General features: G+C 44.9%; 40 protein-coding genes. 24 read left to right on the top strand and 16 right to left on the bottom strand.

What is annotated here, in order from left to right; genetic code table 11:
• From GC130_RS24680 to GC130_RS24665, 4 genes are all read left to right on the top strand, one after another.
• A partial coding sequence (locus GC130_RS24680; protein WP_152001047.1) for a PKD domain-containing protein occupies nucleotides 1-2,441 on the top strand: 2,441 nt, incomplete at its 5' end.
• A gap of 233 nt (nucleotides 2,442-2,674) precedes the next feature.
• Complete coding sequence (locus GC130_RS24675; protein ID WP_152001046.1) at nucleotides 2,675-3,157, top strand: Lrp/AsnC family transcriptional regulator; 483 nt, start codon at nucleotides 2,675-2,677, stop codon at nucleotides 3,155-3,157.
• 2 nt (nucleotides 3,158-3,159) lie between these two features.
• Entirely contained in the window at nucleotides 3,160-3,681 is a 522-nt protein-coding gene (locus tag GC130_RS24670) for a phosphoribosyltransferase family protein (protein ID WP_152001045.1), read from the top strand.
• A 122-nt stretch (nucleotides 3,682-3,803) separates the two neighbouring features.
• The gene (locus GC130_RS24665; RefSeq protein ID WP_370455848.1) at nucleotides 3,804-4,271 is read left to right on the top strand and encodes a hypothetical protein; all 468 of its coding nucleotides are present in this window, start codon (nucleotides 3,804-3,806) and stop codon (nucleotides 4,269-4,271) included.
• A gap of 7 nt (nucleotides 4,272-4,278) precedes the next feature.
• Here GC130_RS24665 and GC130_RS24660 read toward each other — a convergent pair whose 3' ends face one another.
• From GC130_RS24660 to GC130_RS24640, 5 genes are all read right to left on the bottom strand, one after another.
• Nucleotides 4,279-5,370: a glycosyltransferase family protein gene (locus tag GC130_RS24660; RefSeq protein WP_152001043.1), complete on the bottom strand. Its 1,092-nt coding sequence runs from the start codon at nucleotides 5,368-5,370 to the stop codon at nucleotides 4,279-4,281.
• 18 nt (nucleotides 5,371-5,388) lie between these two features.
• On the bottom strand, nucleotides 5,389-6,219 hold the full coding sequence (locus GC130_RS24655; protein ID WP_201568569.1) for a UDP-2,3-diacylglucosamine diphosphatase: 831 nt from the start codon (nucleotides 6,217-6,219) through the stop codon (nucleotides 5,389-5,391).
• A 64-nt stretch (nucleotides 6,220-6,283) separates the two neighbouring features.
• A complete protein-coding gene (gene acpP, locus GC130_RS24650; RefSeq protein ID WP_152001041.1) occupies nucleotides 6,284-6,544 on the bottom strand; it encodes an acyl carrier protein in 261 nt (86 codons plus the stop codon).
• A gap of 69 nt (nucleotides 6,545-6,613) precedes the next feature.
• The gene (locus tag GC130_RS24645; RefSeq protein WP_152001040.1) at nucleotides 6,614-7,984 is read right to left on the bottom strand and encodes a PAS domain-containing sensor histidine kinase; all 1,371 of its coding nucleotides are present in this window, start codon (nucleotides 7,982-7,984) and stop codon (nucleotides 6,614-6,616) included.
• Complete coding sequence (locus GC130_RS24640) at nucleotides 7,974-9,359, bottom strand: sigma-54 dependent transcriptional regulator (protein WP_152001039.1); 1,386 nt, start codon at nucleotides 9,357-9,359, stop codon at nucleotides 7,974-7,976. The genes GC130_RS24645 and GC130_RS24640 overlap by 11 nt, the downstream gene beginning before the upstream one ends.
• Before the next feature lie 223 nt (nucleotides 9,360-9,582).
• On the opposite strand from GC130_RS24640, the gene GC130_RS24635 reads away from it, so the two are divergent.
• Nucleotides 9,583-10,008, top strand: coding sequence for a peptidylprolyl isomerase (locus tag GC130_RS24635; RefSeq protein WP_152001038.1), 426 nt, complete (start codon nucleotides 9,583-9,585; stop codon nucleotides 10,006-10,008).
• Between the two features lie 63 nt (nucleotides 10,009-10,071).
• Here the strand turns inward: GC130_RS24635 and GC130_RS24630 are convergent, their stop codons facing one another.
• Complete coding sequence (locus GC130_RS24630) at nucleotides 10,072-10,524, bottom strand: hypothetical protein (RefSeq protein ID WP_152001037.1); 453 nt, start codon at nucleotides 10,522-10,524, stop codon at nucleotides 10,072-10,074.
• Between the two features lie 557 nt (nucleotides 10,525-11,081).
• Here GC130_RS24630 and GC130_RS24625 point away from each other — a divergent pair.
• From GC130_RS24625 to GC130_RS24615, 3 genes are all read left to right on the top strand, one after another.
• Nucleotides 11,082-12,332: an efflux RND transporter periplasmic adaptor subunit gene (locus GC130_RS24625; RefSeq protein WP_152001036.1), complete on the top strand. Its 1,251-nt coding sequence runs from the start codon at nucleotides 11,082-11,084 to the stop codon at nucleotides 12,330-12,332.
• A gap of 26 nt (nucleotides 12,333-12,358) precedes the next feature.
• The gene (locus GC130_RS24620) at nucleotides 12,359-13,072 is read left to right on the top strand and encodes an ABC transporter ATP-binding protein (protein ID WP_152001035.1); all 714 of its coding nucleotides are present in this window, start codon (nucleotides 12,359-12,361) and stop codon (nucleotides 13,070-13,072) included.
• A gap of 123 nt (nucleotides 13,073-13,195) precedes the next feature.
• Nucleotides 13,196-13,615: a DUF3299 domain-containing protein gene (locus GC130_RS24615; RefSeq protein WP_152001034.1), complete on the top strand. Its 420-nt coding sequence runs from the start codon at nucleotides 13,196-13,198 to the stop codon at nucleotides 13,613-13,615.
• Between the two features lie 79 nt (nucleotides 13,616-13,694).
• On the opposite strand, the gene GC130_RS24610 is transcribed toward GC130_RS24615, so the two are convergent.
• Nucleotides 13,695-14,174 carry a hypothetical protein gene (locus GC130_RS24610; protein WP_152001033.1) on the bottom strand — a complete coding sequence of 160 codons (480 nt, stop codon included), beginning with the start codon at nucleotides 14,172-14,174 and terminating at the stop codon, nucleotides 13,695-13,697.
• An 832-nt stretch (nucleotides 14,175-15,006) separates the two neighbouring features.
• On the opposite strand from GC130_RS24610, the gene GC130_RS24605 reads away from it, so the two are divergent.
• Nucleotides 15,007-18,003, top strand: coding sequence for a sialidase family protein (locus GC130_RS24605; RefSeq protein ID WP_226940601.1), 2,997 nt, complete (start codon nucleotides 15,007-15,009; stop codon nucleotides 18,001-18,003).
• 199 nt (nucleotides 18,004-18,202) lie between these two features.
• On the opposite strand, the gene GC130_RS24600 is transcribed toward GC130_RS24605, so the two are convergent.
• The 6 genes from GC130_RS24600 to GC130_RS24575 form a co-directional block, all read right to left on the bottom strand.
• Nucleotides 18,203-18,766 carry a TIGR00645 family protein gene (locus GC130_RS24600; RefSeq protein WP_152001031.1) on the bottom strand — a complete coding sequence of 188 codons (564 nt, stop codon included), beginning with the start codon at nucleotides 18,764-18,766 and terminating at the stop codon, nucleotides 18,203-18,205.
• Between the two features lie 116 nt (nucleotides 18,767-18,882).
• The gene (locus GC130_RS24595; protein WP_152001030.1) at nucleotides 18,883-19,275 is read right to left on the bottom strand and encodes an RDD family protein; all 393 of its coding nucleotides are present in this window, start codon (nucleotides 19,273-19,275) and stop codon (nucleotides 18,883-18,885) included.
• A gap of 18 nt (nucleotides 19,276-19,293) precedes the next feature.
• The gene (locus GC130_RS24590; protein WP_152001029.1) at nucleotides 19,294-20,067 is read right to left on the bottom strand and encodes a TMEM175 family protein; all 774 of its coding nucleotides are present in this window, start codon (nucleotides 20,065-20,067) and stop codon (nucleotides 19,294-19,296) included.
• Between the two features lie 86 nt (nucleotides 20,068-20,153).
• The gene (locus GC130_RS24585; protein ID WP_152001028.1) at nucleotides 20,154-20,450 is read right to left on the bottom strand and encodes an SCP2 sterol-binding domain-containing protein; all 297 of its coding nucleotides are present in this window, start codon (nucleotides 20,448-20,450) and stop codon (nucleotides 20,154-20,156) included.
• A 12-nt stretch (nucleotides 20,451-20,462) separates the two neighbouring features.
• Nucleotides 20,463-21,554, bottom strand: coding sequence for a glutaminyl-peptide cyclotransferase (locus GC130_RS24580; RefSeq protein WP_152001027.1), 1,092 nt, complete (start codon nucleotides 21,552-21,554; stop codon nucleotides 20,463-20,465).
• A gap of 3 nt (nucleotides 21,555-21,557) precedes the next feature.
• Nucleotides 21,558-22,118 (bottom strand): DsrE family protein, encoded by a 561-nt coding sequence (locus GC130_RS24575; RefSeq protein WP_152001026.1) that lies wholly within the window; start codon nucleotides 22,116-22,118, stop codon nucleotides 21,558-21,560.
• A gap of 134 nt (nucleotides 22,119-22,252) precedes the next feature.
• On the opposite strand from GC130_RS24575, the gene GC130_RS24570 reads away from it, so the two are divergent.
• Nucleotides 22,253-23,098 (top strand): universal stress protein, encoded by an 846-nt coding sequence (locus tag GC130_RS24570; RefSeq protein ID WP_152001025.1) that lies wholly within the window; start codon nucleotides 22,253-22,255, stop codon nucleotides 23,096-23,098.
• A 78-nt stretch (nucleotides 23,099-23,176) separates the two neighbouring features.
• Here GC130_RS24570 and kbl read toward each other — a convergent pair whose 3' ends face one another.
• Together kbl and GC130_RS24560 are read right to left on the bottom strand one after the other, a co-directional pair.
• Nucleotides 23,177-24,367 (bottom strand): glycine C-acetyltransferase, encoded by a 1,191-nt coding sequence (kbl, locus tag GC130_RS24565; protein ID WP_152001024.1) that lies wholly within the window; start codon nucleotides 24,365-24,367, stop codon nucleotides 23,177-23,179.
• Between the two features lie 6 nt (nucleotides 24,368-24,373).
• The gene (locus tag GC130_RS24560) at nucleotides 24,374-24,634 is read right to left on the bottom strand and encodes a hypothetical protein (RefSeq protein WP_152001023.1); all 261 of its coding nucleotides are present in this window, start codon (nucleotides 24,632-24,634) and stop codon (nucleotides 24,374-24,376) included.
• Nucleotides 24,635-24,799: 165 nt separating this feature from the next.
• Here GC130_RS24560 and GC130_RS24555 point away from each other — a divergent pair, with 165 nt between their 5' ends.
• Complete coding sequence (locus tag GC130_RS24555) at nucleotides 24,800-25,738, top strand: NAD-dependent epimerase/dehydratase family protein (RefSeq protein ID WP_152001022.1); 939 nt, start codon at nucleotides 24,800-24,802, stop codon at nucleotides 25,736-25,738.
• On the opposite strand, the gene GC130_RS24550 is transcribed toward GC130_RS24555, so the two are convergent.
• Nucleotides 25,725-26,900, bottom strand: a complete 1,176-nt coding sequence (locus tag GC130_RS24550; RefSeq protein ID WP_193217992.1) for a T9SS type A sorting domain-containing protein — start codon at nucleotides 26,898-26,900, stop codon at nucleotides 25,725-25,727. The genes GC130_RS24555 and GC130_RS24550 overlap by 14 nt on opposite strands.
• Nucleotides 26,901-27,296: 396 nt before the next feature.
• Here GC130_RS24550 and GC130_RS24545 point away from each other — a divergent pair, with 396 nt between their 5' ends.
• From GC130_RS24545 to sprA, 13 genes are all read left to right on the top strand, one after another.
• Nucleotides 27,297-28,079 (top strand): enoyl-CoA hydratase/isomerase family protein, encoded by a 783-nt coding sequence (locus GC130_RS24545; RefSeq protein ID WP_152001020.1) that lies wholly within the window; start codon nucleotides 27,297-27,299, stop codon nucleotides 28,077-28,079.
• 18 nt (nucleotides 28,080-28,097) lie between these two features.
• On the top strand, nucleotides 28,098-29,606 hold the full coding sequence (locus tag GC130_RS24540) for a lipopolysaccharide biosynthesis protein (protein WP_152001019.1): 1,509 nt from the start codon (nucleotides 28,098-28,100) through the stop codon (nucleotides 29,604-29,606).
• A gap of 21 nt (nucleotides 29,607-29,627) precedes the next feature.
• Entirely contained in the window at nucleotides 29,628-30,062 is a 435-nt protein-coding gene (dut, locus tag GC130_RS24535) for a dUTP diphosphatase (RefSeq protein ID WP_152001018.1), read from the top strand.
• A gap of 92 nt (nucleotides 30,063-30,154) precedes the next feature.
• A complete protein-coding gene (locus GC130_RS24530; RefSeq protein WP_152001017.1) occupies nucleotides 30,155-31,918 on the top strand; it encodes a tetratricopeptide repeat protein in 1,764 nt (587 codons plus the stop codon).
• On the top strand, nucleotides 31,908-32,675 hold the full coding sequence (locus GC130_RS24525; protein ID WP_152001016.1) for a DUF4292 domain-containing protein: 768 nt from the start codon (nucleotides 31,908-31,910) through the stop codon (nucleotides 32,673-32,675). Before GC130_RS24530 ends, GC130_RS24525 begins: the two co-directional genes overlap by 11 nt.
• Nucleotides 32,662-33,855, top strand: a complete 1,194-nt coding sequence (locus GC130_RS24520; RefSeq protein ID WP_152001015.1) for a murein hydrolase activator EnvC — start codon at nucleotides 32,662-32,664, stop codon at nucleotides 33,853-33,855. Before GC130_RS24525 ends, GC130_RS24520 begins: the two co-directional genes overlap by 14 nt.
• Before the next feature lie 95 nt (nucleotides 33,856-33,950).
• Complete coding sequence (locus GC130_RS24515) at nucleotides 33,951-34,163, top strand: twin-arginine translocase TatA/TatE family subunit (RefSeq protein WP_152001014.1); 213 nt, start codon at nucleotides 33,951-33,953, stop codon at nucleotides 34,161-34,163.
• The gene (gene gatA, locus GC130_RS24510) at nucleotides 34,160-35,593 is read left to right on the top strand and encodes an Asp-tRNA(Asn)/Glu-tRNA(Gln) amidotransferase subunit GatA (RefSeq protein ID WP_152001013.1); all 1,434 of its coding nucleotides are present in this window, start codon (nucleotides 34,160-34,162) and stop codon (nucleotides 35,591-35,593) included. Before GC130_RS24515 ends, gatA begins: the two co-directional genes overlap by 4 nt.
• 10 nt (nucleotides 35,594-35,603) lie before the next feature.
• Complete coding sequence (locus tag GC130_RS24505) at nucleotides 35,604-37,040, top strand: lytic transglycosylase domain-containing protein (protein ID WP_193217991.1); 1,437 nt, start codon at nucleotides 35,604-35,606, stop codon at nucleotides 37,038-37,040.
• 78 nt (nucleotides 37,041-37,118) lie between these two features.
• On the top strand, nucleotides 37,119-38,216 hold the full coding sequence (locus GC130_RS24500; protein WP_152001011.1) for a DUF4837 family protein: 1,098 nt from the start codon (nucleotides 37,119-37,121) through the stop codon (nucleotides 38,214-38,216).
• A 63-nt stretch (nucleotides 38,217-38,279) separates the two neighbouring features.
• A complete protein-coding gene (locus tag GC130_RS24495; protein WP_152001010.1) occupies nucleotides 38,280-40,559 on the top strand; it encodes an NADP-dependent malic enzyme in 2,280 nt (759 codons plus the stop codon).
• 1 nt (nucleotide 40,560) lies between these two features.
• Nucleotides 40,561-41,157, top strand: coding sequence for a Holliday junction branch migration protein RuvA (gene ruvA, locus GC130_RS24490; protein WP_152001009.1), 597 nt, complete (start codon nucleotides 40,561-40,563; stop codon nucleotides 41,155-41,157).
• 54 nt (nucleotides 41,158-41,211) lie between these two features.
• On the top strand, nucleotides 41,212-45,288 hold the full coding sequence (gene sprA / locus GC130_RS24485; protein WP_226940600.1) for a cell surface protein SprA: 4,077 nt from the start codon (nucleotides 41,212-41,214) through the stop codon (nucleotides 45,286-45,288).
• Nucleotides 45,289-45,401 lie beyond the last annotated feature (113 nt).

Raw genomic sequence — 45,401 nt, 5'->3', positions numbered from 1 at the left:
ATAGTTCCACGGCCTTTGAACCTGAAGGTGTGACTTACACTGAATCTGGGAGCTATGTAGTAGAGCTATTGGCAAGCTCCTCTAATGGGAATACGGACTATGCCTCGCAGGAAGTAACAGTTCAGAGTTCACAGGCTCCTGATATTGATTTTAGTACAATCAATCAATGTGTGGGTGCGCTCACCACCTTCACCTCCACCAACCTATCCGGCGACATCGCCACTTATTCCTGGGACTTCGACGGCGACGGGCTTGAAGACTCGGCCGATCCTAACCCAACCTTTCAATATTCTTCAGCGGGGGACTACGAAGTTACTCTGACAGTGCAAAACGATGGAGGCTGCTCCAACACATCACGGCAAACCATCGGCATTTACGACATCAGCGAGCCTGATTTTAGCTTTACCTACAAAGGGGGTCTGTGTAGCAATAACACACTTTCTTTCAAAGACCTGACTCCCAATCTCCCACCCGACAGCCTCGTCACCTGGACGTGGGACTTCAATGGTGAGGCCACCATTCTGGGAAAAGACACCACCTATGCATTTGTTAACGCTGGAGAAAAAATCATTACACTAACCGTTGGCATACCGGGTTGCGAAGCTTCTGTGAGCAAAACAATAAACCTATTGGAGGGGCCGGTAGTGGGATTTACCGTGGGCAGCAATTGCATCAGCCCTACCACGCAATTCAATAACACAACTACTGGAGAAGGAATCACTGGATATTCGTGGGATTTTGGCAACGGATATACCAGCATAGTAAAAGACCCCGAAACTTTTTTTGAAACCATCGGCGAGTATCAGGTGAGCCTCACAGTAAACAATGATTTAGGCTGCGAAACCACACTTACAGAGAAAGTAGCGATTAGTGCGATACCTACGCCTGACTTCAAACATGACTTGGCTTGTAGCGGAGCAGCGGTGCAGTTCACTGATCAAAGCACTGCCGAAAATGCCAATATCACGGAATGGAGCTGGGATTTTGCGGGTCTTGGTACGTCCAATGAACGGAATCCGATCTTTGAATTCCCAGCTGCGGGAAAATATACTGTTACGCTGTCTGTTAGCTCGAACTACGGGTGTTCCAAAATACTTACCAGAGAAATTGATGTGCTGCCATCACCAACGGTCGCATTTTTAGTCAACACTGGTTGCGAGGGACAGGCCACAACATTTGTTGACCAGTCTTCCAGCGACGCCGACAATCCAATTGTTGACCGCTTGTGGAGTATCAATAATCAGTTCTATAGCGCCCCAACCGTCAATGAGGTTTTCGAAAATCCCGGAAGCTACGACGTTACGCTACAGATAACCACGAAAAACCTGTGCACCATTTCATTAACAAAGACCGTGCAGGTCAATGAATTGCCATCAATTGATTTCGGATTCACTTCTGCTTGTGTCAACGAACTAACGGAGTTCAACGACTTAAGCACCAGTCCTGATGACCCCATTATCAGCAGGAAATGGGATTTCGCTGGCCAGGCATCTGCAAACGGCCCCAAGGCCTACTATCAGTTCAAACAAGCAGGGAACTATAACGTGAGCTTGTTCCTAAAGACTGAGAAAGGGTGTGAAATATCCATCAGCAAGAATGTGACAATTAATAACTCACCTGTGGCAGCCTTCAGTCATTCATTGTCTGTAGGTCAGCTACCGGTGACAGTTAATTTTACAAATGAATCAAATGGAGCGACGGCTTATTCCTGGTTCGTCGGTGACGGTGTCGCCTCTGTTAGCAACGAGCAGGACATCAGTCGGGTGTTTGATAAAGAGGGAGACTATTTGGTAAGCCTCGTCGCCTATAATGAGTTTGGTTGCTCCGACACAACCAGCACTGTTGTCACTGTTGCTCTTCCAAAAGTAGACCTGCAACTTCGGTCGGTTAACTACACCGACACAGAAGGGAAGCTTAGATTTATTCTGAATATTGCCAATCGAGGCAGTATAGCGCAGACGAACTTTCCCATCGAAATAGTAGTTGATGACCGGGTCACCATTTCAGAAAAGTACAACGGAACTGTAGCGCCGGGCAAGTCAGTTTCTCATTCTTTACAATTTGAGTTGGTGATTGCCAACAACCCTGTGGAAAAGGTATGTATTAAGCTTGTGCCCATTCTAAAGGACGGAGAGTTTGAATTTTCACCTCAGGACAATTCAAATTGCCTTTCATTTACTGAAGGGTTTCTTGTGAACAACCCATACCCTAACCCCGTGGATGACCGTCTTACATTTGAGCTGATTCTCCCAGAAGCAGGTGATGCCGAAGTTACCGTGTTAAGCATGACGGGTCAGCCGATGTTTTCCGAAAAGTATTATGCTCTTAAGGCCGGCCTAACGTTGTTGTCACTTCAAATGGCTCACTTTAACAAGGGAATCTACTTACTTAGAGTGCAAAGCAAGGGAAACGAAGCAGTCAGGAGAATTGTGAAAAGGTAAAGCACAGATTCTCTTTCCTTCCATAGTGGTATTCACCCTTTCAGCAGTTTAAGGAATATTATTTGGAATAGGTCAAATTGACAGAAGTTCCTTTTGGTGACAATTTATTGCAAAATTTTATACGCAATGCCAAATTCCTTTAATAAATTACTGGAAAATGACAGATATCAAGAAAATTTTAGAATAAAGTATATTATACTTAGCTTTGTAGCAAATTTTATTTGGCGACCCATATGATGAATAACCTGAACGTTAAACTGGATAAGACTGATCGAAAGATTTTGGAAATTCTTCAGTCTAATGCCAAAATTACCAACGCCCAACTCTCCAAAGAAATTGGACTTTCTCCGGCCCCCACACTCGAAAGAGTAAAAAAGCTGGAGACTTCCGGGCTTATCAAAAGCTATCACGCAAAGCTTGACACAGAAAAAATTGGGTTAGGGGTTAGCACGTTTGTGCAAGTAACTTTAAAGGGCCACAACAAGAGAAACATAGATAAGTTTCTCGATGAAATTAATCGAATCGAAGATGTGATTGAGTGCCATCACATTACTGGTAGTGGTGACTTTATTTTGAAAGTAATTGCCAAAGACATCGCCTCCTATCAAAAGCTTATGCTTGAGAAGGTAAGCGAAATTGAAGTAGTCGACAGCCTCCAGTCTATGGTAATTCTTGCTACCTTTAAGGACAGTAAAGTTCTACCAATTCCTCAGTAAAAATGCCTAAGGTTCAGCAGACGGCCACCCGCCGTAACATGATATTGGACAAGCCTCAAGTGCTCCAAAAGCTTCGAAGAATGGCTTTTGAGATTGTTGAGTTTAATCTCGGCGAAAAAGAAATAGTGCTGGTCGGCATCTATGACAAAGGCTTTGAGATCGCCAAAGAATTGCTTGTGGAAATGGAGGGCATCGCAAAAATGAAGCTAAGCCTGGTCAGGCTTGATATTAATAAGGACGATCCTTCCGCAGACGAGATAAAACTCACCTGCCCGCCTGAGAGCCTCAGAAATAAATGCGTTGTCCTGGTGGACGATGTGCTCAACAGTGGACGTACCATGGCTTACGGTATGAGCGTTTTACTTAGTGCGGATATCAAAAGGCTTGAGACTGCCACTTTGGTTGATCGTAGCCACAAGCGATTTCCCATTAGTGCCAATTACAAAGGCTTCGAGCTCTCCACCACCATCGACGAGCATGTAGAGGTGGTGTTAGGCAAGGGGATGGGTGTCTACCTTTATTGAACCCTGTTTTGCTTGTCGGAATCGATTATGGAAGTAAGCTTGCTGGTACTACCAGCATTTGTTTCCAATTAGGTGGGGAGATTCACTTTTTATCCAGCCGAAAAGGACAGGACGCCGATCAAATGATTCTGAAGTTCGGCCAGCACCACAATCCACAGCTTATTTTCCTTGATGCTCCATTGTCACTTCCTGGCGTCTATCGTGATCATAGTGCTGAACATAAGGACTACTTTTACCGGGCTTGTGACAGGCAATTGAGTGCTATGTCTCCTATGTTTCTGGGTGGGCTTACCGCCAGAGCAATGAGACTGACACGGATGCTTCTTACAAACCAAACTCAGGTGTTGGAAACTTATCCAAAATGGCATGCACATCGTCTAGGGCTACCTGATTTCGGCTACAAAAGTGGAGTTGAGCACATTCAAAAATGTACTGAAGTAATTTTGTCTGAAACAGCAATAACCCTGCATCGGGAACCTGAGTCATGGCACGAGCTAGATGCCCTTCTTGCACTGGTCACAGCACAACGGTTCAATAAGGGAGAGCATTCGGTGGTTGGTGAGCACGAAGAGGGGTTAATTTACCTGTAGAGAAATTTTAATTCAGTAGCTCTTTCAAAATCAGTTCTTCGCAACGGTCTGTCCATTCTCTGAACTCGGTTACTATCGGCCTATGACTTGGTAGATAGTCAATGACCTTTGTCAGGTTAAACGACTCGGAGCTGACGCCAGCTCCCGCCTGAACCGCATCCAGGGCATTGCAGGCCTGTTCATAATGGCCCTGCACAGGCACCATCATCACGGGCTTACCAAGGTACATGGCTTCACAAATAGACTCGAAACCCGCTGTGCTCACGTATGCTTTGCACTGGCTCATAAGCTGGAGAAACATGGTGTCGCTGAGCTGATGAAAAGTGAGTGTGTCGTCGACACGATGAGGATTTGGCATTCCTTTTTTGTCCCAAAACGACTGAACCTTTACCGATGGGTTGTCACTGTGCCATGACTCTATTTCTTTGCTATAGCCGTCATTTACCATATAGGTCAGAATGAAATCGCCTTCCGTTGGTTCAAGCTTCATCACTTCTTTCCTGAGCAAAGGCGGAACTACCACAACACCACTTTTTTTGTCTTCAGGGTAGGCGGCAAATGACAAAGCCAGCAGCTTTTTAGCTCCCCAGGCGGTCAGCTTGTTGTTGTTAAGCAACAAGTTTTTGTTAAAGCCCTGTTTATTTGGAAACGGAAAGTGATTATGGTAGGCCAGATACTGATGGCCAATGCATATGTATTCGGCCTTTGGCTTGTAGAGTCCATTATACAGGCCACCAAGGAAATCGTAAAAGTTTATAATTACGTCTGGCTTTGTCTCTTTAACTATGTTGTTGAGCATTTTTAGGCTCTGCACATAGTTGGAAAAATGAACCAGGTTATGAGTAATGGTTGGGCCTATTTTTACCGATTTGTTGTTTTTGTCGGCCACAAAATTTGGGCTGGAGATACCGGTGAGCGGGCAGGTAATTCTGTTTTGAAAAAAAGAGGGCATTTCTCGCCGGGAGCTTCTCCCAACTACTACATGCACCACTTCCTGCCCTGCTGATGTTAGCATTTCAAACAGTGAAATAGCCTGCGTCATATGACCACGCCCTTCACCCTGGACAATAAAAAGAAACCTTTTTGGACTGGTTGGCATTCAGGAAGTGACCTAAAATTACAGATTCAGAAATCCACTCCTCAAAGAAGGATAAATGTTTAAGTAATTCAAGCCTTTTTGTTCATTTTCCAGTTCTTCATACAAAGCTCTTTGAGATTCGGTGTAGAACACATGTTTCCATTCACCGTTGGGATATTCAACCAGGGCAGATCCAGATGAAAGCCAGTCGCCTGAATTCATGTAAACCATCCCATCTATCGTCTTAATAGCGGGTATATGCAAATGCCCACAAATAATACCGTCGTAGCCGCCGTTTTTTGCGAGCTGACAAAGCGATTGCTCGTAAATTTCAATAAACCGACTCGCTATTGGCAATCTGCTATTCACCTTTTCAGAGAAGGGCATGTTCCTTACACCAACCGCAACTCTTAGCTTGTGCACCTGATGGTGAAACCAAAAGAGCAGGCCATGGACTTTTTTGCCAAGGCTGGCAAGCCACCTGAATTGTCCCTTATAGGTGTCGAAAATGTCACCGTGAACGACAAGAAATTTCCTGCCATTTGACTCGTACTCCACTCTATCGACCAGTTTCAAAGCTCCCATTTCGAGTGGGAGCAGGTCGTTCGGCAACTCGTCGCTATTGCCTTTAATAAATGTGATGGCGGTGTTATGCTCGGCTACCTTTTGAGAAAGTGCTTTTATAAGCCTCCAGTGCCTTTTTTTCCAAAGCTCTGGTTTATTATAGCTGAAGCGGTCTACAATGTCGCCGTTTAAAATCAGGTTCTCACAAATGCTCTGTTTCAAAAAACTGATCACATCTTTGTGTCTGGAGCCTCTGCGCCCCAGGTGAATATCAGACAGAACAATGGTTTTATAATAATCCTTCACACTCCCACCTTTCCTCAAAGGTAGGATTGGGCAATTACTGCACCTTTATGTGCACTTTATCAAATCAATAATTTGAGAGCCCTTTGCAGGCCTTGATCCGGCGATTGATGTAGTCAATTACCTGGCTAACGGTGGTGATTCTTGAGGCTTCTGAACTGGGAATGGTAATATCAAACTCTCTTTCCAGTTCCATTACCAGCTCCGCATAGTCCAGCGAGTCAATCCCAAGGTCTTTATAGAAAGATGCATCAGGCGTTACTTTCGACAACGGGCAGGCCAGCTTGTCAGCTAAAATAGAACGTACGGTCTCCAGTGTGCTTCCCATTTCAATTAGGGTGAATAGTAAATCTATCCATTATGAAGCAAAAACGAAACTGAAAATGAGATTTTTGGATTAGCTAAACCTCAGCACAAACTCAGTGCCCTGGTTGATGACGGACTTCACTGAGATCGACCCCTTGTGCTGCCTCATGATCTGTTTTGACAAGCTTAAACCAATGCCGGAACCACTTTTCTTGGTAGTAAAGAAGGGGATAAAAATCTTTTTGAGCGCATCTTCTTCGATGCCGGGGCCATTATCGGTAATGGAAATTGACACGCTGTTGTTTTCAAGTCCGTTGGCCGAAATGATCAAAAGTTTTTCCTTGTCCATTTCATCGTTTTCCTCCAGCGCTTGAATAGCATTTTTCACCAGGTTGATCAATACCTGCTCAATTTGTTCTTTGTCCACCAGCACTTCAAGGTTCTTGGGTTCTACCTTGTAAGTGAGCTTAATTTCTCCCCGCTCTATTTCATATTTTAAAAGCATGAGAACATGGTCGAGTAGGTCACGCACCTTGGTTTGGGCCAGCTTGGGCATGGTGAGCCTCGTCAGGTTTCTGAAATCAGAGACAAACTTGATCAGGCTGTCACTTCTCCGGTGAATGGTTTGCACAGCCAGGTACAAGTCCTGAATTTCTTCATTGGTAATTTTATTGACCTCGGCACCATTTTTTAACTGTAGGCCAAGCTCCGACTCTACGGTGCCTGCCAGTGAGGAAATAGGTGTCACGCTGTTCATTATTTCGTGCGTCAGCACCCTAATCAGGTTCTGCCACGCCTCCATTTCCTTTTCTTCCAACTCACTTTTGATGTTCTGAAGAGAAATAAGCTTGAACTCCTCTCCCCGCATGGTTAGCTCTATGGCATAAATTGCCAACTGTACTTCCTCCCCATTGCGCTCGATTTTTATCAGGTCTCTGCCACCTGTTTTTAACATAAAAAACCCGTCAACAAGTACCTGGCTGATGCTTTTCAGGTTCGAAATGTTTTTAATTTGCCCGATCTGTAGCAGGTTTTTGGCGGCGGTATTGAGCATTTGAATTTCGCCATGTTTGTCAAACGTGATGATGCCAATGCCCACGTGCTGGACAATGGTTTTGTAATAAGTATACTGCGCTTCCTTTTCGGCTCTGATGTCCCTGAACTTCTTCATAACATTATTGAATTGCTCATAAAGCAAGTCAATGGATCCACCAGTGTTTCTGTATGTATAGGTGTTGGAGAAGTCGTCGTATTGGATGGAACTGAGAAAGTTGGCAATCTCCCTGTTTGACTTATCCAGATAGTGGAAAAGGGCATATACCTGATAGCCAATCATTCCGATCACCAACGCTTTCGTTAGGTCATAGGAATCGTTGTAATACAAGTGTGTAAGCAGGAAGATTGAGCCAATCAGCAGCACAACCCTAATAATCAAAGCAGCTTTGAAGCTTTTAAAGGCCATGCTTCTCCATTCTTCTGTAAAGGGAAGCCCTCGTTAATCCAAGTTCTTTGGCCGCCTTGGAAATATTACCCCCGTGCCGGTTAATGGCCTTTTGAATCACCGACTTTTCTACATCATCCAAATTGAAGGTTTCAGGCTCAGCTTCTGCTTTGCTCTCAGCTTTCTGATTCAAAAAGAAAAAGTCGTCTGGCGACAGCATATTGGAATCGCTCATGATAATGGCCCTTTCCAGTGCATGTTGCAGCTCCCTGATATTACCGGGCCACTGATATTTCTGTAGCTTCTTGAGTGCGATGGGCGACATTTTTTTGATGGGCTTCCTATACTTGCCGCAATACATCTTGATAAAGTGGTCGCAAAGCAGCGGAATATCGTCCATTCTTTCTCTCAGCGACGGGAGGTGTATTTCAACAGTATTGATCCGATAAAGCAAGTCTTGGCGAAAGGTACTTTCTTCCACCATTTCGTAGATTGGCATATTTGTGGCACTGATCAGGCGGATGTCCACAGGGACAGATTTGTTGGTTCCCAGCCTTACCACTTCTCTTTTTTGCAACACAGTGAGCAACTTGCTCTGAAGTTGCATGCTGAGGTTTCCAATTTCATCCAGGAACAGAGAGCCCCCATTGGCAGCCTCAAACCTCCCGGCTCTGTCGTCTTTGGCATCGGTGAAAGCACCTTTTTTGTGACCAAAAAGCTCACTCTCAAACAGCGTTTCCGTAATGGCGCCCATGTCAACCCCGATAAACACCTTGTCTTTTCTCAGCGACTTTTGGTGGAGTGCCCGGGCGATAAGTTCTTTGCCTGTGCCGTTTTCTCCTAAAATCAACACATTGGCATCAGTTTGGGCTACTTTGTCGATGATATTGAATACCTGCTTGATGGCATCGCTTTCGCCGATAATGTCCTTGAAAGGCTGATTTATTCCTTCTTCGAGCGCCTGCTTGGCCTGCTTTAGCTGTGTAACTTCATTTCTAGATTTTTTCAGTTTGGCTGCTGAAGAAAGTGTAGCAATTAATTTCTCATTTTGCCATGGCTTCAATACAAAATCAGTTGCCCCTTCTTTGAGCGCCTTCACAGCCATTTCTACGTCTCCAAAAGCAGTGATAAGAATGACCACCGCCGTTGGTTCCCGTTCAAGTATTTGTTCCAGCCAATAAAAGCCTTCTTTTCCACTGGTTATGTCCTTGCTGAAATTCATATCCAGAAGGATCACGTCGTAGGTGTCGTTGTTGAGCAGAAACGGTATTTTCTTTGGGTTTTTTTCTATGATCACATTCTCCGCATGCTTCCTGAGCAGCATTTTGGCTGCAAGCAGCACATCTTCGTCGTCATCAATGATTAATATCTTTCCAAGTTCTTTATCTGATTCCATAAGTTGTAGTTATCCGCTCTGTTAAATACATCACCAGTACTGTGCCAAAGGTAAAGGCGCTGATTATTAAAATGTTATGAAGGTTTATTGAGATTTTTATGTACGAATATGAACATTTTCTGTCCATAATCATAACATTACCCGGCATAGATTTTCATCAAAACCATATTTCCATACCTTTGAATTAAATCATAAAGAATTAGCAAACAGAAAAAAGGAAGACATGTCAGTAGCAAAAAATGGACATCCGGTAAAAGTACATTATACAGGAAAGTTGGATGACGGGTCTGTGTTCGACTCTTCGGAAGGTCGTGATCCTCTTGCCTTCACTTTAGGACAGGGGCAAATGATACCAGGTTTTGAACAAGCCGTGCTCGGAATGGCTCTTGGTGAAGTAAGGGAAGCAAACATCCCCAGCAAAGAAGCCTATGGTGAAAGGAGCGACGAGCTTTTGGTGGAAGTTCCAATAGCCCAGGTGCCCGCCGACATAAACCCGGAAATTGGAATGCAACTCGCCATCAACGATGGAGACAAATCACGGCCTGTGGTTGTTACTGCTGTTGAGCCAGACAAGATAGTGTTGGATGCTAACCACCCTTTGGCTGGAAAAGACCTTACTTTTCAAATAGAATTGGTCGAGATAGGCTGAGTGGCCGTTTAACTTGAATTGTTAATATCTATGAAAGCCCTGTAGAAATGCGGGGCTTGTTTTTTATATAGTAGTCACCTTCTTGGTAAGGTTGTGCTTCTGGTTGCCCACCTCAACAACAAATAGCCTCATTTTCTCGTCAGAAAAGTTGTACTTCTTGGTAAACGAAGCGCCTGGTTTTGCTTCTTCTTCAGCTATTAGATTGCCTATGATATTATAAATCTTGATCTTAACCGGGTATTTATAGGGGTTTTCGAAGGCCAATTCGAATTCACTTCTGCCGGTAGGGGTTAGCGAAAAGTCAAGCCTTGAATCTGTAATCAGCCCCTTATGGTTGATGGCCTGCTCCACAATTTGCGAACGAACTTTATTAGAAACCCGACCAGAGTCTAAACTAGCGGCACCATTTTGATCCTGCATTGGTTGGGCCGTCACCAGGCCACCTGAATAAATAGCCAGTAGTGCCAGGACAAATCCCAGTAGTAAAATGAATCGTTTTGATATCCGTAGTTTCATATAAAGTAGTGTGCTTTCGCAATACAGTGGCAAAAATACTGCCAGTATCCTCAACAACCCTCAGTTTTCGCACCTTTTTTTAACGTAAGGACCTCTGAGCGATTATTTGGAAGCTTTTTTGAAGAAATGTTTGCACTTGCACACCTTGTCTAGAGGCCTCTTGCCAATGCCTGGCCAGCCCTACCGTTATTTGTGGCGCAAAGGCTATATGGGAAATGACCAAAAGCCACACGACTAAAAATTCAAAATTTAGAGGGAAGGAATTTTATTTTAGAGCCGATTGTTTTATATTCGTGTGTTGTTGTGGATTAAGATTTGATTAGTCCTTTTTATTTTGAGTTTTTGACCTTGAGATTCAGGCGAATGCCTGAATCTTTTTTTTTGCCTGTTCTTCAGGTCTTTCCTTTTGCTCAATAGCGAACACCAACCGCTCCTAAGTGTACATAATCGAACTATTTCGCAAAACCAATCAAACCGTAATTGATTAATAATCAGCGATTTGTAATTTGTGGCATTTTTGTTGGAGATACTGGCACGGACTTGAAATATCTTAGCAAATGGATCGTGTAATTAAAAAGAAAACATTTACTCTCAAGAAAGTCGCCATTTATGGGCTTAGTGGCGCATTTGTACTTTTTGTTATATACAGTTTTGTTTTTGCAGACCGAAGCTCCAAGCTCAATGTGTCTGTTGATAAAATCAATGTAGCTGAAGTACAAAATGGTGAATTCAGGGAGTTTATCCCTGTCGATGGACAGGTCATGCCTATCAAGACTATCCGATTGGATGCGATAGAAGGCGGTATTATTGAGAAGAAATTCTACGAGGGTGGTATTCAGGTAGAAAAAGGGGACACTATTTTAAAGCTCACTAACAATAATTTGTTGCAAAGCTTCATAAGGGAGGAAACCCAGGCGTTCATCTTGATGAACCAGCTTCAAAACACGAGGTTGCAGATGCAGCAGAGTTTGTTCCAGCTACAGCGCACGCTGATTACGCTCGACTACCAGATTGCTCAGGCGAAGGATCTTTACGAGAGAAGCGAGCAGCTTTTCAAGGAGAAGGTAATTTCTGAACAAGAGTTTTTGAGAGCTAAGCTTGACTATGAAAGGCTGATTAAAACAAGGGTTGTTGAAGTAAAGTCTCAAAAGGTAGACTCTTTGAATGCTGAAAACACTATCAACAACTCTCAGGCATTGCTACAGAGAACAAACAACAACCTTAACATGATTCGCCAGAACCTGGAGAATTTGTACATAAGGGCTCCTATTTCGGGGCGTTTGTCGACTGTGAACGGCGAAGTGGGTGAGTCGATTTCTCCCGGTCAAAACATTGGCCAGATTGATGATACGAATGGGTTTAAGGTGAGAGCGCAAATTGATGAGCACTACCTGGCCAGAATATACGAAGGGTTGAAGGGTACATTCGACTTTGCGGGAGGGACTTATGAGCTCACAATCATGAAGAACTACGGAGAAGTACGAAATGGCCTGTTTGAGGTGGACATGTATTTTGAGGGAGACGTTCCGGATGGAATCAGAAGAGGTCAAACGCTTCAGATACGTCTCCAGTTGAGCGAGAATATTCAGGCGATACAGATTCCAAGGGGAAGCTTTTATCAGACTACAGGTGGCAATTGGATATTTGTAGTGGATGCGAGCGGCGATTTTGCGACACGCAGGAACATTAGATTGGGACGTCAGAACCCACGGTTTTATGAAGTGTTAGAAGGGCTGCAACCAGGAGAGAAAGTTGTTGTCTCTTCCTACGAGGGTTATCAGGATAAGGATCGATTAGTTTTTAAATAAATAAACCAATATCTAACCATATACATATGGAAAATGCTAAAACTGTCATTAAAACAGTAGGACTGAAGAAGTTCTACTACACAGATGAGATTGAAACAACTGCCTTAGCTGGAGTTAATCTTGAAGTGCGTGAGAGCGAATTTGTAGCTATCATGGGGCCGTCTGGTTGCGGCAAGTCAACTTTGCTTAATATCATCGGCCTGCTTGACAACCCGTCTGAAGGCGATTTCCACTTCATGGGCCAGGAAATTTCGAAACACTCGGAACGCCAGAGAGCGGATTTGAGAAAAGCTAATATTGGATTTGTATTCCAGAGCTTTAACCTGATTGACGAACTCACAGTGTATGAAAACATTGAACTTCCACTTATCTACTTGAAGTATTCTGCGGCTGAGCGCAAGAAGAGGGTAGAGGAGGTAATGGAGTCGATGAAGATCATGCACAGAAAGAACCACTTCCCACAGCAACTTTCGGGTGGTCAGCAGCAGCGTGTGGCGATTTCGAGAGCGGTGGTGGCCAAGCCTAAGCTGATTCTTGCGGATGAGCCTACTGGTAACCTTGACTCTGCCAATGGCCAGGAAGTTATGAACTTGCTGAGCGACTTGAACGAGGGAGGAACTACAGTGATTATGGTGACTCACTCTCCTATCGACGCAGAATATGCACACAGAATCATCCACTTGTTCGACGGCCAGATCGTTTCTGAAAACATCAATGCCAAGGACAAAGCAATGGTATAAATCAAAATTAAAGGGCTAATACGTACTAGGCAGGATGGTTTTTACCTTCCTGCCTTTTTATTTTAGTGGGGCGAGCACCACGGAGTTAGTGCCTATCTTTGTCGGAGGAACTATATTACTCATATGTTGCAGCTAGTTTTGGGCTTTGCCCTTTTTGTGTCGCCGCTTCAGAGTCCAAGCCTCTGGAAAGTCTTCGAAGGGGTGAGATTTGAAAGTAAGTATATAGATGAAGAGAAAGCGTCGTTCTATATCCCCCAATTTGATGATGGGCTGCTTCAAATGGACGGGAAGAAATATATTATCAAAGGCTATTACCTTCCCATTGATCTTTCACCTAAGGGAATTGTACTGTCAAGATACCCTATGGCAACCTGTTTTTTTTGTGGCGAAGCAGGGCCTGAGTCGGTGATGATGATATTTCCAACCGAGAAGTTGGAAGGGCTAAAAATGGATGATGAACTAACTTTTGAAGGCACGCTCAAGCTAAACGATGATGATGTGTATCAGCTTAGCTTCATCCTAACAGACGCTAAACGGCTGTAAATGAACAAAGGGGCATTCACCCCTTTGTCTACGATTGATCGACAGTAGTAAAACCCTCTTACAGGTTATCTTAAATGCTTTAGAACTCTAATTTAACCTTCTTGGTGTAAAGTAGAGCAATATCTGATTCTTCTTTTAGTTCTCTAAGCTTGTCTTCGAAAGCGGCAGTTTCCTGATATCTGATGAACAAGGCAATATCAAGAGCTTTAACGAATTCGTCTCTCGCTGCTTCTTCAGTTACATCACCCTTCTTAATCGCTTTTTTGTAGTACTTATCAAGTTTCTTAAGGGAGTAGTATATCGCTGGCTTTTCAACAACAGTTTTGGTAGTTGGGCTATTTGGTGTGCCTTCTTCTTTCCATGTGTAAGAATCTTTAAGAAGTTCCAGCTTCACTGCGATGTCCGACCCAAGATAGTGTCCACCAACAGCTGCCATATTTACATTGCTGTCATCCAGCTTGTCTTCTACAAAATTGAAAGAGAATACATCCGACTCCTGCGAGTATCCCACAAGAGACAGTCCAACGAACATGGCGGCAAGAAGTAATCCTTTTTTCATAAAGCTTATAGTTTACAGTTGAACATCAAAAACTAGTAGACAAAATCAAATTTTGTCGTTAAGTCAGCTACAAATATCGTTAACCAAATCTTAAATAAAAAATATTGACGGCAAATTGCATATAAGAAAAGTATTATTTCAGTCATTTTTGAAGACTTCAAAACGAAAACGTTTGTTGTGAAGCGTGTTTTATGTATTGTCTAATAATCGTAACGTTCTATTGATTTTTTGATACTAATCCAGATAATTAATTAAAACTGGCAACAATGAATGCTCTGGTTTGTTGGCTATGAGAGCAAATTTCTATCTTCTGTTTGTTGAACGATATAATATGAAAAATACAATTTTTTAGATAGTAACCATTCCTGGTTATTGTAGAGGGCTTCTTCCTCGCTGTGACCTGATTCAGAATATGTTTCTGCGTTTTGTTGGCATTTCCTTGCCTGGATAGTAGAATTCAGGCATTCTTAACAACGCTGCAAAATTATATTCTTCGTGATTAGGCAACTCCCTGAACGCTGGCTATGAGGTTCTTTCTTCGAATGTTTAAATTTTCAATAAGCGCTCCTCGCTGTAAGTGACTGGCGAACAGAAAAATACAGTGTGCGGCGATAGGACGCCCGACTCACCACTCGTATAAATACTTTTTTTATAGGCAGGGGATTGGTATTTACTTGGCCGCATATCAACTAACTCAATTAATATTATGCGGTATGGAATTTTATATAAGTTAAGTCTGATTTTACTCTTTTTGCCAGGGTTAATCAGTGCTCAGGTCATTAACAGTGAAATGTTCCAGGGTTTATCGGCACGAAGCATCGGCCCTTCTGGAATGAGTGGGAGGGTAACGTCTTTCGATGTGGACTTATCCAACCCAGACATTATATATGTTGGGTCAGCTTCTGGCGGCCTGTGGAAATCAGAGAACGGAGGCTATAAATGGATGCCAATCTTCGATGATCAGCCGGTAACCAGCATCGGTGCAATTAGTATCTATCAGCGAAATCCAAATATTATTTGGGTTGGCACAGGCGAGGGCAATCCCAGAAATAGCCACAATTCTGGAAATGGAGTTTACATGTCAAACGATGGGGGTACCACCTGGAAGCACATGGGGTTGGAAAATACCCGCAATATTCACCGGATTTTTGTTGATCCTTTCAATCCTGATGTGGTGGTTGTCGGCGTGCAGGGGTCTGCCTGGCAAGACACACCCGACAGAGGTGTGTACAAGACGACGGATGGGGGCAAGACTTGGAGTAAGATTTTGTACGTAAACGAAAGAGTAGGAATAGGTGAGATGGTACGTGATCCAACCAACCCCAATAAATTCATTGCCAATATGTGGGAGTTTCGCAGGTGGCCCTGGTTCTTTAAGTCTGGTGGTGCGGGCTCAGGAATGTATGTGACCATGGATGCAGGAACAACCTGGAAAAAGATTACGAGTGAGGATGGACTACCTGAAGGCGAACTGGGTAAAATGGGACTGGCAATAGCACCGGGAAAGCCGCAGGTTGTTTACGCTATTGTTGAGGCAAAAAAGAATGGGTTCTACAAGTCGGAAGACGGCGGTTTTACCTGGACGTTGGTGACTACTAAAAATATCGGGGACAGGCCGTTTTATTATGCGGAGATTTATGTAGACCCATCGAATGAGAACAGAATCTACAATATTTTTAGTGGCACCACTGTAAGCGAAGACGGCGGAAAGACTTTCAAAACATTCACAAATGTGGGCCGGCTCCATGGCGATAATCACGCCTTTTGGATTCATCCCGACGACCCAAGCTTCATGCTTATCGGAAATGACGGTGGAATGGGTGTGACCAGAGACAAAGGTGTAACCTGGTATTATCCTGAGAATCTGCCTTTAGGGCAGTTTTATCACATCAGCGTGGATAACGACATTCCGTTCAATATATATGGTGGTTTGCAGGACAATGGATCGTGGACGGGGCCAAGCAGTGTGTATGTCAGAGGGAGGGGCGACAATAATAACCTCATATATAACTCTGAGTGGACCCGCATAGGCGGAGGCGACGGTTTTGATGTTATTCCGGACCTGGAAAACTCACGGTACGGATTTGCTCAATCGCAAAAAGGAAATATTCAGCTCTATGATAAGGTAACAGGCGACTCTGAGTATAGGCAGCCTGTGCATCCTGAAGGCACCTTTCTCAGGTTTAACTGGAATGCCGGTGTAGCAAGGGATCCGCACAACGCCAATGGCATTTATATGGGAAGTCAGTTTCTGCATTATTCGCCAGATAAGGGGAAGACCTGGGAGATTATCTCGCCAGACCTCACCACCAATGATCCTGCAAAGCAAAAGCAACTCGAAAGTGGTGGCATCACCTATGACGTGACAGGCGCAGAAAATCACACAACGATTTTGGCGGTGTCGCCAAGTAGCCTCAGCAAGGACATAATATGGGTGGGAACCGACGACGGCAATGTTCAGCTAACGAGAGACAAGGGAAAAACCTGGACTAACGTTGCGACGAACATTAAAGGAGTTCCTGCTGGTTCCTGGGTCAATCAGGTGCACGCATCCAGCTACAATGAAGGAGAAGCTTTCGTGGTGATTAACAACTACCGGAGAAACGATTGGACGCCATGGGTGTTTCAAACGAAAGACTTTGGAAAGACCTGGAAGCGCCTGGTAAATGAAAACTCCGTAACAGGGTTTGTTCATTCTTTTGTGCAGGACCCTATTGAGCCCAGGCTTATGTTCGTCGGAACTGAATTTGGGCTGTATATGACGGTTGATGGGGCTGCCAGTTGGGTAAAGTGGGAAAATGGCTACCCAACAGTATCGACAATGGATTTGGTCATTCATCCGAGGGATCATGACCTGGTTATTGGCACGTACGGGCGTTCAGTGTACGTGCTCGACGATATTCGTCCGATGAGAGCGCTAGCCAGCCAGGGAAAGCAATTGTTGGACAAGTCAATAGCGTTGTTTGATGTCCCCGATGCCTATGCGGCGAGCACAACCAGAGGAGCCAAAGGATACAGCGCCACTGGTGACGGGCTCTTTGCTGGTGAGAACAGACCTTACGGAGCGCTGATTTCCTTTTATTTGAAAGAGGTGGCCGGAAAAAGAGATAGTGTCAAGATAGAAATCCTCCAGGAGGGGCAGGTTGTTCGTACGCTGTATGCCGATGCCAAAAAAGGATTCAACCGAACCTCGTGGGATCTTCGGTACAAAGAGGTGAGAGAACCGGACACATCAAAGCCAAAGCCGGGAACTGCCGATGGTGGTGGCTTTACAGCCGTGCCCGGCACTTATACTGTGAAAGTTGTTCATGGTGAAGACATAGCGACAACAGAGGTAAAAGTTCTTAGCGACCCAAGAGTAACACCAATAACTCCTCAGGAACGAGAGAGAAAGCTGGCTATGATCAAGCGGTGGGAGGCTTCCGTGACCCAGCTAACAATTGCCGTGGATAACCTCAGGGAGGCGTTGGCTGCCGTTGAAAGAGTTGATAAGCTGCTGGCGGATAGAGAAGACGAAGCTTCTAAGGTGCTTAAAAGTGCCGGGAAAGACATCAAAGCAAAGGTGAAAGCACTAAGGGAGCCTATTTTTGGCAAGGAGGACATGCAGGGAATCTATAGAGATCCTACAACTGTGGAGGCGATCATCAACCTGGCAGCCAATCACCTTGGAGATACCTATATGATTGCCACCCCGACGCAGGAGACGATTTTGAGCCAGGCCGAAGAGGCCGTGAAATCGCCGATAGCCAACATTAGTAAGTTTGTGCAGACCGACTGGGAAGCCTATAAAGAAAAGGTAAAGGAGGAGCAGATTCAGCTAATCGAATGAAGATACCGCCTCAGGGTTGAGTAATGACTCAAGAGGAAAACGAGTTAGGTTGTTTCGGATATTCAATAATTTATCTAAATTGAATAGGTATTTAACCAACCTAATCTAAATGGGAGCCACCGAAAGGTGGCTTTTTTTGTGAAAAAGAAAGGGCGCTGAAGAATTCAGCGCCCTGATAAATATTTTAAATGGTTTCTTATTAGTGGCTGTCATCGCCCTCAGCAGCGCCATGACCGTGGTATGAGTGCTGGATTTTCTCAGTGTAGGCTAAAAGCAAAGCGGAAATGATGAAAGTTAGGTGGATGGCAATTTCGACTATGATACCTTCATTGCCTTCCATGTCTCTCGCACCTCTAACATCAATAAATGTTTTGAGCAGGTGAACACCTGAAATCGATGCCAACGAAGAAGCCAGCTTAATTTTCAACTTGCCAGCATCAAGGTCTTCAAGCCATTGAGGCTTATCTTCGTGGTGATCAACATCAATTTTACTCGTAAAAATGGAGTAGCCACCGACAATGACCATCACAATTAGGTTCATTACCATGCTTATGTCTACTAAACCTAAAATGCCAAGCATCACCTGAGCCTCTGTATAGCTAACCACCCCGTCGTAGAGGTGATAGAGTTCTTCGAAGAACTTATATAGGTACATGAAAGAACCGAAGATAAGCCCCAGATACATAGGAGCTTGCACCCAGCGCCCCCAGAAAATGATCTTTTCAAAAAACTCTTCAAATTGCTTAACGCCTGATCTCGCCATGGTGAATAGATTTATTCCTTATATTAGGTGGGTCGTTTAAACCACAACGAAACTACGTTGTTTTATTAAATTTATCCAACTAATTATTTTACTTTTTGATTTAGCTGTTTGGGCGGTTATTCGGAACTCGACACCACTTTGCTTTTGGAGACGATGTCGTGAAATGACCTGGCATCACGCCGTAGGTAGATCATAAAAAAGCCAGCTGAAATGGGCAATAGCGAAACCCATTTGCACAAATTTCTCACAACAGCATTTTTAAAACTAACAGGTCTTCCGTTGTCCATTCGGATGCTTAATCCCGCCATTTTTTTGCCTACAGTGGCTTTGAGTGCCGATGCCTCCATTCCCACAGCATAGCCATGGTACAATAAAATACAAACTGCCCAAAACCAGTTAGAGTCCGTTTCCCATAGCCCGTCGAGTATGAATAGAAACGGCAACAGGAAGGTGATATCGATGGACTGAGCAAGTAGCCTTTGGTCAAATGTGGCGGGGACAATAGACATAGTGAGAGGTAACCACGCCTAGTTACTGGTGGCGCCTGAAGGGGGCTTATCAAATTTACGTCCTATGAAATAGGAGACAGGCCCAATCAAAGCGTAGATAACCCCGGCAAAAAGTCCGGAGAACTCCCAGTCGATCAGGAAGCCAAGTAAGGCAATGAACAATGAAATGAGGCCGATAGCAACTATGCCGGTGTAGTGAGCCACAATGGATTTGGTAGCGTGGAGCTCCGGTTCACTCATGTTTAGTGATTCACTGTTTTTGATAGCGTGCCGATACATTAGAACGAACGTTATATATATCGACAGAAAGCCGCAGTCATAGATGATCATCAGCTCTGGCATATCGTTCCAGGGGATCATCTGCGTGCCCATTTGGTTCAACTCCCTGAAGTATTCATTGCTTATCAGCAACGCCTTGGCGAGAAGGGTGAAATAGGAGACCAGCCAGGTGCTGAGGAATTTGAGTGGGTATATAAAGAATAGTACGATGAGCATCATAAAGGTATTGAGCACAATGATTCTCATGTCTCTCAGTCCATAACGCATAAAGAACTGGTAATGGCCATGCCAAATCCACATAACCGCCCCCATACTTAAGGCAAAAGGAATTACATCTGAAATAAACAAGGTCAACTCATCGAAATTTCGGGGAGCCTGGGTAGACAAAAGAGACATAGTAATAGCCAGGGCAAACACGCAGTCGCTTAGCTGCTCCAGTCGGGAGGCATCACGACCTCTTGCCGTGAAAACACCATACATCGGTTCTCCTTTCTTCTTGACTAATTGTCTCATCTAACTATTGGGTTGGTTATTCCTCAAAATACAATGTCTCGCTTACTTTGTGCCGAAAACTTTCGGGGAAACGTTTCGGCCAACTATTAAAAAAGGGAGGTCAGTTTCATGGCAATGGTCATATCGCCTTCAATTTTCATCATACCTCCCATAAATGCGCTCATGGGATCCAGGTCTCCGTCAAGTAGCTTCACAAAGTCCTTAAGTTCCATTTTAATGGTACACTGTGCAGTCGTGTCGTCATTTGAAACCTTTGTTGGGGTTACGGTATCGTCCAAAAGAATAACCCCCTCCTGAAAAACAAATTTCACTGAGCTACCAATGGTTCCCCCGTTTTCTTTTGCCATTTCTACCACTCTGCCGGTTGCTATGTCCAGACTCATAATTTAATTGATTTAGGATTGAATTTTAAATAGTTCTATTTGATACAATTTGGGCCACCATTTGCCGGTAACAAAGAGTCTTTTCTCTTTTTCATCCCAGGCAATTCCGTTCAGCACGTCGAGTCTTCTGCTGTACCCTTGCTTATTGAAGATTCCTTCGAGCGAAACATCGCCTACCACCGCACCGCTGAGCGGGTCAATCATCACGATCACATCTGTCTGGTACACATTGGCGTAAATCAGGCCACCTACTACTTCAAGCTCATTCAGGTACAATATCTTTTCCTGGTGATTGTACACCTGAATCCGCCTTGTTTCTGCCAGCGTTACCGGATCAAGAAAGTAGAGGTACTCCGTGCCATCGCTCATCACGAGCTCCGTGTCAGTTGATGCGAGCCCCCAGCCTTCTGTAGAATAATTGAAGGTTCTCTTTTGTTCAAACGATTCCAAATCGTACACAAAACCAATTTTTGATGTCCAGGTAAGCTGGATCAGGCTGTTGTCCCAAAAAGCAAGGCCTTCGCCAAAGTACCTGCTGTCCAGCGGTGTTTGCTGTAGCACTTTGCCCGTTGAAATGTCGACTTTTCGAAGCGTGCTTTCGCCCCTTGTTCCTGTGCTTTCATACAGGAAGCCGCCATGATAAAGGAGACCTTGAGTATAAGCATCGGGGTCGTGTGTGTAAGTTTCAATCTTTCTGAAATCAAATTTTTGGGGAGGCGTTTCTGCAAGCAAGATCAGGGGCAGGGCGTGCTGTTCTGTTCCGCCATTGTTCAGAAACAGCTTCGCTGTTAGCGTTTGTTTACCCAAAGGAAGCGGTGCCAACGACGCAGACAGGCTCGTAGCTTGCGAAGAGGCAAGACGGACGGATTCAAAGAAAATGACCATAGAGTCAACTCGAACGGAGTCACCCTCAATTGACACGGAAATTTCAAGGGTGCTTTGGGGTGTTAATGCCCCCGGCGAAGTAGAGATAGAAGTGAGAGGGGTTGGCTTAGGGGCGGCTGGTTGACTCGCTGATTCCTTGCTGGAATTCTCAGAGCCACATGATCCCAAAATTGTTACCAGTGCGAGAATCAGCGTAGTGGTTAAAAAGAGCTTCCGCATAGGCTAATAACTAAGCACGGCGTAGCCTTTCAGCTGATAAGTTGTCACCAAAGTAACCGCCGACAGGCTGATGGCAATGCCGGGGGTTAGCTCTCTGGCATCAATTTTTCTTGCCTTCAGCGACTGCCCGCATACGTATAGCTTTATTCCTCCTTCTAAAAGAGATCGGATAAGGTCGGTGTTTGGATTGGGCGTTCCGTATCTGTTTTCGTGTGAAATATCGGACAGAATGGAGATGGTTGCTTCCCCGTGGATCACAGCTACTATATCAATGTTCTCTTTCGGCACTCCCCCCATGCCATGCAGGTTGGCAATTCTGGCCAGGTTGTTCAGCGATGCGTTGATCGATTTATGGCCTCCGGCTCCCTCTTTGATATCCACAACAATTTTGTATTGCAGAGTAGGGTCGGGAAACTCTGTTGCTTCCTGAATGTCAAAGATTCCGCCGTGACCTGTTACAATGGGGTAGTGCGCTTCTTGAGCATAGGCGGCAATAGACAGTAGATTGGCAATTAAAAAGCAAACAAAAGATTCCAGGTAATAGCTTTTTACAAAATTCTTCATTTGCCAAAAATAACTATCTTATGATATTTTCAACCCCGATTAAATGATAAAGTTCAGAAGGTCAGCCGGGTGAATGTCATAAATGCAAAATATTACGTTATTTAGCTTTATGCTTTGCAATAATTGACACTATCATGAAAAAGATACTCGTCCCAACTGATTTTTCTAAAGAAGCAACCTTTGCCTTAGAGTCGGCCTATCCCTTGGCACAAAAAAAAGGTGCTGAGATAGTCTTGGTCAATGTGATAGAAGATCCGCATGACTATAGTTTTAACACAATGGGTATTGCGGGGTACTCCCCTGAGGAAAACATCTATATTGTTCAGTTAATAAGGAAAACCGAAGAACGTTTGAAGGCACTGGTGGCCGACCCTGCCTATGCCGGGGTTTCTATGAGCTTCGAGGTTAAAATTGGGAAGACTTTTGACAAGATATTTGAGGTGATCGAGCGCCTGAATCCTGATTTGGTAGTGATGGGTTCCTCAGGTTCTTCCGGTCTCGACGAGGTCTTTGTCGGTTCAAATGCGGAGAAATTGAGCAGGTTTTCGAGCGTGCCCGTGATAACCGTGAAGGCCAGACGGGACTTGGTAAATATCAAGAACATTGTTTATGCGTCAGATTTGCGGGAAGAGCAGGGCATCATCATGAATGACCTGAAAGCGTTGCAGAAGCTGTACGGAGCAAAACTTCATATATTAAAGGTGTTTGAGCCTGTTTGGGTCAACGACCAGGAAGTAAAGGAGCGAATTCAGAAGTTTGCGGATTATTATAAACTTGAGAATTACACAGTTAACACGTTTCATGATCCGGATGAAGCGGAAGGTATTCTGCTATTTGCCGGTCAAAACAATGCTGATTTGATTGCCATGGCTACCCACCCCAGAAAAGGACTTGGGGTGCTACTTGGAGGAATGATCTCCAAAAATGTGATTAACCACACACAGATTCCGGTCTGGACCAAGGCCATAAAGAAAAAATAGGTGACGCAGGGTAAAATTAAGAAAGCCGATCATTGAAATGATCGGCTTTCTTAATTATGAGGTGAACAAAAAAGGGCTCTACTTCAAAACGCCCAGTTCTTTTCCAACTTCAGTGAAGGCAGCAATAGCTTTATCGAGGTGATGTTTATCGTGTACCGCCGAAATTTGCACCCGAATTCTTGCCTTCCCTTTGGGCACCACGGGAAAATAGAAACCAATAACATAAATGCCCTTTTCGAGCAGCTTTTGCGCAAATTGTTGTGAAAGCACAGCGTCATAAAGCATAATGGGCACAATGGGGTGCTCGCCAGGCTTGATGTCAAAACCGACAGTGGTCATTTTCTCACGGAAGTATTTGGTGTTGGCCTCCAGCTTGTCTCTTAGCTGGGTGGTTTCAGAAAGCAAGTCGATAACAGCAATGGAGGCACCAGTGATGCTTGGTGCCAATGTGTTGGAGAAAAGGTAGGGCCTGGAGCGTTGTCTCAGTAGCTCAATAATCTCTTTTTTCCCACTTGTGAAGCCGCCCGATGCTCCGCCAAGAGCTTTGCCTAAAGTGCCGGTGATAATTTCGATTCGGCCCATTACGCCTCTGAACTCGTGCGTACCACGGCCGGTTCTTCCCATGAAGCCGGTTGAGTGGCATTCGTCGATCATAGTGGTGGCCCCGTACCTATCGGCCAGGTCGCATATTTCATCCAATTTGGCAATAGTGCCGTCCATTGAGAAAACACCATCGGTAACGATGATCTTGTTTTTACAGCCAGCAGCGGCTTTCAATTGCTCTTCAAGATCGGCCATGTCACTGTTCTTATAGCGAAACCTTTGTGCTTTGCACAGCCTTACGCCGTCAATAATAGAGGCATGGTTCAACTCGTCAGATATAATGGCATCTTCCGGCCCAAACAGGGGCTCGAAAACGCCACCATTGGCATCGAAAGCTGCGGCATATAGGATCGTGTCTTCAGTGCCCAGGAATTCCGATATCTTTTTCTCCAGCGTTTTGTGGATGTCTTGTGTGCCGCAGATAAATCTGACTGAAGACATGCCAAAGCCATGCGAGTCGATGCTTTTTTTGGCAGCTTCCAGTACTTTTGGGTGAGCCGACAGCCCCAGGTAGTTGTTGGCGCAAAAGTTGATCACCTCCCGGCCGTCTTGTGTTTTGATATCGGCTCCCTGAGGAGTGGTGATGATTCTTTCTGTTTTGTAAAGACCTGCCTTTTTGATCTCTTCAAGTTCGGCGGTCAGTTTTTCCTTTAATGAATCGTACATAGTTTCTTATTCCTTATTTTTTGGGGTAATGCTAAGTTTAGGCCTCATCATTTTTGCTTTGGGCACTTCTTTCTTTGCTTCCTCAGCCGTTTCCACAATGGGGTATTTTCTTCTTATTCCATTGATCAGAAATATTTTTTGTGCAGTAAAGCTATCCGGGTGAACCTGATCAAAAATATTCTTGAGTTCCATGAAACGCTCCTGTTCGCCCAGAGCGAATCCCTTGGCATCTATTTTTTTTGAAGTCAGGTACTCTTTGAAAGTCATGGTTTTTCCTTTGGGCAAATATAAGTGCTTTCGGCGGCTACGGAAACTTTTCAGCAAAGGCAGCTGGTAATTGACAGTGGTTAAATGTGTTTGCTGAAAGCGCTTTTGCTTGTACTCAATATTACTAATTTTGCCGACACAACATTAACCCTTCAAAATTTACGAATGAGTACGATCCTTATTATAGGTGCCTGCGGCCAGCTGGGCACGGAGCTGACCGAATCGCTGAGAGCCCGGCATGGAAACGACAAGGTCATTGCAACCGATGTTTCGGCACCAAAGGAAAGCCTGCTATCGGGGCCGTTTGAATACCTGGACGCCATGGACGGCAAAAGGCTTGCGGAGCTGATAGCGAAATACAGGGTTGACCAGATTTATCACCTGGCGGCGGTGTTGTCGGCAAAAGGTGAAGCCGATCCCATGTTTGCCTGGAACCTCAATATGACCAGCCTGCTCACGGTGTTGGAAATAGCGAAAGAACGAAAGCTGGAGCGTGTATATTGGCCAAGCTCGATAGCCGTTTTTGGCCCCAATTCTCCCATTAATCATACACCCCAGAACACCATCATGAACCCGAATACGGTTTATGGTATCAGCAAGTTGGCGGGCGAAAGGTGGTGCGAGTACTACTTTTTAAAATATGGGGTCGACGTTAGAAGTATTCGTTATCCTGGTCTTATTGGCTACAAGGCCAAGCCGGGCGGTGGCACTACCGACTATGCGGTTGACATTTACTACAAGGCCAAGGAAGGCAAAGACTTCAATTGCTTTTTGCGGGAGGACACGTTGCTGCCGATGATGTACATGACGGACGCTGTGGATGGCACCATTCAGCTAATGGAGGAGGAGTCCTCAAAGATCAAAATCAGATCCAGCTACAACCTGCACGCCATGAGCTTCGCACCAAAAGACATCTACGAAGCTATAAAATCAGAAGTGCCTGGATTCAACATTTCGTACGAACCGGATTTCAGGCAGAAAATTGCCGACTCCTGGCCCAACAGCATTGATGATAGTCATGCAAGGGCCGACTGGGGATGGGAGCCGAAATATGATCTGAAAAGAATGACAACTGAAATTCTGGCTAATCTTATCCTTGATTAACCATTAGCCTATAGGTAGAAGAATACTTCCCGGCCTGGATGGTTACCAAATAAATCCCGGTGGACAAGGTTTGGTCGAAGGTGGTAGAAACATGAGCCGAAGTGATTTCACTTGTTGTCACTACTCTGCCCTGAAGATCTGATACAGTCATAGTCACACTATAAGCTGTGTAAAGAAGCTCTTCAGGGATGTTGAGCTGCAATGCTGTTCCGTTGTTTGGGTTCGGGTACATAGCCACACTGCTGAAGTCAGGGACAACTTCTACAGCGATTGTTTCGAATATTTCTGAAGAACCGTCAAAGTCAATGGCATTCAAGCGGTAATAATTGATGCCCCTTTCAGGATTCGTGTCAGTAAATGAATACTGGTGTTTCTCAGATGTAAAGCCGTTTCCTTTTTCAGTGGCGATCACGTCAAAGTCTTTTCCGTCAAATGATCTTTGGATTTCGAAATGATCAAAATTTTCTTCTGAAACTGTTTCCCATGAAAGCTTAACTGCATTTTTCAGGCTTACGCCTTTGAAATAGCTAAGTACGATAGGGAGTGGGGTAGAGCCACCGCCATTAACGAAATCTTGAATTGACTGAGACTTAGAGCTTAGCGACGAATTGTCGGCTGAAGCCGCCGCAGTATCTCCGTTTCCGCTGATTGTCCCGGTTACTACCAGATTGCCAACACCTCCATTATTGTCAGTATATTCTTGGTTACCGCCTGTTAAAGACATGTTGCCGTCGATTATCAAAAGTCCTCCATTGTCAAGAGTAACTTTGTTAGCAGCGGAGAAGTCTCCAAAAACAATTAATACCGCTCCAGATAGAAGTTTCAAGCTATAGCTGTTTGCAGCAAAAGTCAAATTGCCATAAACCACCAGAGTATCCTTAATAACTATTTCTTTGGTGTTAGCTCCAATGTTGCGGAAGGAGAGAGAACCGTTTCTTGTGATATATTTTTCAATTCTGATTTGCTCATTTCCACCTGAGTTGTATGTGTCGCCAATATTAGAAACCGGAACAGCCACATTATCTGTCCAGTTAGCATTGGTGGACCAAAGGTAGAAACCATTGGTTTTAGTCTGAGCTCTAGTGACTTTCTGTCCTACAGCAAACTGGTTGTTCAAGGCTGCAATTACTAAAACTAAAACGATTTTTAATGTGTTTTTCATATCTGATAAATCTTCTTCCTTTCGGACAATACAAAGGTCAATCATTGTTTTCACACCAGAAAATTTCTTATGTGAGGTAAAACACCTATTTGTCGACTTTTTTGGAGAGTTGGTAGAAAGCCTTGTTTTTCGATCCTCTATTTCACATACGTAAAGAGGTATCTCACCGGATTTAGCAGCCCTTTGATTGATGTAAGATTTCTACTGAAAGTGGACAAAAATAAGTTTTTTGTTTAAACGGAGTGGGTATTTGGTACACGGCGTTTTTACCGTCTGCCATACACCTGGATAAGTGTCGAATAGGGAGCGGATTTTGAACTTTGGCAAAAAAGTAAATTATTTGATGTCCGATACAGCCGGAAATGCTTCAGAATTTGAAGCTTAAAATGGAAACCTATGAGTAGTTATAAAAACATACTAGTTGAGCAGAGCGGATCAGTAAAGACCATCACAATTAACAGGCCCGACAAACTGAATGCACTTAATCAGCAAACCATGGAAGAGTTGAAACAAGCTTTTCAGGAGATTAATGACGCCAAAGACTTGAGAGGTGTTATTGTCACAGGTGCGGGAGAGAAGGCATTTGTAGCAGGTGCAGACATCAAGGAGTTTTCCGAGATCAACGAGCTTAATGGACGCAAGTTCGCCGAGAATGGGCAGGAGATTTTTAACCTTATCCAAAACTGTCATGCTCCGGTTATCGCTGCGGTGAACGGCTTTGCCCTGGGAGGAGGTTGCGAGCTGGCCATGGCGTGTCATATGCGGATAGCATCAGAGAATGCGAGGTTTGGGCAACCGGAGATCAATCTCGGCATTATACCGGGCTATGGAGGCACCCAAAGGCTGACTCACCTAATAGGTAAAGCAAAGGCAGCGGAGCTGATGCTAACTGGTGAAATGATCTGTGCGGCAGATGCGCTTACTTTGGGCCTTGTAAATTATGTCGTTCCTGCCGACAAGCTGATGGAAAAGACCAACAGCCTGATGGCAAAAATCCTTGAAAAGGCGCCTCTGGCGGTTGGAATGGTGATAGACTGCGTCAACGCAGTTTATAATGCCGACGAAGATGGATATCAGACAGAGGCCAATTCTTTTGCCAGGTGCTGCGGCACAGAAGACTTCGTTGAAGGAACAACTGCCTTTCTTGAAAAGCGCAAGCCTGTTTTTAAGGGCGAATAAGGTAACTTCGGGCTTTATATGGGCCAACTAAAAAAACTAGCAGGCCAAACTGCGATATACGGAGTCAGTAGCATTGTGGGGCGCCTGCTTAACTGGCTGCTGACGCCATTTTACACAGGTATTTTTGAGCCAGGCGAGTATGGCCAAATGACCATACTCTACGGTTATTCGGCATTCCTGCTTATTATTTATACCTATGGCCTGGAAACAACCTTCTTTAGGTTTTCCACCAAAGACCTTGCTAAAGGACAGCATACATATGGTCAGGTAATGACCATGATAGTGCTGACTACCTTAGTTTTTACCGTTGCGCTCTCGGCTTTTGCCCAGCCAATAGCTTCATTTATCGAATACCCCGATCATTCGTCATGGATAAGATGGTTTGCGGCGATACTGGCAGTAGAGGCTGTTATGTCGATTCCCTTTGCCAAGCTTCGGCTGGAGAACCGGCCAATCAAATTCGCCAGTATTAAGATTCTCGTCATCCTGGTCACTATACTGCTAAACATCTTTTTGCTCGTGATCGCTCCAGCAGCCATTGCTGGTGAGTACCTCGTTTTCTTAAAACCGTTGATAACGCCATGGTACGACGCCTCTCTTGGCATTGAATACATTTTTATTGCCAACTTCCTGGGCACTTTCTTGCTGGTGCCCCTATTGGCGAAGGAGCTTATGGCTGCCAGGTTCAACTGGAATGGTAAATTGATCAAACAGATACTGGTTTACAGCCTGCCGGTGGGAGTAATGGGCCTGGCGGGCACAGTCAATGAAACCTTCGGTCGGCTGATGATCAAGTACCTTTTACCGGAGGGTTTCTACGGCCATGTCGGCCCTGACTACGCAACAGGCGTGTATGGTGCCTGCTTTAAGCTGAGTGTGTTTATGAACCTGGGTATCCAGGCCTTTCGGTACGCTGCTGAGCCCTTCTTCTTTTCAAGTGCCGCCGATAAAAACTCTCCCGAGCTGTTCAGTAAAGTGATGAAGTGGTTTGTTATTTTCGGGGCATTGGTGTTTTTGGGTATTTCTGTCAATTTAAATTGGCTGGGGCTTCTTCTTCGCCAGTCGGAATACCGTGAAGCGCTATTTATTGTGCCCTTTTTGCTCATGGGTTATTTGTTTCTAGGCATTTATTACAACCTTTCGGTGTGGTATAAACTCACAGATCAGACATACTACGGCGCATACATAGCGTTGCTTGGTGCATTAATTACAGTAGTAGGTAATGTGTTACTAATCCCTCTCATTGGGTATTTGGGCAGTGCATTGGTAACCGCCCTCACTTTTCTAGTAATGGCGGTCGTTAGTTATTACCTGGGGGAGAAGCATTACCCGGTTCCTTACAAGGTGCCCAATGCTCTTTTCTATCTAATTCTTTCTTCAACACTTGTTTTCGGTGCAAGCCAACTGCACTTCAGCTCATTTTTGCTGGAACTGCTTGTGAACAATCTGGCCGTTGTGTGCTTTATTGTTATTGTGCTGATCAAGGAAAGAGCGGATTTGCCTCGACCTAAGCGTTTTATTTCTTAATTTTGCAGCCTTGTTTTACTTATGAAGGTAAAAATAGTTAACAAATCGCCGTTTTCACTTCCTGAATATCAGACCAAGTTATCGGCAGGGCTTGACTTGAGGGCTGTTTTAGAAGAGGGCATCAGACTTGCTCCTTTGGAACGAAAATTGGTGGCCACTGGCCTTTATATAGAGTTGCCACCTGGGTTTGAGGCGCAGATTCGTCCCCGAAGTGGCATGGCATTTAAGCAGGGAATTACCGTTCTCAACTCGCCTGGCACCATCGATGCAGATTACAGGGGGGAGTTAAAGGTGCTTTTGGTAAATTTGTCCAACCAGGAAGTCACGATTGAGCATGGCGACCGTGTGGCTCAAATGGTCATAGCAAAGCACGAAAAAATAGAGTGGGTAGAAGGCGAAGCCTTAACTGAGACAAAAAGGGGCGAGGGTGGATACGGAAGTACGGGTAAAAACTAATAGATGCCTGCGAAAAATATAAAGATTGAGATACCCAAAGGTCAAGTTTAGACGTATTACAGATTCCCGGCGTCCGTTTTGAAAGAAAGAATATGGTAAATGCAGATCACATCGTTAAAAGAGTTATAGCCACAGGAGCCCTTGCGCTTCTTTTGGTAGCGCTTTCCTTTGATTTGCAGGCCCAGGGAAAAAAGAAAAAGTCCAGAGACGGTGTGCCCAATGAGATTTCTGAAAACGACAGGTTTCAGGCTGAGTATTACTTCGTAGAGGGGGAGAAGTTTTTTATGCTGGAGGACTATGCCAAAGCGTATGAGCTGTTCAGTCTCTCCAACGACATTGACCCGAAAAGCTCGGGTGTTCACTACAAGATGGCGCAAATTCTGGCTGAGTCTGGTGACTTCGAAAAAGCACTTACCCATGCCAATGAAGCGATAAAGCTCGACAGTGATAACAAATACTACTTCCTGCTAACTGCCGAGATTTACACCAACATGTCCAACTTTCAGGAGGCAGCCAGCCTCTATGAAAGAATGATAAGCACGCTACCAAACAACGAGTCGTATCTTTTCGATTTGGCGGCATTGTATATCTATCAGGACAAGCTTGACAAGGCCCTCGATGTGTATAACAGGGCGGAAGATTTCTTCGGCGTATTAGAAGAGATCACTTATCAAAAGCAGCAAATTTTTATTCAACAGGGAAAGATAGATTTGGCCATCGCAGAAGGTCAAAAGCTGATTGATACCTACCCCGACGAGTCGGACTACAAGCTCACACTTGCTGAGGTGCTTATCTCGAATCAAAAGGAGAAAGAGGCAATCCCTTACCTGGAAGCAGTGCTGAGAGACAACCCGTCCAATGCGCAGGCCAGTGTTCGGTTATCTGAAATTTATAGAAAGAACGGGCAAACTGAGAAGGCCATGGAATCGCTTCACAACGCTTTTTCTAATCCGTCGCTTAATGTAAATGCAAAGGTGCAGCTACTGGCCGGTTACATCGCTCAGCTTCCCAACCCCGAACTTGAAACTGCCGCTAAGGAGCTCGCTGTAGATTTGATTGAGGCCCACCCCGACAATGTGGATGCTCAGGCCATTTCCGGTGACCTGGAGTTCAGGCTGGGAAATAAGGAGAAAGCCAGAAGCTTTTATGTGAAAGCACTGGAGCTCGACAACAACAATTACAACCTTTGGCAAAATGTGATTTCCATTGAAATGGAACTGGAGGACTATCAGGGCGCCGCCCAGCATGCTGAGCAGGCTATCGAAATTTTCCCCAATCAGGCACTGCTTTATTATTTTGGAGGCACAGCTTATCTTGTAAAAAAGGATTATAGAAAGGCTGCTAATAACCTTGAAGCAGGAAAAAAGTTGGCGACATCCGATCCTGACCTTTCAGGCTTTATCATCGGGCAGCTTGGTGATGCTTACAATGGTTTGGAAGACTATCCCAAGTCTGACGCAGCCTATGAAGAAGCATTGAAAATCAATTCTGACAACGACTATGTCCTCAATAACTACAGCTACTATCTCTCTTTGAGAAAGGAAAAATTGGACAGGGCTCTTGAGCTGTCGAAGCGTTTGGTAGAGAAGAATCCCGATAATGGGACTTATCTTGACACTCATGCCTGGGTACTGTATGTGAGAGGTGACTACAAGGAGTCGAAATTTTACCTTGAAAAGGCCCTGGCTGACGCTGAAAATGTTAGTGGCACAATCGTTGAACACTATGGTGATGTACTTTTTCGATTGGGTAAGATTGATGACGCAGTGGAGCAATGGAAAAAAGCAAAATCAATGAAGGACACCACGAAACTAATTGATAAGAAAATTGCCGACAGGAAACTATATGAAGAATAGACTGCTGCCCCAAGCAGGTTTAATTGCCCTGATCCTTTTCGTTTCCTGCAATAAAAAGCTGGCCTACTTCGATTTTTTGGAGAGGAACAAGCTGGATGTTCAAGAAATAAACTTTGACTACTTCTCCACGAAAACTAAGATCAACTACACGGAGGGTGACAATAAAATTAACGCCAGCGCTAATATCAGGATAAGAAAGGACAGCATTATTTGGTTTTCACTTACTCCGGCACTGGGGATAGAAGCTGCCCGGGGCATTATCACCAAAGATTCACTTGTGGTCGTCGATCGGCTTAACAAAGTTTATTTTGTTTATACTTATGCTTCGCTGAGCGAGAAATATAATTTTAATATCGACTACCAACTTCTTGAAGCAATTTTTTTGGGTAACCCACCTAGGAATATCAAAGAAAATGAAAGAGTGGTAAGAGAAACCGACTATGCGATGGTAGAGCAAAAGGAAGGAGAGGTTACGTTTAATAACTACATTTCCACCAAAACCTCCAAGCTGGAGAAGCTGTCAATTGTGGACCTGCCAACCACCAATACGCTGAATATTACTTACTCTGATTTTCAAGTAGTTGATGAATTTCATATTTTTCCGTTCCAATCGTTGATTTCACTGGTGTATAATAAGCCAGGTACAGCCGAGGCTTTCAATACGCAAATAGAAATTGAGCACAACAAAGCTGAGGTTGAAGACGGCAAAAAAATGAAGTTTCCGTTTAATATTCCCCAAAAGTATGAGCGGAAGTAGTCGCTTGTCAATCCTGTTGCTCCTGGCGCTGATTTTCTCAGTGCAGGTCTCTTTTTCCCAAAAATCGAAGAGCCAGTTAGAAAAAGAGAAGCAGGAAAACCTTCGGCGAATTGAAGAAGCTCACTCCATTCTACAGGAAACAGAAACCCAGAAAAAGAGCACTTTAGGCCAATTGAGTGCTATTTCAAGGCAAATTGAAGCCAGGGAAATGCTGATCAAATCCATCAGTGAGGAGGTCGACTTGCTGGGCACCGACATAGATGAACTGAGTCAGGTTGTGAAATCGTTGGATGGCGACCTGAAGGCACTCAAGCAAGAATATGCCTCCATGATTTACGCCGCCTCGAAGTCGAGGCATGGTTTCGACCGCCTAACGTTCCTCTTTTCAGCGCAGACTTTCAGCCAGTTTTTGCGTAGGCTAAGCTATCTCTCTCAATACGCTGAAGCTCGAAAAACGCAAGCGGTTCAGATCAAAAAGGTAACAGAGGCCTTGAATGGGCAGAAGAACGAGTTTGAAGCCAAACGCACCGAACAACAGAAACTGCTTGCAAGTCAGGTTGCAGAAAACAAAAACTTGTTGTCTTTGAAGACCAAGCAAAGTTCGGTTATCAAAGATTTGAGCAGCCGGGAAAAGCAGCTAAAAAACGAGTTGGCGCAGAGGAAACAGGCCATCGACAAACTGGATAACCTTATTGCGGAACTCATCAAAGCGGAGCTGGAAAAGGAGCGGGTAGCCAAAAGTCCGGTTACTTCGCCGCTGATTTCCTCAAACTTTGAGGGTAGCAAGACGAAATTACCTTGGCCGGTGTCTTCTGGTTTTGTTTCTTCCAGATTTGGGAGACATCCACACCCGGTACTTAAAGGTGTAGAGGTTGATAACCAGGGTATTGACATCCAAACCGGCCAGGACGAAATCGTAAAATCGGTTTTTGATGGAACTGTAGCTACCGTGGCTTTTGTTCCTGGAATGAACAGTGTGGTGATCATCAAGCACGGAGATTACTATACCTTGTATGCCCGGCTGAAAAAAGTAAACGTCAAAAAAGGACAAGAAGTAAAAATTGGTGACATAGTCGGGGAGGTGTTCACCGATACCGATGGGATCTCCGAGATACAATTTCAGGTTTGGAAGAACAACCAGAAGCTAGACCCCGAAAAATGGCTCATGACCAAGAAATGAGGGATGGGGTTCTTTAAATATTTCCAGTATGAACCCTTGATCCCAAATTATTCTCTTTAACTTTACGTTATTACAATACACTAAAAAATAATATTATGAACACAATTTTTGCCTTTGGGATGCCTGGTGGCTGGGAGTTGATAGTTATAGTGTTCATCGTCCTGATTTTCTTCGGAGCTAAGAAGATTCCTGAACTTGCGAGAGGCCTTGGAAAGGGAATTCGTGAATTTAAAGATGCGACAAAGGAGATCAAAGATGAGATTCAAGAAGGAGTAAAGGAAGTAAAGGAAGATAAGCCTAAGTCTTGAAAACATATAGATCGCTAGCCGAAATTCAGAAGGCGATAGCATCTGGAAACATCACCTGCAAGCAGCTGGTAGAGCAGTACTTGCAGGTAATCAACGAAAAAAGTCACCTCAACGTCTTTCTTGAAGTTTTTGCTGAAGAAGCAATAGCCAAAGCAGATGTCGTTGATGAAAAAATCCGTGCCGGAAGGCAGGGGCGCCTGGCAGGTATGGTTATCAGCCTCAAGGACGTGCTTTGTTATAAGGGGCATAGGCTCCAGGCAGGTAGCCGTATCCTTGAAGGGTTTGTTTCGCAGTTTACCGGCACGGCTGTGCAGCGGTTGCTCGATGAAGATGCCATTGTCATCGGCAGAACCAACTGTGATGAGTTTGCTATGGGTTCTTCCTCGGAAAACTCCGCATATGGCCCGGTTGTGAATGCTGCCGGCGAAAAGCGGGTGCCTGGAGGTTCTTCGGGAGGTTCGGCTGTTTCTGTGCAGTCCGACATGTGTCTGCTTTCCCTTGGCACCGATACAGGGGGCTCGGTTAGGCAGCCTGCGTCGTTTTGTGGCATTGTCGGCTACAAGCCCACCTATTCCAGAATTTCCAGGTATGGACTTTTGGCATATGCCAGTTCTTTTGATACCATAGGTACTTTTGCCCATACCATTGAAGATACAGCACTTACGCTGGAAATAATGGCTGGTCATGATGACTATGACAGTACAGTCTCACATGAACCGGTATTGCCCTATTCCACGCTGCTTTCCAACAACAAAAAATACAAAATAGCCTATTTAAAAGAGCCACTGGCTTCGCCGGAAATAAGTGCACCGGTAAAAGGTGCCGTGGAGGACGCTATCACCTGGCTGAAGAACGATGGTCACACAGTTGAGCCTGTCGAATTCAATTATCTCGACTATGTGTTACCTACTTATTACATCCTTACCACGGCCGAGGCAAGCTCCAACCTTTCCAGGTACGACGGCGTAAAATATGGCTATCGGAGCAAATCGCATGTGAACCTCGAAACGATGTACAAGAAGTCGAGGTCAGAGGCTTTTGGCAAAGAAGTACAGCGAAGAATTTTATTAGGTACCTTTGTACTAAGCGCCAGTTATTACGATGCCTTTTATACCAAAGCGTTGAAGGCACGAAAATTGATTCAACAAGCAACTAGAGATATACTTAAGGAGTACGATTTTATTATTTTACCTACATCCCCGACTGTTGCATTCAAATTGGGTGAGCATACCAAAAATCCTTTGGAAATGTACCTCGCCGACCTCTTCACTGTGCAGGCATCGGTAGCTGGAGTGCCGGCTATTTCAATTCCGTATGGTGAAGACAATGAGGGAATGCCCATTGGCTTGCAACTGATCGCTGACGCTTTTCAAGAAGAAAAGCTTTTGGCGTTTTCCCGGCACATTCTTAATGCCAGGAAAAAGGGATAAAAAAATTTGTATGAAAAAGCTATTGACCATTGTTTGTGCACTTTCTATCAGTCTGTTGGGCTTCGCCCGGCAGGGGGATGTCGAATTTGGAGTAGTTGAGGCAGATACACTGTCTCTGGATGTGGTCGACACAAGAACTATTCTTCCCTACGACTATTCTCCTGACTTCACCTACGAAATGGTGGAAGAAAGGCTTGCTGGTCTAAATTCAGGAGTGCCAATTCAGTTGAATGAAAGAGTTTTTTCGTTCATCGATTATTTCACTGTTCGCAACCGTGATTACATCAGATCGGTGCAGCAAAGGGCGGAAGTATATTTCCCCATTTTTGAGAAATACCTGAAGGAATACGACCTGCCAGAAGAGCTTAAATACCTTTCTATAGTAGAATCTGGACTGCGAACCAACGCCATTTCCAGGGTGGGTGCTGGTGGCTTGTGGCAATTTATGCCAGCTACGGGGCGTTTTTACAAACTGCACCAGGACTGGTACATCGACGAACGAATGGATCCAGAGAAAGCCACAGAGGCGGCTTGTAAGTACTTGAAGCAGTTGTATGGGATGTTTGGGGATTGGGATTTGGCACTTGCTGCCTACAATTCGGGTCCCGGAAACGTAAGAAAGGCCATCAGAAGATCGGGCTACAAGAAGACGTTTTGGGAGGTGTACCGCTATCTGCCAAGAGAAACACGTTCGTATGTGCCTCAGTTCGTCGCCATTCTCTACACAATGAACTTCAATGAGTTTCATAACCTGTATCCGGATGAAAAGGAATACATGATGGCTTATGACACTGTCATGATCAACCAGTATTTGCACATTGAAACTTTTGCTAACCTCACAGGTTTGTGCACCGATGATATTCTTAAACTGAATCCACATTTGATCAGGGGAGTTATTCCAGAGACGGTCAGCAACTATCCGTTGAGAGTCCCATCCGATAAAATGGATTTTGTCTATGAAAACATGGACTTCCTGCTCGATTCGGCCGGTAAAGTTGGAAAAGAGCACTTGGAAAAACTGGCGCAGAATATGCCTGGCAGCACTTATGGAAGAGAAAATGTCAGGTACCGTGTGCAATCTGGTGACGTGTTGGGTACTATTGCACAGCGTTACCACGTTAGAGTTTCTGACTTGAGGGAGTGGAACAGGATTTCAGGGAATATGATCAGGGTAGGGCAAACCCTCAATATTTGGGTGCTACCCAATTATCAATCGAAGCCCAACCTGTATACGCCATCTTCTACAATCGCCAAAGTGCCTACGCAATCGACAGTTATATCGGCATCGGTCGGTGCTGACGGGTCAAAGTACCACATGGTGCAATCGGGCGATACCTTGTGGGATATTTCAAAGAAGTATGGTAACGTGTCTATTGAAAAAATTAAACAGCTCAATAATTTGAGTTCTAGTAAAATACATGTTGGGCAAAAACTACTGATTGAGTAGCCCAGGGTAGCGACGAAAAGTTTATAATTGTTAATTTAGAGGGCCGCAAGGCCCTTACGAATTTTAATAGAATATCTCATGACTCGAATAGTTCAATTTATATTCGCTTGTTTCATGTTTTCTGTGCTGCTGTCTTCCTGTGGCTCAAAGGACAAATCAGATAACGGCAACTCTCTTCTACAGGTAGCTCGTGGCGATGCTGCGGAAATCATTCTGGTGATGGATAGTGCCCAGTGGAACGGGCCTCTGGGAACGGAGATGAGGCGAACCTTTGAGTTGATTATTCCGGGGTTGAATAGAGAGGAACCACTTTTTGATCTAAAGCAGGTAGCGCCAAAATCGCTAAATGGGGTGCTAAAGAGCGCTAAGAACATGATTTTTGTCACCACGCTTAATAATAATACGAGGGCAGGAAAGATCATGAAGGGTTATTACACTGCTGAATCGCTGTCGAAAATAAACGAGGATCCGAACCTGTTCTATTTTACGAGGAAAGACAATTATGCCCGGGGCCAGGAAATACTCTACCTGTTCGGAAAAGACGATGAATCGTTGATCCGCAAGCTTAGGGAAAATGGCGACATTTTGAGGCAGTACTTTGAGGAGGTAGAGAATAAAAGGCTGCAAGCCGACCTTTTCAAGATTCAGGAGAAGGATTTGGCAGACGTGCTTTATGATCGCCATAACTTTAAACTCAAAATCCCTTATGGTTACGAGCTAGCGCAAGATAAGGGAAACTTCGTTTGGCTGAGGGCGCTGGATTTAGAAGTGGACAAGACGATCTTCGTTTACTATGAGCCTTACACTAATCAGGAAGTGTTCAAAGATATTACTGCGTTAAGATCGAGAATTACTGAAAAGTATTTGCGTGACATTGAGAAAGACGATATCTATATTACCTATCAGGATGTGCTCCCATTTATTACCAAGGACATCAATTTTAAAGGTAGCTACGCCGTGGAGACCAGAGGCCTCTGGAAGACAAGCGATTCAACCAATGGAGGACCTTTTATCAGCTATACGTTCGTGGATGAGGTACTGAATAGGCTCTATTATATCGAAGGGTATGTATATGCACCTTCCAAGGATAGAAAAAGGGACTATATCAATGAATTTCAGGCGATATTGCAGTCTTTTCAACCTGCCCAATCAGAGGCACCTGCTGCTGGTCGTTAATTGTTTATGTAGATAGCCCCTATTAGCTTTGCTTTTTACCCATTAACCTGACACCAAACTTTTATGGCAATTAAAATTCGCAAGGAAGACGCCCTTGAATACCATTCTTCCAGCCCCGCCGGAAAAATTGAAATACGTCCAACAAAGATGATGAGCAGCCAGGTTGACCTGGCTTTGGCCTACTCTCCAGGAGTGGCAGAACCCTGCAAAGAGATAGCGAAAAACAAAGAGGATGTGTATAAGTACACCGCCAAAGGCAACCTCGTAGGGGTTATCTCCAACGGAACGGCTGTGCTTGGACTCGGCAATATTGGCCCGGAGGCTTCAAAGCCAGTGATGGAGGGCAAAGGGGTGTTGTTCAAGAAATTTGCGGGCATTGATGTTTTTGATATTGAAGTGGACGAAGAAGACCCTGACAAGTTTATTCAAATTGTGAAGGCGCTGGAGCCGACTTTTGGCGGCATCAACCTTGAAGACATAAAGGCCCCTGAAAGCTTCAAAATTGAGAGGGTACTGCGGGAACAAATGAAAATTCCTGTGATGCACGATGATCAGCATGGCACAGCCATTATCTCAAGTGCAGCCTTGCTGAATGCGCTGCTTGTGGTGGGTAAAAAGATTGAGGATCTAAAAATAGTTGTCAACGGAGCGGGTGGAGCCGCTATGGCCTGCACAGATCTATATGTTGGGCTGGGGGCGAGTAAGAAAAATATAGTGATGCTCGACAGCAAGGGTGTGCTCAGGAAGGATAAAATCGACCCAGAGTCAATGAAAGCCAGGTACGCTACTGACAAGAAAATAGACACCTTGGATGAAGCGATTGTTGGGGCTGACATGTTTTTGGGTCTTTCCACAGCCGATGTATTTACGCCAGACATGTTGAGGAAAATGGCTGATAAGCCTATTGTTTTCGCTTTGGCTAACCCCGATCCGGAGATTCCTTACCAACTTGCCATGGACACCAGGGATGATGTTGTGATGGCCACGGGCCGTTCCGACCATCCGAACCAGGTCAACAATGTGTTGGGCTTTCCCTATATTTTTAGGGGAGCACTTGATGTAAGGGCAACAGCCATTAATGAGGAAATGAAACTGGCAGCCGTGAAGGCATTGGCGGAGCTCACCAAAGAAGCCGTGCCTGAAATGGTCATCAAAGCTTATGGCAATAAGCCAATCACCTTTGGCAGCGACTACCTGATTCCGAAACCGTTGGATCCAAGGCTCATCACTACGATTTCTCCGGCTGTGGCGAAGGCTGCCATGGACTCAGGCGTAGCGAGAGTGAAGATTGACGACTGGGAAGCTTATAAGGTGGAGCTACAGAGCCGCATAGGCATTGACAACCGTTTGATGGCGAGAGTGATCGCCAGGGCGAGGAGGGCTCCCAAGCGGGTCGTGTTTGCCGAGGCCGATCATCCCAAGATATTGAAAGCTGCTCAAATGGTGATTGATGAGGGAATAGGCTACCCAATTTTGCTGGGTAACAAAGCAAGAATAGAAGCTTTGGTGGTCGAGAACAAGCTTGATCTTCGTGACACGCCAATCATTGATCCTTATCATGAAGCGGATACAAGGCACGAGTATGCAGCCATGCTTTTTGAGAAAAGAAAGCGCAAGGGCATTACCATGGTCAATGCCAGGCAGCTGATGTACGACCGGAATTACTACGGCGCTATGATGGTTGAAACCGGTGCTGCGGATGCACTTATCTCTGGCCTTACGAACGATTATCCGAAGACCATTCTTCCGGCGCTTCACATCCTGGGCGTTGAGGAGGGCATTAACCGGGTGGCGGGCATGTACATTATCAGCAATGCCAAGGGCACCTATTTCTTTGCTGACACCACAGTGAATCTTAACCCTACGGCCGAGGAATTGGTTGAAATCGTTGGTCTGGCAGCGAGGGCTGTGAAGTATTTTGACTACGAGCCCAAGGTGGCCGTTCTTTCATATTCTAATTTCGGATCTTCGAGAGGTGGTGTGCCTGAAAAAACCAGGAAGGCAGTTGAGTTGGCGAAGAAAAAATACCCGGATCTTATCATCGATGGGGAGCTTCAGGCCAATGTGGCGTTGAATGCAGAGTTACTCAGCGAGGTGTATCCATTCTCTTCTCTGAATGGGCACTCGGCAAACACACTTATTTTCCCCGACCTGGCATCAGGTAATATTGCCTATAAACTGTTGATGGAGTTGGGTGGAGCAGAGGCAATAGGGCCGATTCTGGTAGGAATGAACAAAGCCGTCCATGTATTGCAGGTGGGTAGCTCTATCAGAGAGATATTTAATATGGTGGCTATTGCCGTCATAGATGCCCAGTCGCAAAGCGCAAAAGCCCAACAATAGGATGATTACATACCTTAAAGGCAAGTACATCGAAAAGGAGCCGAATCACACTGTGATGGAGGTGAACGGCATTGGTTATGAAGTAAGAATCTCATTGAACACCTTCAGCCAGATCAAGAACCTGGAGAGCGGCATCTTACAAACCCATCTCCAGGTGAAGGAAGACGCCCACATTCTCTTTGGGTTCGCCGAAATGCAGGAAAAGCAACGGTTTCTGGATTTGATCTCTATCAACGGCGTGGGGCCAGGCACGGCTTTAATGATTCTGTCCTCCCTTACTCCGTCCGAAATTCACGAGGCGATTGTGAGTGAGGACGTGAATTTGATCCAGAGAGTGAAGGGTGTTGGGGCCAAAACTGCACAACGTATAATCCTGGAACTGAAAGATAAACTTAAGAAGGAGGACGTCTTTGAAAAATCTCCATCCGGCACGGGTGTACGAAGCAATAGTTTGCGAAATGAAGCGTTATCAGCTTTGCTGGTTTTAGGATTTCCTAAAGCGCAGGCGGAGAAAAATATCGATCTGATCATCAAAGAAAAGGGAGGAGGAGTTACTTTAGAGGAGTTGATCAGATTGGCCTTAAAAAATTCCAGATAGGTTTTACCATTTTACCGTTTGAGGAGGAGATTTTTAAATACTACTCTAGTACTCTTGTGTATTTCGCTTGTGCTCAGCGCTTTACTTGCTAATGCTGAGCGCTCTTTTTTTATATTGGAGGATGCCGATGAGTATTTTCTCTTCAAGCAGGATACCATACCAGACTCACTCAAAGGCCCCTACCAACCCTCAAAGGCTCCTACGTTCGAACCTGTTGACAGATTTGGAGACCCTTTTTCCAACAGAATAAGTCCTTCCCCTCTCCAGCTAAAAAATCCTGCAAGCCTCACACTCGATGCGGAAATTGATACGTCGATGAATTACACCATCTATGAAAGGATAGGTGATGTGAATTATCGACCAACCACCACCATGACCTTCGAGGAGTTCAGCAAATGGAAGGAAGAAGAAATGCTGCGGGAGTATTGGAGGAGCCGATCAAGGGGTCTCGATGGCGAAAGTGCTGTGAGCGGCAGGAGGCTTATACCTAAGCTGTATACCAGCCCTCTGATTGACCGGATTTTTGGTGGCAGCTATGTCGACATTCAGCCTAATGGGTTCGTAACGTTGGATTTTGGGGGCAGGTGGCAGAGGATAGATAATCCGCAAATACCAATCAGACAGCAAAGAAACGGTGGCTTTGAATTTAATCAGCAGATAAGCCTTAACCTGGTCGGTAAAGTTGGCGACAAGCTCGCTATCACAGCCAACTTTGACAACAACAACTCTTTTGATTTCCAGAATAACCTTAAGATGGAGTATACGGGTTATGAAGAGGATATCATCAAAAAGATTGAGGTGGGAAACGTAAGCATGCCCATCAGCAACAGCCTTATTTCCGGCGGGCAAAGCTTATTCGGTGTGAAGACGCAGTTGCAGTTTGGGAAGCTGTTTGTAACAAGTGTTGTTTCCCGCCAGCAAGGTCGTAATGATGTGATCACCCTTGAGAGTGGATTTCAAGGACGGGAATTTGAGGTACGAGGTTCAGACTATGATGATAACAGGCACTTTTTTCTAGGCCATTTTTTTAGAGACAACTATGAAAAATGGCTTGGCAGCTTGCCTCAGGTAATATCGGGAGTAAATGTGACCAGGGTTGAAATTTATGTACTGAAAAGAAACGGAGACACCCAAACTTTGAGGAGTTTGCTGGCCTTTCAGGATCTTGGTGAGAGTGATAAGGTCTACAGGAAAGACAACCCATTGATTGGTACTCCACGTGCAGGTTACCCAGCAAGTAACGACGCCAATGGACTATTTGAATCTCTAAAAAAAGACCCCTCAATAAGGGATGCCAATCAAGTAGACGGTATTCTGGAGTCAGGATACAACTTCCAGAACTCTGTTGACTATGTGAAAATTACCTCGGCCAGAAGACTTGATGAGAAAGAATTTGTACTGAACAAACAGCTTGGTTACATCTCCCTCCTAAGAAAGCTGACAAATGACGAAGTGCTGGCAGTAGCCTATGAATATACCTACAACGGTCGAACCTTTAAGGTAGGTGAGTTGATGGAAGACTATCAGAACTTGTCGGAAAGTGAGCTGTTGCTATTGAAAATGCTCCGCCCGAATAAGATCAACACATCGACTCCAACCTGGGACTTGATGATGAAAAACATCTACAACCTGAACGCCAGCCAGGTCGATAGGGAGGGATTTACGCTGAGAATCCATTATCGTGATGACTTGACGGGCATCGACAACCCAAGTTTGCATGAGGGGGCCCTTACGAAAGACCAGCCGCTTATCCACCTTCTCAAGCTTGACCAGCTCAACCCCAACAACGATCCGCAACGGGACGGCAACTTCGACTACATCGAAGGAGTTACCATCGACTCGAGGAACGGAACCATTATCTTTCCTGTGCTTGAGCCATTTGGAAAAACCCTAAAAACTTACTTCGACAAGGACAACGAGCAAAACCTCATCCAGAAGTATGCTTACGACACCCTTTACCGAACAACAAAAGCTGATGCTGAGCAGGTGTCGTCCAAGAACAAATTTTTCATTTTGGGTAAGTTTCAGGCAGGGGCATCCAATGAAATCGTGTTGCCGGGCATCAGTATTTCACCCAATTCTGTGGTCGTCACTGCTGGCAACACGCTGTTGACCGAAGGCCTGGACTACACGGTTGACTATAACCTGGGAAGGGTAAGAATCATTAACGAAGGGATCCTGAACTCCGGGAAGCAGATCAATATTTCATACGAAAAAGCCGATGTTTTTAACTTTCAAACCAGGTGGCTTACAGGAACACGCTTTGATTATAAACTCACTGAGAATCTAAACCTTGGCGCTACGTGGCTCCACCTGAACGAACGCCCCGGAGGCATTACAAGGTACAGTGTGGGCAACGAGCCGACAAAAAACTCGCTGTACGGCTTCGATTTGAACTGGAGCAAGGAGTCGAGGTTCCTGACCAAAATGGTCGATGCACTCCCTTTCGTAGATACAAAGGAACCCTCCCGAATTACCTTCACTGGCGAGGTCGCTCAAATCAATCCAGGCACATCGAATGAGGTAGGAGGCGAGGGCACATCTTACATCGACGACTTTGAGTCGGCGGTAACACCCTACAACATGGGCAATTTTCAAGCCTGGAAGCTTGGGGCCACTCCGCAAACACCCGGGAACCGGTTTGACTTAAGTAACCAAACGGCTGACAAGCTTGGCTCCGCTTTCAAAAGAGCAAAAATTGCGTGGTACGTTATAGACAACGTTTTTTATCGAAACGGAGGGCCGAACTCTCCCCCTAACATTACAGAGAAAGACAAGGACAACCACTACGTTGCCGGCATTATCCCTCAGGAAATCTACTCTCAGAGAAGTCGGAATATAGTTAACACCAATGAGCCGATATTTGACATCGCCTATTTCCCTTCGGAAAGAGGACAATACAATTACAACCCCGATCTGGATACCGATGGCTTGCTTAAAAACCCGGAATCAAACTGGGGAGGCATTACCAGGGCGATTACGTCAGACGTTGACTTTGATAAGACTAACGTCGAATATATTGAATTCTGGATGCTGGATCCATTTATCGACGACAATGACGGACGAGGTAAGGTGCTCGACGGCTTGTTCAACCAGGCTAACACTACCGGCGGCGAATTGATCTTCAACTTAGGTAGTGTCTCAGAAGACATAATCAAAGATGGTTTGCATGGGTTTGAGAATGGGCTGCCTGCCGATGGCGGAGTCAACAAGGTGACGACTACAGAATGGGGAAAAGTAACACAGCAACAGTATCTCACTGACTATTTCGACAACGAGGCATACGCAAGACCTAACCAGGATGTTGGTCTTGATGGCCTTAAAAATAGCGAAGAAGCCAGTTTTTTTAACGACCGCTTTTTAAGCCAACTACAAGTTTCGGGTACTGCAAGAAATAAGATTCTTGAAGACCCTTCAGGTGATAATTTTCAGTACTACTTAGGTGCCGGGCAGGATGCCCGTGACGCAAAGATTCTGGAACGTTACAAAAACTACAATGGCATGGATGGTAACACGCCTATTCAGACTGCCAGTGGTGAGAACTTTACCCCTTTAGGTAGCAACCTTCCAGAGAATGAGGACTTGAACAAGGACAACACTATCAATGAGTTGGAGGAGTATTACGAATACAAAATCCCACTTAAAAAGGGACAGCTCGAAGTAGGCAAAGGATATATTGTTGATAGGGTAGTGGGGGGTGAAGGTGGCGAACGCACCTGGTATCTTTTCAGGATTCCTGTTCGGAACCCTAGTAGAATCCAGGGCGATATCTCAGGGTTTAAAAGTATCAAATACATGAGGATGTATTTGACGGGCTGGCGGCAGCCTGTCGTACTGAGAATGTCCAAATTTCAGCTGGTAGGAAGCCAGTGGCGGAAGTTCACCGAGAGCCTTTATGACAGAAGCTATAATGAGGTTCCCGAGCAGTACTCTTCAGATTTTACGATTTCGGTAGTGAGCATTGAGGAAAATAGCAAAGCCAGCGAGGGAAAGTCGCCCTACACTTTGCCTCCAGGAATCAATCGTGACAGAGACAACACCACCGTTATTCAGCGTGAGAACAATGAACAATCGATTCAGGTTTGTGTCGATAACCTGGAAGACAGAGATGCCAGGGCAATAGCGTCCTAAACGATATGAAGTTAGGATAAATAAGTTGTCATAGAGAGTTCTATGGTGAATTTGGGTTCCAATTGGGGAACAAGCCCCCCTGGTCAACTATTTTGGGTTTGTATAGGGGTAGA

The sequence above is a fragment of the Imperialibacter sp. EC-SDR9 genome, assembly GCF_902498805.1.
Classification (GTDB): Bacteria; Bacteroidota; Bacteroidia; order Cytophagales; family Cyclobacteriaceae; genus Imperialibacter.
Note: the sequence above shows the minus strand (reverse complement) of the source record. Positions and strands in the feature narration are given on the sequence as shown.

What these genes read in the sequence shown, in the direction of transcription:
- GC130_RS24505 (WP_193217991.1), top strand. Translation starts at nt 35,604, where the DNA reads ATGAAAAAGCTATTGACCATTGTTTGTGCACTTTCTATCAGTCTGTTG.
- GC130_RS24635 (WP_152001038.1), top strand. Translation starts at nt 9,583, where the DNA reads ATGTCAGTAGCAAAAAATGGACATCCGGTAAAAGTACATTATACAGGA.
- GC130_RS24600 (WP_152001031.1), bottom strand. Translation starts at nt 18,766, where the DNA reads ATGGCGAGATCAGGCGTTAAGCAATTTGAAGAGTTTTTTGAAAAGATC.
- acpP (WP_152001041.1), bottom strand. Translation starts at nt 6,544, where the DNA reads ATGGGAAGCACACTGGAGACCGTACGTTCTATTTTAGCTGACAAGCTG.
- GC130_RS24575 (WP_152001026.1), bottom strand. Translation starts at nt 22,118, where the DNA reads ATGAAGAATTTTGTAAAAAGCTATTACCTGGAATCTTTTGTTTGCTTT.
- GC130_RS24545 (WP_152001020.1), top strand. Translation starts at nt 27,297, where the DNA reads ATGAGTAGTTATAAAAACATACTAGTTGAGCAGAGCGGATCAGTAAAG.
- GC130_RS24495 (WP_152001010.1), top strand. Translation starts at nt 38,280, where the DNA reads ATGGCAATTAAAATTCGCAAGGAAGACGCCCTTGAATACCATTCTTCC.
- GC130_RS24570 (WP_152001025.1), top strand. Translation starts at nt 22,253, where the DNA reads ATGAAAAAGATACTCGTCCCAACTGATTTTTCTAAAGAAGCAACCTTT.
- GC130_RS24665 (WP_370455848.1), top strand. Translation starts at nt 3,804, where the DNA reads ATGATTCTGAAGTTCGGCCAGCACCACAATCCACAGCTTATTTTCCTT.
- GC130_RS24675 (WP_152001046.1), top strand. Translation starts at nt 2,675, where the DNA reads ATGATGAATAACCTGAACGTTAAACTGGATAAGACTGATCGAAAGATT.
- GC130_RS24530 (WP_152001017.1), top strand. Translation starts at nt 30,155, where the DNA reads ATGGTAAATGCAGATCACATCGTTAAAAGAGTTATAGCCACAGGAGCC.
- GC130_RS24625 (WP_152001036.1), top strand. Translation starts at nt 11,082, where the DNA reads ATGGATCGTGTAATTAAAAAGAAAACATTTACTCTCAAGAAAGTCGCC.
- GC130_RS24520 (WP_152001015.1), top strand. Translation starts at nt 32,662, where the DNA reads ATGAGCGGAAGTAGTCGCTTGTCAATCCTGTTGCTCCTGGCGCTGATT.
- GC130_RS24610 (WP_152001033.1), bottom strand. Translation starts at nt 14,174, where the DNA reads ATGAAAAAAGGATTACTTCTTGCCGCCATGTTCGTTGGACTGTCTCTT.
- GC130_RS24540 (WP_152001019.1), top strand. Translation starts at nt 28,098, where the DNA reads ATGGGCCAACTAAAAAAACTAGCAGGCCAAACTGCGATATACGGAGTC.
- GC130_RS24605 (WP_226940601.1), top strand. Translation starts at nt 15,007, where the DNA reads ATGAGTGGGAGGGTAACGTCTTTCGATGTGGACTTATCCAACCCAGAC.
- GC130_RS24670 (WP_152001045.1), top strand. Translation starts at nt 3,160, where the DNA reads ATGCCTAAGGTTCAGCAGACGGCCACCCGCCGTAACATGATATTGGAC.
- GC130_RS24525 (WP_152001016.1), top strand. Translation starts at nt 31,908, where the DNA reads ATGAAGAATAGACTGCTGCCCCAAGCAGGTTTAATTGCCCTGATCCTT.
- GC130_RS24585 (WP_152001028.1), bottom strand. Translation starts at nt 20,450, where the DNA reads ATGAGTCTGGACATAGCAACCGGCAGAGTGGTAGAAATGGCAAAAGAA.
- GC130_RS24645 (WP_152001040.1), bottom strand. Translation starts at nt 7,984, where the DNA reads ATGGCCTTTAAAAGCTTCAAAGCTGCTTTGATTATTAGGGTTGTGCTG.
- GC130_RS24550 (WP_193217992.1), bottom strand. Translation starts at nt 26,900, where the DNA reads ATGAAAAACACATTAAAAATCGTTTTAGTTTTAGTAATTGCAGCCTTG.
- GC130_RS24640 (WP_152001039.1), bottom strand. Translation starts at nt 9,359, where the DNA reads ATGGAATCAGATAAAGAACTTGGAAAGATATTAATCATTGATGACGAC.
- GC130_RS24555 (WP_152001022.1), top strand. Translation starts at nt 24,800, where the DNA reads ATGAGTACGATCCTTATTATAGGTGCCTGCGGCCAGCTGGGCACGGAG.
- kbl (WP_152001024.1), bottom strand. Translation starts at nt 24,367, where the DNA reads ATGTACGATTCATTAAAGGAAAAACTGACCGCCGAACTTGAAGAGATC.
- dut (WP_152001018.1), top strand. Translation starts at nt 29,628, where the DNA reads ATGAAGGTAAAAATAGTTAACAAATCGCCGTTTTCACTTCCTGAATAT.
- GC130_RS24615 (WP_152001034.1), top strand. Translation starts at nt 13,196, where the DNA reads ATGTTGCAGCTAGTTTTGGGCTTTGCCCTTTTTGTGTCGCCGCTTCAG.
- GC130_RS24580 (WP_152001027.1), bottom strand. Translation starts at nt 21,554, where the DNA reads ATGCGGAAGCTCTTTTTAACCACTACGCTGATTCTCGCACTGGTAACA.
- GC130_RS24590 (WP_152001029.1), bottom strand. Translation starts at nt 20,067, where the DNA reads ATGAGACAATTAGTCAAGAAGAAAGGAGAACCGATGTATGGTGTTTTC.
- ruvA (WP_152001009.1), top strand. Translation starts at nt 40,561, where the DNA reads ATGATTACATACCTTAAAGGCAAGTACATCGAAAAGGAGCCGAATCAC.
- GC130_RS24660 (WP_152001043.1), bottom strand. Translation starts at nt 5,370, where the DNA reads ATGCCAACCAGTCCAAAAAGGTTTCTTTTTATTGTCCAGGGTGAAGGG.
- GC130_RS24560 (WP_152001023.1), bottom strand. Translation starts at nt 24,634, where the DNA reads ATGACTTTCAAAGAGTACCTGACTTCAAAAAAAATAGATGCCAAGGGA.
- GC130_RS24595 (WP_152001030.1), bottom strand. Translation starts at nt 19,275, where the DNA reads ATGTCTATTGTCCCCGCCACATTTGACCAAAGGCTACTTGCTCAGTCC.
- GC130_RS24515 (WP_152001014.1), top strand. Translation starts at nt 33,951, where the DNA reads ATGAACACAATTTTTGCCTTTGGGATGCCTGGTGGCTGGGAGTTGATA.
- GC130_RS24630 (WP_152001037.1), bottom strand. Translation starts at nt 10,524, where the DNA reads ATGAAACTACGGATATCAAAACGATTCATTTTACTACTGGGATTTGTC.
- GC130_RS24620 (WP_152001035.1), top strand. Translation starts at nt 12,359, where the DNA reads ATGGAAAATGCTAAAACTGTCATTAAAACAGTAGGACTGAAGAAGTTC.
- GC130_RS24500 (WP_152001011.1), top strand. Translation starts at nt 37,119, where the DNA reads ATGACTCGAATAGTTCAATTTATATTCGCTTGTTTCATGTTTTCTGTG.